Source organism: Kitasatospora sp. NPDC097691, assembly GCF_040302665.1.
Taxonomy (GTDB): Bacteria; Actinomycetota; Actinomycetes; order Streptomycetales; family Streptomycetaceae; genus Kitasatospora.
Genome location: NZ_JBEORY010000021.1, coordinates 56,827 through 112,101 on the forward strand (window position 1 = coordinate 56,827; position 55,275 = coordinate 112,101).

58 protein-coding genes (1 of these 58 only partly in view) are annotated in these 55,275 nt (G+C 72.4%); 27 read left to right on the top strand and 31 right to left on the bottom strand.

The genetic code is table 11. The features are described from left to right. Positions 1-30: 30 nt before the first annotated feature. The 3 genes from ABTY56_RS17300 to ABTY56_RS17310 are packed head-to-tail and all read right to left on the bottom strand — an operon-like array spanning position 31 to position 2,650. On the bottom strand, positions 31-807 hold the full coding sequence (locus tag ABTY56_RS17300; RefSeq protein WP_350629647.1) for a DUF4097 family beta strand repeat-containing protein: 777 nt from the start codon (positions 805-807) through the stop codon (positions 31-33). Then, positions 804-1,448, bottom strand: a complete 645-nt coding sequence (locus ABTY56_RS17305; RefSeq protein ID WP_350629648.1) for a response regulator — start codon at positions 1,446-1,448, stop codon at positions 804-806. Before ABTY56_RS17305 ends, ABTY56_RS17300 begins: the two co-directional genes overlap by 4 nt. After that, entirely contained in the window at positions 1,436-2,650 is a 1,215-nt protein-coding gene (locus ABTY56_RS17310) for a sensor histidine kinase (protein ID WP_350629649.1), read from the bottom strand. Before ABTY56_RS17310 ends, ABTY56_RS17305 begins: the two co-directional genes overlap by 13 nt. A 134-nt stretch (positions 2,651-2,784) precedes the next feature. Here ABTY56_RS17310 and ABTY56_RS17315 point away from each other — a divergent pair, with 134 nt between their 5' ends. Further along, positions 2,785-3,315, top strand: a complete 531-nt coding sequence (locus ABTY56_RS17315) for a hypothetical protein (protein WP_350629650.1) — start codon at positions 2,785-2,787, stop codon at positions 3,313-3,315. Beyond that, entirely contained in the window at positions 3,312-3,707 is a 396-nt protein-coding gene (locus ABTY56_RS17320; protein ID WP_350629651.1) for a hypothetical protein, read from the top strand. The genes ABTY56_RS17315 and ABTY56_RS17320 overlap by 4 nt, the downstream gene beginning before the upstream one ends. Before the next feature lie 60 nt (positions 3,708-3,767). Here ABTY56_RS17320 and ABTY56_RS17325 read toward each other — a convergent pair whose 3' ends face one another. Continuing rightward, positions 3,768-4,712 (bottom strand): helix-turn-helix transcriptional regulator, encoded by a 945-nt coding sequence (locus tag ABTY56_RS17325; RefSeq protein ID WP_350629652.1) that lies wholly within the window; start codon positions 4,710-4,712, stop codon positions 3,768-3,770. A 102-nt stretch (positions 4,713-4,814) separates the two neighbouring features. Here ABTY56_RS17325 and ABTY56_RS17330 point away from each other — a divergent pair, with 102 nt between their 5' ends. Continuing rightward, positions 4,815-6,293 (top strand): MFS transporter, encoded by a 1,479-nt coding sequence (locus ABTY56_RS17330; RefSeq protein WP_350629653.1) that lies wholly within the window; start codon positions 4,815-4,817, stop codon positions 6,291-6,293. Between the two features lie 346 nt (positions 6,294-6,639). On the opposite strand, the gene ABTY56_RS17335 is transcribed toward ABTY56_RS17330, so the two are convergent. Continuing rightward, the gene (locus ABTY56_RS17335; protein ID WP_350629654.1) at positions 6,640-7,236 is read right to left on the bottom strand and encodes an alpha/beta fold hydrolase; all 597 of its coding nucleotides are present in this window, start codon (positions 7,234-7,236) and stop codon (positions 6,640-6,642) included. A gap of 161 nt (positions 7,237-7,397) precedes the next feature. Here ABTY56_RS17335 and ABTY56_RS17340 point away from each other — a divergent pair, with 161 nt between their 5' ends. From ABTY56_RS17340 to ABTY56_RS17355, 3 genes are all read left to right on the top strand, one after another. Beyond that, the gene (locus ABTY56_RS17340) at positions 7,398-7,880 is read left to right on the top strand and encodes a MarR family winged helix-turn-helix transcriptional regulator (protein ID WP_350629655.1); all 483 of its coding nucleotides are present in this window, start codon (positions 7,398-7,400) and stop codon (positions 7,878-7,880) included. Next, the gene (locus ABTY56_RS17345; RefSeq protein ID WP_350629656.1) at positions 7,877-8,350 is read left to right on the top strand and encodes a winged helix DNA-binding protein; all 474 of its coding nucleotides are present in this window, start codon (positions 7,877-7,879) and stop codon (positions 8,348-8,350) included. The genes ABTY56_RS17340 and ABTY56_RS17345 overlap by 4 nt, the downstream gene beginning before the upstream one ends. A 269-nt stretch (positions 8,351-8,619) precedes the next feature. Next, positions 8,620-8,853, top strand: a complete 234-nt coding sequence (locus tag ABTY56_RS17355; protein ID WP_350629715.1) for a hypothetical protein — start codon at positions 8,620-8,622, stop codon at positions 8,851-8,853. Positions 8,854-8,892: 39 nt separating this feature from the next. Here ABTY56_RS17355 and ABTY56_RS17360 read toward each other — a convergent pair whose 3' ends face one another. Both ABTY56_RS17360 and ABTY56_RS17365 read right to left on the bottom strand, forming a co-directional pair. Then, positions 8,893-10,038 (bottom strand): serine hydrolase domain-containing protein, encoded by a 1,146-nt coding sequence (locus tag ABTY56_RS17360; RefSeq protein ID WP_350629657.1) that lies wholly within the window; start codon positions 10,036-10,038, stop codon positions 8,893-8,895. Between the two features lie 123 nt (positions 10,039-10,161). Beyond that, positions 10,162-10,608 (bottom strand): Lrp/AsnC family transcriptional regulator, encoded by a 447-nt coding sequence (locus tag ABTY56_RS17365; RefSeq protein ID WP_350629658.1) that lies wholly within the window; start codon positions 10,606-10,608, stop codon positions 10,162-10,164. Positions 10,609-10,701: 93 nt separating this feature from the next. Here ABTY56_RS17365 and ABTY56_RS17370 point away from each other — a divergent pair, with 93 nt between their 5' ends. Beyond that, on the top strand, positions 10,702-11,511 hold the full coding sequence (locus ABTY56_RS17370; RefSeq protein WP_350629659.1) for an LLM class flavin-dependent oxidoreductase: 810 nt from the start codon (positions 10,702-10,704) through the stop codon (positions 11,509-11,511). Further along, entirely contained in the window at positions 11,508-11,948 is a 441-nt protein-coding gene (locus ABTY56_RS17375) for a nucleoside deaminase (RefSeq protein WP_350629660.1), read from the top strand. The genes ABTY56_RS17370 and ABTY56_RS17375 overlap by 4 nt, the downstream gene beginning before the upstream one ends. Before the next feature lie 272 nt (positions 11,949-12,220). Here the strand turns inward: ABTY56_RS17375 and ABTY56_RS17380 are convergent, their stop codons facing one another. Beyond that, positions 12,221-12,871, bottom strand: coding sequence for a TetR/AcrR family transcriptional regulator (locus ABTY56_RS17380; RefSeq protein WP_350629661.1), 651 nt, complete (start codon positions 12,869-12,871; stop codon positions 12,221-12,223). Between the two features lie 75 nt (positions 12,872-12,946). Here ABTY56_RS17380 and ABTY56_RS17385 point away from each other — a divergent pair, with 75 nt between their 5' ends. The 5 genes from ABTY56_RS17385 to ABTY56_RS17405 all read left to right on the top strand — a co-directional run bounded on the left by ABTY56_RS17385 (position 12,947) and on the right by ABTY56_RS17405 (position 17,177). Continuing rightward, on the top strand, positions 12,947-13,525 hold the full coding sequence (locus ABTY56_RS17385; RefSeq protein WP_350629662.1) for an RBBP9/YdeN family alpha/beta hydrolase: 579 nt from the start codon (positions 12,947-12,949) through the stop codon (positions 13,523-13,525). Between the two features lie 95 nt (positions 13,526-13,620). After that, positions 13,621-14,121, top strand: coding sequence for a hypothetical protein (locus ABTY56_RS17390; RefSeq protein WP_350629663.1), 501 nt, complete (start codon positions 13,621-13,623; stop codon positions 14,119-14,121). 160 nt (positions 14,122-14,281) lie between these two features. Beyond that, the gene (ybiA, locus tag ABTY56_RS17395; RefSeq protein WP_502893141.1) at positions 14,282-14,860 is read left to right on the top strand and encodes a riboflavin biosynthesis intermediates N-glycosidase; all 579 of its coding nucleotides are present in this window, start codon (positions 14,282-14,284) and stop codon (positions 14,858-14,860) included. After that, positions 14,857-15,975, top strand: a complete 1,119-nt coding sequence (locus ABTY56_RS17400) for a hypothetical protein (RefSeq protein ID WP_350629664.1) — start codon at positions 14,857-14,859, stop codon at positions 15,973-15,975. Before ybiA ends, ABTY56_RS17400 begins: the two co-directional genes overlap by 4 nt. 68 nt (positions 15,976-16,043) lie before the next feature. Beyond that, complete coding sequence (locus ABTY56_RS17405; protein WP_350629665.1) at positions 16,044-17,177, top strand: hypothetical protein; 1,134 nt, start codon at positions 16,044-16,046, stop codon at positions 17,175-17,177. Positions 17,178-17,315: 138 nt separating this feature from the next. Here the strand turns inward: ABTY56_RS17405 and ABTY56_RS17410 are convergent, their stop codons facing one another. Then, entirely contained in the window at positions 17,316-18,698 is a 1,383-nt protein-coding gene (locus tag ABTY56_RS17410) for a glycine--tRNA ligase (RefSeq protein ID WP_350629666.1), read from the bottom strand. A gap of 191 nt (positions 18,699-18,889) precedes the next feature. On the opposite strand from ABTY56_RS17410, the gene ABTY56_RS17415 reads away from it, so the two are divergent. From ABTY56_RS17415 to ABTY56_RS17430, 4 genes are read left to right on the top strand one after another with little or no spacing between them, the layout of a single operon-like run. Then, complete coding sequence (locus tag ABTY56_RS17415) at positions 18,890-19,927, top strand: metal ABC transporter substrate-binding protein (RefSeq protein ID WP_350629667.1); 1,038 nt, start codon at positions 18,890-18,892, stop codon at positions 19,925-19,927. A gap of 14 nt (positions 19,928-19,941) precedes the next feature. Continuing rightward, positions 19,942-20,706: a metal ABC transporter ATP-binding protein gene (locus ABTY56_RS17420; RefSeq protein ID WP_350523919.1), complete on the top strand. Its 765-nt coding sequence runs from the start codon at positions 19,942-19,944 to the stop codon at positions 20,704-20,706. Beyond that, the gene (locus tag ABTY56_RS17425; RefSeq protein ID WP_350629668.1) at positions 20,703-21,635 is read left to right on the top strand and encodes a metal ABC transporter permease; all 933 of its coding nucleotides are present in this window, start codon (positions 20,703-20,705) and stop codon (positions 21,633-21,635) included. Before ABTY56_RS17420 ends, ABTY56_RS17425 begins: the two co-directional genes overlap by 4 nt. A gap of 35 nt (positions 21,636-21,670) precedes the next feature. Continuing rightward, positions 21,671-22,081, top strand: a complete 411-nt coding sequence (locus tag ABTY56_RS17430; protein WP_350629669.1) for a Fur family transcriptional regulator — start codon at positions 21,671-21,673, stop codon at positions 22,079-22,081. 154 nt (positions 22,082-22,235) lie between these two features. On the opposite strand, the gene ABTY56_RS17435 is transcribed toward ABTY56_RS17430, so the two are convergent. From ABTY56_RS17435 to leuA, 4 genes are all read right to left on the bottom strand, one after another. Beyond that, complete coding sequence (locus ABTY56_RS17435) at positions 22,236-23,069, bottom strand: isoprenyl transferase (protein WP_350629670.1); 834 nt, start codon at positions 23,067-23,069, stop codon at positions 22,236-22,238. Between the two features lie 4 nt (positions 23,070-23,073). Beyond that, positions 23,074-23,820 (bottom strand): DNA repair protein RecO, encoded by a 747-nt coding sequence (recO, locus tag ABTY56_RS17440; protein WP_350629671.1) that lies wholly within the window; start codon positions 23,818-23,820, stop codon positions 23,074-23,076. Positions 23,821-24,125: 305 nt separating this feature from the next. Beyond that, positions 24,126-24,791, bottom strand: coding sequence for a TerB family tellurite resistance protein (locus tag ABTY56_RS17445; protein ID WP_350629672.1), 666 nt, complete (start codon positions 24,789-24,791; stop codon positions 24,126-24,128). Positions 24,792-25,028: 237 nt separating this feature from the next. Beyond that, complete coding sequence (gene leuA / locus ABTY56_RS17450; protein ID WP_350629673.1) at positions 25,029-26,825, bottom strand: 2-isopropylmalate synthase; 1,797 nt, start codon at positions 26,823-26,825, stop codon at positions 25,029-25,031. Between the two features lie 333 nt (positions 26,826-27,158). Between leuA and ABTY56_RS17455 the strand changes: the two genes are divergently transcribed. Then, a complete protein-coding gene (locus ABTY56_RS17455) occupies positions 27,159-28,181 on the top strand; it encodes a M4 family metallopeptidase (protein WP_350629674.1) in 1,023 nt (340 codons plus the stop codon). A gap of 162 nt (positions 28,182-28,343) precedes the next feature. After that, a complete protein-coding gene (locus ABTY56_RS17460; RefSeq protein WP_189918000.1) occupies positions 28,344-28,610 on the top strand; it encodes a protealysin inhibitor emfourin in 267 nt (88 codons plus the stop codon). Between the two features lie 143 nt (positions 28,611-28,753). Here the strand turns inward: ABTY56_RS17460 and era are convergent, their stop codons facing one another. The 5 genes from era to ABTY56_RS17485 form a co-directional block, all read right to left on the bottom strand. After that, positions 28,754-29,683: a GTPase Era gene (gene era / locus ABTY56_RS17465; RefSeq protein WP_350523910.1), complete on the bottom strand. Its 930-nt coding sequence runs from the start codon at positions 29,681-29,683 to the stop codon at positions 28,754-28,756. A gap of 56 nt (positions 29,684-29,739) precedes the next feature. Then, positions 29,740-29,907, bottom strand: a complete 168-nt coding sequence (locus ABTY56_RS17470) for a hypothetical protein (protein WP_350629675.1) — start codon at positions 29,905-29,907, stop codon at positions 29,740-29,742. A gap of 129 nt (positions 29,908-30,036) precedes the next feature. Then, positions 30,037-30,390 carry a cytidine deaminase-like protein gene (locus ABTY56_RS17475; RefSeq protein WP_350629676.1) on the bottom strand — a complete coding sequence of 118 codons (354 nt, stop codon included), beginning with the start codon at positions 30,388-30,390 and terminating at the stop codon, positions 30,037-30,039. Between the two features lie 28 nt (positions 30,391-30,418). After that, complete coding sequence (locus ABTY56_RS17480) at positions 30,419-30,964, bottom strand: DUF4383 domain-containing protein (protein WP_350629677.1); 546 nt, start codon at positions 30,962-30,964, stop codon at positions 30,419-30,421. Positions 30,965-30,990: 26 nt separating this feature from the next. Beyond that, complete coding sequence (locus tag ABTY56_RS17485; protein WP_350629678.1) at positions 30,991-31,227, bottom strand: hypothetical protein; 237 nt, start codon at positions 31,225-31,227, stop codon at positions 30,991-30,993. Between the two features lie 180 nt (positions 31,228-31,407). Here ABTY56_RS17485 and ABTY56_RS17490 point away from each other — a divergent pair, with 180 nt between their 5' ends. The 3 genes from ABTY56_RS17490 to ABTY56_RS17500 all read left to right on the top strand — a co-directional run bounded on the left by ABTY56_RS17490 (position 31,408) and on the right by ABTY56_RS17500 (position 32,854). Continuing rightward, positions 31,408-32,031, top strand: a complete 624-nt coding sequence (locus ABTY56_RS17490) for a Crp/Fnr family transcriptional regulator (protein ID WP_350629679.1) — start codon at positions 31,408-31,410, stop codon at positions 32,029-32,031. Between the two features lie 39 nt (positions 32,032-32,070). Further along, complete coding sequence (locus tag ABTY56_RS17495) at positions 32,071-32,508, top strand: hypothetical protein (protein ID WP_350629680.1); 438 nt, start codon at positions 32,071-32,073, stop codon at positions 32,506-32,508. Positions 32,509-32,590: 82 nt separating this feature from the next. Beyond that, positions 32,591-32,854 carry a hypothetical protein gene (locus ABTY56_RS17500; RefSeq protein ID WP_350629681.1) on the top strand — a complete coding sequence of 88 codons (264 nt, stop codon included), beginning with the start codon at positions 32,591-32,593 and terminating at the stop codon, positions 32,852-32,854. 58 nt (positions 32,855-32,912) lie between these two features. On the opposite strand, the gene ABTY56_RS17505 is transcribed toward ABTY56_RS17500, so the two are convergent. The 10 genes from ABTY56_RS17505 to hrcA form a co-directional block, all read right to left on the bottom strand. Then, a complete protein-coding gene (locus tag ABTY56_RS17505) occupies positions 32,913-34,238 on the bottom strand; it encodes a hemolysin family protein (RefSeq protein WP_350629682.1) in 1,326 nt (441 codons plus the stop codon). Between the two features lie 19 nt (positions 34,239-34,257). Then, positions 34,258-34,752: an rRNA maturation RNase YbeY gene (gene ybeY / locus ABTY56_RS17510; protein ID WP_030061268.1), complete on the bottom strand. Its 495-nt coding sequence runs from the start codon at positions 34,750-34,752 to the stop codon at positions 34,258-34,260. 14 nt (positions 34,753-34,766) lie between these two features. Next, positions 34,767-35,807, bottom strand: coding sequence for a PhoH family protein (locus ABTY56_RS17515; RefSeq protein ID WP_350629712.1), 1,041 nt, complete (start codon positions 35,805-35,807; stop codon positions 34,767-34,769). Positions 35,808-36,067: 260 nt separating this feature from the next. After that, positions 36,068-36,991, bottom strand: coding sequence for a ribonuclease Z (locus tag ABTY56_RS17520; protein WP_350629683.1), 924 nt, complete (start codon positions 36,989-36,991; stop codon positions 36,068-36,070). Positions 36,992-36,997: 6 nt separating this feature from the next. Beyond that, entirely contained in the window at positions 36,998-37,351 is a 354-nt protein-coding gene (locus tag ABTY56_RS17525) for a histidine triad nucleotide-binding protein (RefSeq protein WP_350523903.1), read from the bottom strand. Positions 37,352-37,403: 52 nt separating this feature from the next. Continuing rightward, positions 37,404-38,156: an RDD family protein gene (locus ABTY56_RS17530; protein WP_350629684.1), complete on the bottom strand. Its 753-nt coding sequence runs from the start codon at positions 38,154-38,156 to the stop codon at positions 37,404-37,406. A 133-nt stretch (positions 38,157-38,289) separates the two neighbouring features. After that, on the bottom strand, positions 38,290-41,556 hold the full coding sequence (locus tag ABTY56_RS17535) for a S41 family peptidase (RefSeq protein ID WP_502893142.1): 3,267 nt from the start codon (positions 41,554-41,556) through the stop codon (positions 38,290-38,292). Positions 41,557-41,689: 133 nt separating this feature from the next. Continuing rightward, complete coding sequence (locus tag ABTY56_RS17540) at positions 41,690-42,439, bottom strand: 16S rRNA (uracil(1498)-N(3))-methyltransferase (RefSeq protein WP_350629685.1); 750 nt, start codon at positions 42,437-42,439, stop codon at positions 41,690-41,692. A gap of 78 nt (positions 42,440-42,517) precedes the next feature. Continuing rightward, the gene (gene dnaJ, locus ABTY56_RS17545; protein ID WP_350629686.1) at positions 42,518-43,657 is read right to left on the bottom strand and encodes a molecular chaperone DnaJ; all 1,140 of its coding nucleotides are present in this window, start codon (positions 43,655-43,657) and stop codon (positions 42,518-42,520) included. A 73-nt stretch (positions 43,658-43,730) separates the two neighbouring features. Continuing rightward, positions 43,731-44,765 (bottom strand): heat-inducible transcriptional repressor HrcA, encoded by a 1,035-nt coding sequence (gene hrcA, locus ABTY56_RS17550; protein ID WP_350629687.1) that lies wholly within the window; start codon positions 44,763-44,765, stop codon positions 43,731-43,733. Positions 44,766-45,067: 302 nt separating this feature from the next. Between hrcA and htpX the strand changes: the two genes are divergently transcribed. The 3 genes from htpX (at position 45,068) to ABTY56_RS17565 (ending at position 47,622) form a co-directional block, all read left to right on the top strand. After that, positions 45,068-45,988: a zinc metalloprotease HtpX gene (htpX, locus tag ABTY56_RS17555; RefSeq protein ID WP_350629688.1), complete on the top strand. Its 921-nt coding sequence runs from the start codon at positions 45,068-45,070 to the stop codon at positions 45,986-45,988. 35 nt (positions 45,989-46,023) lie between these two features. Beyond that, positions 46,024-46,614 (top strand): PspA-associated protein PspAB, encoded by a 591-nt coding sequence (gene pspAB / locus ABTY56_RS17560; protein ID WP_350629689.1) that lies wholly within the window; start codon positions 46,024-46,026, stop codon positions 46,612-46,614. A 174-nt stretch (positions 46,615-46,788) separates the two neighbouring features. Then, positions 46,789-47,622: a DUF3097 domain-containing protein gene (locus ABTY56_RS17565; protein WP_350629690.1), complete on the top strand. Its 834-nt coding sequence runs from the start codon at positions 46,789-46,791 to the stop codon at positions 47,620-47,622. Here ABTY56_RS17565 and ABTY56_RS17570 read toward each other — a convergent pair. The 3 genes from ABTY56_RS17570 to ABTY56_RS17580 form a co-directional block, all read right to left on the bottom strand. Continuing rightward, the gene (locus tag ABTY56_RS17570) at positions 47,613-48,170 is read right to left on the bottom strand and encodes a Uma2 family endonuclease (RefSeq protein WP_350629691.1); all 558 of its coding nucleotides are present in this window, start codon (positions 48,168-48,170) and stop codon (positions 47,613-47,615) included. The genes ABTY56_RS17565 and ABTY56_RS17570 overlap by 10 nt on opposite strands. A 40-nt stretch (positions 48,171-48,210) precedes the next feature. After that, positions 48,211-49,440, bottom strand: coding sequence for a radical SAM family heme chaperone HemW (gene hemW / locus ABTY56_RS17575; RefSeq protein ID WP_350629692.1), 1,230 nt, complete (start codon positions 49,438-49,440; stop codon positions 48,211-48,213). Between the two features lie 78 nt (positions 49,441-49,518). Beyond that, positions 49,519-51,441 carry an AMP-dependent synthetase/ligase gene (locus ABTY56_RS17580; RefSeq protein WP_350629693.1) on the bottom strand — a complete coding sequence of 641 codons (1,923 nt, stop codon included), beginning with the start codon at positions 51,439-51,441 and terminating at the stop codon, positions 49,519-49,521. A 358-nt stretch (positions 51,442-51,799) separates the two neighbouring features. On the opposite strand from ABTY56_RS17580, the gene ABTY56_RS17585 reads away from it, so the two are divergent. Together ABTY56_RS17585 and ABTY56_RS17590 are read left to right on the top strand one after the other, a co-directional pair. Further along, complete coding sequence (locus ABTY56_RS17585) at positions 51,800-53,533, top strand: ABC transporter ATP-binding protein (protein WP_350629694.1); 1,734 nt, start codon at positions 51,800-51,802, stop codon at positions 53,531-53,533. Between the two features lie 203 nt (positions 53,534-53,736). Beyond that, positions 53,737-55,275: the 5' portion of an ABC transporter ATP-binding protein gene (locus tag ABTY56_RS17590; protein WP_350629714.1), read on the top strand. 360 nt of this gene lie beyond the right edge of the window; only the first 1,539 of its 1,899 coding nucleotides appear in the window; its start codon is at positions 53,737-53,739; the stop codon falls past the right edge of the window.

The following is a 55,275-nucleotide window of genomic DNA, read 5'->3' on the forward strand; positions in this document are numbered from 1 at the left end:
CGCGGCGGCGGGCCCGACGCCGGGCCCGTACTACCCCGGGCCGATCGTGATCGACCCCGAGGTGGCCGACGCGTGGATGCGGTTCGGGCTGTCGGAATCCGCCAGCTGCGGGTCGATCCGGCCGTTGCCCGAGCCGACGTCGCTGGAGAAGGCGTAGCGGCTGTTCCTCGGCACGGTCATGGTGACCGAACCGGAGGTGACCTCGGTGTCCACCTGCTGCGGGGCCTTGGCGAAGCTCAGCTCCATCGAGCCCGAGGTGGTCCGCGCCGCCAACCGCCGCACGCTCAGCTTGGTGCCCTGGATCAGCCCCGAGGTCGCTTGCGCGGTCACGTCCCCCGAGGTGTCCACCAGCAGCAGCTCCCCCGAGGTGAGGCTCAGGTCCACGTTCCCGCTCAGGCCCTCGACCCGGATCGAGCCGGAACCCACCGAGCCCGAGACCTCGGTCGAGGCCGGCACGTCCACCTCGATCTCGGCGCCGCAGCCGAAGTCCGCGACCGGCAGGACCTGCCGACAGCGCACGCCGATGGTGAGGAGGTCGCCCTCGGGCACCGTCGACACCACCGGCTTGCGCACCATCCAGTCCAGCCGCTCGCGGACCACCACGTGGTCCTCCCGGCCGGCCCGCACCTTGACCGAGGCGTTGCCGGTCTCCAGCCGCAGCCGGTGGATCGGGCCGTCGTGCGTCCAGTTGGTGACCGTCTGCTGCTGCGCCACCACCGACCAGGTCTGCAGCCCGGCGCCGATCACGACCAGGACGGTCGCGAGCGTCCCGGTGACCCGCCAGGCCTTCGCCGCGCCCGCCGTCACCCGACCTCCAGGAATCGCAGCACCGCCATCACCCGGCGGTGGCTGTCGTCGGCCTGCGGCAGGTCGAGCTTGGTGAAGATCGAGTTGATGTGCTTGGCCACCGCGCTGTCGCTGACCACCAGCGAGCCGGCGATCGCGCCGTTGGAGCGGCCCTCCGCCATCAGGGCGAGCACGTCCCGCTCGCGCGGGGTCAGCTTCTCCAGCGGGTCCCGGTGGCGGCGCACCAGCAGCTGGGCGACCACCTCCGGGTCCAGCGCGGTGCCGCCCTCCGCGACCCGCTGCAGCGCGTCCACGAAGTCGTCCACGTTGGCCACCCGCTGCTTGAGCAGGTAGCCGACACCGCTGGTGTTGGTGGACAGCAGATCGGCGGCGTAGCGCTCCTCCACGTACTGGGAGAGCAGCAGGACGGCGGTCTCCGGCCACTGCCGGCGGATCACCATGGCGGCCTTCACGCCCTCGTCGGTGAAGCCCGGGGGCATCCGGACGTCGGCGACCACCACCTGCGGGTGGTGCTCCTCCACGGCGGCCAGCAGTTCGGTGGCGTCCCCGACGGCGGCCACCACCTCGAAGCCCACCGCCTCCAGGACCTTGACCAGGCCGACCCTCAGCAGGACCGAGTCCTCGGCGATCACAGCGCGCACGGCAACTCCACGGTGATGGTGGTGGGACCCCCGAGGGGGCTGAGAACGGACAGCGTGCCGTCGACCGAGGCGGCGCGCTTGCGCAGACCGGTGAGCCCGGTGCCGCGCGAGGCGTCCGCACCGCCCACGCCGTCGTCGCTGATGACCAGGCGCAGCCGACCCGCGGCCGTCCGCACCGAGAGATCGACCCGGCCGGCCCGGGCGTGCTTGGCCACGTTGGTCAGCGCCTCGGACACGGTGAAGTAGGCGACCGCCTCGACCGTCGGGGCGACCGGCTCGGACAGGTCGACGTCCAGGCGCACCGGCAGCGGGGCGCGCGCCGCGATGCCGGACAGCGCCGCATCCAGGCCGCGGTCCTCCAGGACCGCCGGGTGCAGGCCGCGGACCAGGTCGCGCAGCTCGTCGATGGCCGCCTGCGCCTCCTCGTGCGCGTCGACGATCACCTGCATGACCTCGGGCGGGACGTCCTTGAGGGTGCGCCGGGCCAGGCCCAGGTTCATCGCCAGGGAGGTGAGGCGCTGCTGGGCGCCGTCGTGCAGGTCCCGCTCGATCCGGCGGCGCTCGGCGTCCACCGCGTCGACCAGACCGGCCCGGCTCTCGGCGATCTCCTCGACCCGCCGCTCCAACGCCTCCGCCCGGTCCGGACCGAGCAGCCGCTGCGCCGCCCACACCTCCAGACGGGCGATCAGCGCCGCCGGCCGGTGCGCCACGAGCAGCAGCACCACCCCGAGCAGGGTGAGCCAGACGTCCAGGCCCGCCAGGTCGGAGCGCAGCCCGGTGCCGGGGGGCATCAGCCAGATCCAGCCGTACAGGGTGGCCAGCACCAGGGCGGCGCCCCAGGCGTACAGCACCACCAGCGCGCCCGCCGCCAGCAGCGGGCCGACCACCAGGTGGTGGAGGACCTGGCGCCAGGTCAGCCCCAGCAGCAGCATCCGGCGCCCGGAGAGCGGCCGCGGCCGCGGGATCTCCACCCCGTACAGCGTGCGCAGCCGGCCGCGCTGGAGGGCGGTCAGCGGGCGGGTGAGGACCAGGAGGACGGCGAGCAGCGGGAAGAGCAGCTTGGAATCGGTGACGGCCAGCCAGATCGGCAGGGCCTGCGGTATCCCGGCGGATATGAGGCGGGTGTCCCGCCAGACCTCGGGCGACCACGGTGCACGCCGGAGGCTCCTGACGAGCGCTCGGCGCAACGTGGTGGAGGACATGCCGAACAGCGTAGGGCCCGATGATCATCGGCCGCCATGAAGGGGGGTACCGGGCGGGGGTGTAGCTGGCTACACCCCCGATTCGGGGTGGAGCACCACCGACAGGAAGCGGCCCCGGCGGAACACTTGAGGACATGACGACGACCGCATCGCACTCCGCCACTCCGCCGCACGGGCGGCGCCTCCCCGGGCGCCACGGTGTTCCCGGGGGCGTGCTCCTCCCGGCGTCGGAGCCGGAGGGGACGCTGTCGGCAGGAGAGGGGCCCTGGTCGGTCCGCAGCACCGGCTCCGGCCGCGGCCGGGCCGCCCTGGAGCTCTACCAGCACGGCGAGTTGGCCGACGTCCTGGTCGCCGCCCGGCTCACCCCGCAGCTCCTGCGCGGGGCCCGGCGCAGCCCGTCCGGCGGGCGGGCCTGGCACGTGATCGCCTGGGGCCGGCTGGCGGCCGACGGCACCGCGCCCTCGGTGGTGTTCGCCGGGCGGCGGGCGTTCCGATCGGTGAGCTCCGCCGTCGCGGCCCAGGTGGCCACGGTCGCCGGGCGGTTCTGGCTCGCCTGGGCCGAGGGACCGTTCGACGCGGTGCTGGTCGAGCACCCGACCGGCGGGCCGGCCGAGCGGCTGCCGCTGGAGCGGATCCCGGCACGCCGGATCGGGGGTGCGGCATGAGCACCGCCGTCCTCTCCGGCCGGACCGCCTGCTCGCTCCCCGCCTTCGTCCTGCCCGAGCGCTTCGCCCGGGTGCCCGTCATGGCGGCGGTCGCACTGCTGCCCTGGCTGGCGATGCTCGCCGTCTGCCACGAGACCCCGTGGGTCGTGCTCGACCTGGTGGAGTTCTCCGCCCTCCTCTCGCTGGACGCGCTGCTGCGCCGGCGCCACCCCGCCGCGCTGTGGGCGGCCGCCGCGGTGGCCCTGCTGCTCACCGCGGACGCGCTGGCCGACATCGCCTGCGCCGGGCCGGGGCACGCGGTGCTCGCGGCGCTGGCCATGGCGGGCTGCATCGAGCTGCCGCTCGCGGTGGTGTGCCTGCTGCTCGGGCGGCAGGCGGCCGTCCGCGGCTGAGGCCCGGAGGACACGTGGCCGACCGCGACCGGAGCCCGGTGAGCCGGTGGCCGTCCGCGGTCAGAGCCCGGTGGGCAGTCGGTCCATCAGCGCGCGGGTCCCGTCGTCCAGCGGGGTGTAGGTGATCATCCGGCTGCCGTGCCCGGGGCCGAGCCAGAAGTTGGTGTACTCGCAGCTCAGCAGACCGACGCCGGGCACCTGGAAGCGCTTGATGCCGTTGCCCGGCCGCATCACGTCGTGCCGCTGCCAGAGCTCCGCGAAGTCCGGCGAGGCCCTGAGCACCCGCGCCACCAGCGCCTTCCACGCCGGCTCCGAGCTGTGGTCGGCCATCGCCGAACGGAAGCGGGCCACCATGCCGAGGCGTTCCGTGCGGTAGTCGATCAGCACGTCGCGGAACCGCGAGGGCGTGAACGCCATCCACAGCAGGTTCCGGTCCTCGGGCGGCAGGGCGGCCAGGTCGCCGACGATCCCGGTGTACTGCGCGTTGTACGCCAGCACGTCGTAACGGGAGTTGACCACCAGGGCCGGGTACGGCGCCATCTGCTCCAGCACCAGCCGCACGCTCGGGGTCACCGAGGGGCACTCCTTGACCGGCGCCGGGTCGTCCGCGCCGGCCAGGGTGAACAGGTGCGCGCGCTCGCTCGGGTCCAGCAGCAGCGCCCGGGCCACCGCGTCCAGCACCTGGGTGGACACCTGGATGTCCCGCCCCTGCTCCAGCCACGTGTACCAGGTCACCCCGACCGCGGCGAGCTGCGCGACCTCCTCGCGCCGCAGCCCCGGCGTGCGGCGGCGGCCGGTCATCGGCAGGCCCACCTGCTCGGGCGCGATCCGCTCGCGGCGGCTGCGCAGGAAGGCGGCCAGTTCGTGCCGGCGCGCGTCGCCGGGCGTGGCGGGAGCGGCGGGAGCGGCGGGCGTGCCGGGCCTGGCGGGAGCGGCGGGATCGACCGGGGTGGCGGGGGCTTTCGCGGCGGCCGGGGCTTGCGCGGCGCGGGTCATCAGGCTCATGCTCCCCAGCATGCGACAGTCGTCAGCCTGTTGCCAGGTACTTCTTATACCTGGATAACCACACTCTGGTACCAGGGTATCGACCGGCGGATCGTATGACCCGTGACCCAACAACTCGCCGTCGCCCCCGCCCCGCGCCGCACCGCCACCACCCCCGGCACCGCGGCCCCCGCCCCCGCCCCCGCCCCCGCCCCCGGCACTCCCACGCTCGGCACCGCCGGACTGGTCACCGTCCTGCTCGGGGCCTTCCTGCCGATGCTCGACTTCTTCATCGTCAACGTCGCCCTGCCCACCATCGACAAGGACCTGGCCGCCGGGCCCGCCGTCCTCGAACTGGTCGCCGCCGGCTACGGCATCGCCTTCGCCGTCCTGCTCGTCCTCGGCGGGCGACTCGGCGACATCTTCGGCCGCCGCCGGCTCTTCGTCGTCGGCGCCGCCGCCTTCGCCCTCACCTCACTGGCCTGCGGCCTCGCCCCCGACGCGTGGTCCCTGGTCGCCGCCCGGGCCGCCCAGGGCGCATCGGCCGCGCTGCTGATCCCGCAGGTGCTCGGCACCATCACCGCCGCCACCGACGGCGCCCGGCGCGGCCGCGCGCTCAGCGTGTACGGCGCGGTCGGCGGAATCTCGGTGGTCATCGGGCAGGTGCTCGGCGGAATGCTGGTCGCCGCCGACCTGTTCGGCACCGGCTGGCGCTCGGTGTTCCTGCTCAACGTGCCGTTCGCGCTGCTCGCGGTGGTGCTCGCGGTCCGCTACGTCCCGGAGAGCAGGGCCACCCGGGCCGCCCGGGTCGACGTGCCCGGCACCGTCCTGCTCACCGCCACCCTGCTCTCCCTGCTCGTCCCGCTGATGGAGGGCCGGGCCGCCGGCTGGCCGCTCTGGTCCTGGGTGCTGCTCGGGCTGTTCCCCGTCCTGGCCGTCGCCTTCGCCCTGGTCGAGCGCCGCGCCGAGCAGCGCGGCGACACCCCGCTGGTGCCGCCGACCCTGCTGCGCATCCCGGAGATGCGGCGCGGCCTCGGCATCGCGCTCCCCTACTTCGCGGGCTTCGGCGGCTTCATGTTCGTCATCGCGGTCGCCCTCCAGCAGGGGCTGAAGCTCGGCCCGGTCGCGGCCGGCTGGGCGCTCGTCCCGATGGCCGTCGGCTACTTCAGCGCCTCGCTCGCCGGCCCGCGCCTGATCGGCCGCTGGGGCAGCCGGGTGCTCAGCGCCGGCGCCGTCATCCAGGCCGCCGGCCTCGCCACCCTCGCCCTGACCGTCCTCGCCGACTGGGCGCACTTCTCCCCGCTGCGGATGGCCCCGGGCGTCGCCCTCGCGGGGATCGGTCAGGGCCTGATCGGCACCCCGCTGTTCCGGGTCGTCCTCGCCAAGGTGCCCGCCGCCCGGGCCGGCGTCGGCAGCGGCGCCCTCGCCACCGGCCAGCAGTCCAGCCTCGCCCTCGGCGTCGCCACCCTCGGCACCCTCTACCTGTCGCTCTCCCCCAGCCTCGGCATGGGCCGCGCGCTCGCCCTCTGCCTGGGCATCCAGCTCCTCGGCTCGTTCACCATCCTCTACCTGACCACCCGGCTCCCCCGTTCCATCGGCTGACCCGCGGGGCCTCCGGGCCCCCGGCGGCGGCGGACGGCCCCGCGATCGCACGTCGATCGCGGGGCCGTCGGCGTTCCGGCTCCGGCGGTCCGGCGCTCCGGCGCTCGTTCGCGTGAAATCGACGCACATTCCTCGTGATCGCCGCACGATCGGCTCTACCGTGAGTCGCATGACAGCCAGAGTCCCGATCCGGCAACTTCAGTAGCACGCCAGCGAGTTGATCGACCGCGTCGTGCCGGTGATCACCCCCGGCCTGCCCGTCGGCGAGTCCCGGTAGTCGGACTGTCGGGCCCCCTGGGGGCGTGCGGGCGCCCGGCAACACCCGGGCCCGGCCGGCGGATTCGGGCTACCTGCCGGTGTCCAGGGAAGCGACGAAGCGGTCCAGGCGGGCGGTCACCTGCCGCAGGACCTCTATCGAACCCAGGGCGTCGTCCGGCAGTTCGAGGCCGTGGCCTGCCCCGGGCACCTCCAGGACCTCGTGCCCGCTCGATTCGGCGATCCGGCGGTCCCACACCGGGTCGGCGCTGCCACCGACCAGGAGGGTCGGGGCCTCGGTGCGGCGCAGGGCTCGGACGACCGGCTCGGAGGTCAGGACCGGGGTCAGCCAGACGGCAGCGAGGCCGCGGTCGGCGGCGATACCGCCGGCGAAGGAGGCCAGGGACTTGCCGACGAGCAGGCGGCAGGCGCCGCCCTCGGCGTCGACGGCCCGGGTGACCTCCCGCTCGACCCAGGTGATCCGGTCCTCCGGCTCGAACGCACGGAATTCGTCGGGGACTTGCCACCACACCTCCTGGACCGTCCAGCCCTGCTGCTGGAGCACCGAACCGGCGAAGTGGAGCAACGGCCTGGCCGGCGTGTACCCGACGCCCGGGAGGACGAGGGCGACGCGGTCGGGGGCGCCGTCGAAACGGGTGGGCATGCTGAGCGGGGAGGGAGTCGGCATGGGCGAAGGCTACGTGCCGCGACGCCGTGACGTGCTGTCAATTCCGGTCGCCGCAAAGGCTGTCGATCGGGCTTCGGGCCGGGCTTCGGGCCGGGCGGGCAGGCTCCGTCGGATGGCGAAAACAGTAGCCATGGACATAGTAGCCATGTACTGTATCTGCCGTGAGTTCACCAACCGAGGGCGCGACCGCCGGTTTCCTGGTCTGGCGCCTGTCGACGAAGTGGCGGGTGGCCGTCGACCGGGCGGTCGCACCGCTGGGCCTGACCCACGCCCAGTACGCCGTGATGGCATCGCTGTACGGCATGGCGCGCTCCGGGCTGCGGCCCAGCCAGCGCCGACTCGCCGACCACACGGGGCTGGAGGCGCTGTACGTCTCCAAGCTCGCCCGCGCCCTGGAGGCCAACGGGCTCGTCGCCCGCACCCGGGACCCGGACGACCCGCGCGCCGTACAGCTGTCGCTCACCGAGCAGGGACGCGACGTCACCCGCCGCGCGATCACCGTGGTCCAGGGCCTCCTGGACCGGCTGCTGGAACCGCTCGGCGGCCAGGACAGCCCGCGCGCACGGCAGTTCACGAGCGAACTGGCCGCCCTGCTCGACGCACCTCTTGATCCGCCCACCGAGAACGACGAGGAGCAATCATGACCACCGCCGCCGAGCAAGCCACCGCCCCCACCGTCGTCAACGGCCGGGTCATAGCCCTGGCGCACCACGCCGCGCGCGCCCTCCTGGAGGGAGTGCTGGACCGGCACGGTGCCACCTTCCACCACAGCGTGACGCTCCGGGTGGTCGACGTCGCGGGCGGCTCCATCGCCCGGGACGAGCTGGTCCGCGACGTCATCGGCTCTCTGAAGGTCGAGGAGTCGGTCGTGCGCGGCGTGGTCGAGGAGCTGACGACGGCGCAACTGCTGGAGGCGGAGCAGACGGAGGTGTCCCGGCTCCGGCTCACCGACGCCGGCCGTGAGCTGTACGAGCGCACCACCGCCGAGACCGCCGAGATCACCACCCGCCTCTACGCCGACATCCCGGCCGGGGACCTCGCCGTCGCGGGCCGCGTGCTGGCCCTGGTCACGCAACGTGCGAACGCCGAACCGGCCGCGACCCGGGGCGTCTGAGCCTGGGAAACCACGGCCTCGGCCGCCCGTGCGGGCAGCCGGCCGGCCGCTGCCGCGGTCCGGGGCGGGCACACCACCCGCTCCGCCCCCAGGACGACGTGGTGGAACAGCCCTTGGCGTACGACGGTCCGGGTCGTCCCCGGACGGCAGGCGGGCCAGGAGGGCCGCGTGCGCCGTCCGGACGTCCGGACGACGGGCGTTCCGCTCAGTGATCCGATCGACGTTCCGAGACATGTTGGGATCCTTCGTATGCGGGGAAGGGTCGTCCCATGATCCTCGTTCTGGTGTTCCTGCTCGCGCTCGTCGCCGCCGTCGTCGGCATCACCCTGCACCTGGTGCTCCGGGAGCGGGCGCGACGGCTCCACTCGGACGACGCGGAGGGGATGCTGATCGAGCAGCAGCGGACCGTCCAGGCCGCGCGGATGCGGGCGACCTACACGAGCGCGTCCCTCCACCACGGCACCGGCCTGGTGACCGACGAGGTGTACCGGCACCACTCCTGAGGCGCAGCCGGGGCCACGCCAGGGGCCGGACCGACCGGCTCAGCGGCACAGGGCCGTGTCCACGACGCCCTCCAGCCGCCGGGTCACGTCGTAGTCGGCCGGAACGGTCGTCACCGCGATGTTGACGGCGCGGCCGTCCTCGGTGACGCCGCCCCGGGTCTCGTACCCGGGGATGTCACCGCCGTGCCCCCAGTAGACCCCGCCGCAGGACAGCGGTCGGCTGAAGATCCCCAGGCCGGAGCCCATGCCGGTGTCCCCGACCGGGACGGTGGTGCGCATCCGGGCGAGCTGGGCCGGCGGGAGGAGGTGTCCGGCGAGCAGCTCGGAGAAGAACCGGTTGAGGTCGGAGCCGGTGGAGATCATCTGCCCGGCCGCCCAGCCCGCCGAGGGGTCCAGTTCCGTGAAGTCCCGCAGCGGGCCGTCGGCGGTGTCCTTGCGGTAGCCCTCGGGGTGGGGCTCCCGGATCGTCCGGTCGCCTGCGGCGGGGAAGTAGGTGTGCCGCAGTCCGAGGGGACGGACGACGCGCCGGTCGATCTCCTCGGCGAGCGGCCGACCGGTGACCCGCTGGACGATCAGGCCGGCCAGCACGTAACCGGTACTGCTGTAGCCGAACTTCTCCCCGGGAGCGAACTGCGGCTTCTGCCGGAGGGCGAGGTCCAGGAGCTCGCGCGGCTCGAAGTACCGGTCCCGGAGGGAGGCTTCGTCGAGCAGCCCCTCATAGTCCGCCAACCCGCTGGTGTGCTGCAGGAGTTGGCTGACGGTGATGCGCCGCCCGTCGATGCCCTCGCCGCGGACCAGGCCGGGGAGGTAGGTGTCGACCGGGGCGTCCAGGTCGACCTTCCCCTCCCCCACCAGCTGCAGCACGACCACGGCGGTGAAGGTCTTGGTGTTGCTGCCGATCCGCACCTGCCCGTCGACCGGCACCCTCGCCCCGGTGGCCAGGTCCCCTACTCCGGCCGTGTAGTGGCGGATCCGGCCGTCCGGGTCCCGTACGGTCGCGAGTGCGGCGGGCACGCCGTCCGCGCGCACCAGCGCCTCCAGCCCCTGCCGGACGGCGTCCGGTCGGGAGGCGGAGGACGCGGTGGGCGGTGCGGCGGCCTGAGCGGCGGCGGGCGTCAGGACGCCGGTGCCGGCGACGACCGCGGCCGAGAGCGCGAGGGCCATGTGGCGGATCCGCTGACGCATGGGTCAACTCCTCTGGAAGCGTGGGGAGTAGGTCCTCCCTGGTCACGACCGCCAGTCTGGTCGCACGGCGCACGAACGACCTCCCCCGATCGAGGGAGCGCCGCCACCCGCGTGCAGAACCGGTCAGGGCCTGGCCGGCCCGCGCAGGGGCAGCGTCCGGCTGTAGACGACACTCGTGGTCGTACTGCCGAAACCGGCCAACTCGTCGACCAGGGTCTCCAGGTGCTCCATGGAGGTGGCCGCGACCTTCAGGGTGTAGCAGTCGTCGCCGGTGGTGCGCAGGCACTCCAGGATCTCGCGCCGCGCGGCGAGCAGGCGGCGCAGCGGCTCGTGCCGGTTGCCCGGGTACTTCAGCCGGACGACGGCGAGGACGGGGTAGCCGACCTTCGCCAGGTCCACCGTCGCGTGGTAGCCGGTGATGACGCCCAGCGACTCCAGGTTCCGGACGCGTTCGGTGGTGGCGGACGCGCTGAGGCTCACCCGCCGCCCCAGCTCGCTGAGGGAGACGCGGGCCTCGCCCTGCAGTTGCTCGATGATCGCCCAGTCGGTGTCGTCAAGATTCACGGCCATACGGCGAATCTACCGGGAGAACCACGGTGAACCGCCCCTCATGGCGGGAGGATCGGGTTCCGTCCGCCGTGATCACGGGGATAGCCTCGGCGCATGCAACTTGGCGTCAACGTACCGAACTTCGGCCCGGGGACCGATCCCGGCGTGCTGCGCGAATGGGCCCGCACCGTGGAGGCGCTCGGCTTCGACCTCCTCATGGTGTCGGACCACGTGGCGGTGACCCCGGACGTGGCCGAGCGGTACCCGGAGCCCTTCCACGAGCCGTTCACCACGCTGTCCTGGCTGGCCGGGATCACCACCGGCCTGCGGCTGGGCACGACCGTGCTCGTCCTGCCCTACCGCAACCCCCTGCTGGTGGCCCGGATGGCCGGCACCCTCGACCGGCTCAGCGGCGGCCGGTTCGTCCTCGGCGTGGGGGTCGGCTGGGCCCGCCAGGAGTTCGACGCGCTCGGCGTGCCGTTCGGCGCGCGTGGCCGGCTGACCGACGAGTACCTGGGCACACTGCGGGAGGCCTGGAAGGAGCAGGGCGGATCCGTACCGGTCTGGGTCGGCGGCCACAGCGAGGCGGCACTGCGCCGCGCGGCCCGGTTCGGCGACGCCTGGCACCCGCTGCGGCTGCCGCTCGCCCGGATGCGGTCGGTGCTGGCCGAGCACCCGATGCCCGGCTTTGCGCCCCGCATCGCCCTGCGGCTGACCGCCACCCCTGTCGACGACCCCGGGAGGCCGGCCGGCGTCGGCACCGTCGATCAAGTCCTCGACGACCTACGGCAGTTGCGCGACCTCGGCGCCGAGACCGTCGTCCTCGACCCGTATCACGGGGACCCCGAGGAGACCCGCCGCCCGCAGACGGCCTGGCGGGACCTCACCACCGTGACCACCCACTGGAAGGCGGCGACCGCATGATCACCGAAGCCGACGAGACCCTGCTGCGCCGCGCCGTCGCCATCGCCGCCCACGCCGTCACCCTGGGCGACGCCCCGTACGGCTCCCTGCTGGCCGGCCCGGACGGCGGGATCATCGCCGAGGCCCACAACACCGTGCGGCGCGACGACGACATCACCGCCCACCCGGAACTCAAGCTCGCCCGCTGGGCCGCCCGCGAACTCGACCCGGACACGGCCGCCCGCACCACGATGTACACCAGCTGCCAGCCGTGCGGGATGTGCCACGGCGGCATCGTCCGATCCGGCATCGGCCGGGTCGTCTACGCGCTGTCGACGGAGCAGCTCGTCGCCCTCAACCCGCCGTCGGGCGCCTGGCCGCAGGTGCCGCAGGACGGCCCGGCCCTGCACGAGGAGGCCCGGCTGCCGATCGAGACGTACTACCCGCCGAGCACCTGAGCCGATCGCATCACCTCGGACGGCTCGCTGGGCCCCGTACCGGCGACCGGCCTCCGGCACTCGGCGCCGACGGCGGCGGGGGCGGGGGCGGGGGCGGGGGCGGGGGCCACCACGATCGCTGCCGCGACTTCGCGCCGAGCAGCTGCTCCGGAACGGCGGAGGCTACGACCACTTCGCAACCCCGTCCGGCAACCGACGCCACCGCGCGAGAAGTCGACCGAGCCGACTTCTCGTGCGGCGTCGCCATTGTCGCGGCGCCCCGTCGAGACGCCCTACCGGGCCGATTGCGGACTCCCCTGCCGCGCGAGGCCGTTCAGCAGCTGCTCGACGTGAGCGGCGGCCAGGGCGGGTTCGAGGGGCTGGTGCTCGACCAGGAGGCGGTACCAGAAGAGTCCGAAGAAGTGGTCGGTGGCCGCCTCCAGGTCGGCACCGGCCGGGAGTTCGCCGCGCCGGACGCCACGGGCGAGCAGGGCGAGCACGACGGCGCGCCGGCTCTCCACCCACTCCCGGAACGGCCCGGCGAACGCTGGGTCGAGCTGGGCCTCCGCCATCAGGCCGCGCAGCGTGCGGATGCGGACGGGGTGCGCGGTGACGCCGTACAGGGCGGTGGCGAAGGCGGTCAGGTCGCCGGTGAGCGAGCCGGTGTCGGGTTCGGGCATCCGCTGTTCGACGGCGGTGCGGTAGGCGTCCATGACGAGGATCGCCTTCGACTTCCACCAGCGGTAGATGGTGCTCTTGGCGACGTCGGCGCGGGCGGCGATGCGCTCGATGGTGACGGCCTGGTAGCCGAGTTCCTCGACGAGCTCGATGGCGGCGGCCAGGACGGCGTCGTGGGCGTCCTGACTGCGGATCCGGCCGCCGGTGCGGCGGCCGACGGCTTCTCCGCCGGGGGTTTCTCGGCTGGGGGTTTCTCCGGAAGGCACCTCCTCACGCTAGCAGCGTGCTACCTTCTAATCGAAACGCGACGGATCGTTTGAATTCTGGGGAGTGGATCGATCATGAGCGAGATCGTGGTGGCACACGGCTACGGCGCGAGCGACGACAGCGCCTGGTTCCCGTACCTGACCGAACAGTTGACCAAGGAGGGCCACCGGGTCACCGTGCCCCGGCTGCCGGACACCGGGGCGCCGCGCCTGGAGCCGTGGCGCAAGGCCTACGGCGAGGCGGCACTCGCCGCCGGCCCGGCCGGGTCCACCGTCCTGGTCGGGCACAGCATCGGCGCCGTCAACGTCCTGCGCTTCCTGGAGCAGCACGACCCCGCGGACGGGGTGTTCGCGGGCGTCCTGCTGGTGTCGGCCTCCGCCCACGAGGTCGGGTACGAGGCACTCGCCTCGTTCTTCGCGGACGAGTTCGACTGGGCGCGCATCCGTCGCTCGGCCCGGCACTTCCGCGTCCTCCAGGCCATGGACGACCCGGTCAACCAGCCCGACCCGACCGAACACGTCCGCCTGTTCGTCGAGGGCCTCGGCGCCACCGCCGTCGTGACGCCCACCGGCGGTCACTTCGGCGCCACCCCGGACGACCACGTCGAGGTGCCGGAGGCCGTCCGGCTGGTCCTGGAACTTCTCGCCGCCTGATCACCAGGTGACCCCTCCGGCCGGAGGGGTCACGCCACAGCCGTCCCCCGAAGGACGGCCACCGGCTCGCCGCCCACGCCCGTCGCGGAGGTCGGTTGTGGTCCTCCCTCGCCGACAGCGTCTACGTCTCCTACTACAAGGACCTCGGCGGCATGAGCGGCGCCGCCCTCGCCGGCGACGCCGGCCTCACCGCCTACGCCCGCACCTGGCGCCACCGCTACGGCGGCCAGATCTTCCAGCAGTGGCCCGCCGCCCTCGACGGCCTGGACACCGTCCTCCCGCACCTCGCCGACTACACCCGCCATGCTGCGGGCCTCGCACCTGCACTGGCCGCCCTCCCCGGCGCCCGCGTCTACCCCGAGGTGCCGCCGACGCACGAGTTCCAACTCTGGCTCCCGCACCCGGCCAAGGCGTTGAACGCCGCCCACCTGGCCCTCGCCGAACAGGAGGGCACCTGGTTCATCTCCCACTGGGACGACGCCGCCCCCGGCCTCGCCATGGCCGAAGTCACCCTCGCCGGCCCCGCACAGGGCTGGACGGCCGACGAGGTCACCGAATTCGGGCTTCGCTTCTTGGAGTTGGCCGCCAAGGCCTGACCGAAGGAATCTCCGGAGGCACCCGGCCAGGGCAGCGCGGATCATCCCGGCAGCTTCGGGGATTCAAGTCGCCGAGCGACTGCTCCGCCTTGAGCTCGTCCAGGGTTGCGCCGCAACCAAACGGTTCGCCACCACGACCCCTTTGTGTCACTATGACGATATGAGCGAGATGCACGTGGGGAACCCCGCTGCCGTCCGCAGCCGTGAGGAGCTGACGGCGCTGATGGCCGACGGGGTGCACCCGAAGTGGGTGATGTTCTGGGGGCACACGGCGCGCCGGGGCGGCGGCACCCGGCAGGAGTGCCTGAGCCAGTGGTGGCCCGGCGAGTTCACCGTCGACGGGGTGACGTACGGCTCCGCCGAGCACTGGATGATGGCCGGCAAGGCCCGGATGTTCGGGGATGAGGCCATCGAGCGGCAGGTGCTGGCGGCCCGGACGCCGGCCGAGGCGAAGAAGCTGGGTCGGCTGGTCGAGGGCTTCGACGACAAGGCCTGGGCCGCCGGGCGGTTCGAGCTGGTCGTCGCGGGCAACGTGGCGAAGTTCGGGCAGGACGAGGCGCTGCGCGCCTACCTGCTGGGCACCGGCAGCCGGGTGCTGGTCGAGGCCAGCCCGGTGGACCGGATCTGGGGCATCGGGCTCGCGGCCGACGACATCCGGGCCCAGCAGCCCGCCGAGTGGCGCGGGCTGAACCTGCTGGGCTTCGCGCTGATGGAGGCGCGGGCGCGGCTGGCCGCATGAGCACGGTCGCCCCGCTGCTGGACGGGGCGGTGGTGGCTTCGGCCGCCGCCGCCCTGGTCGTGACGCCGAGGGTGCTGCGCGCCGGGGCGCGGCCCGGCCGCGGGCGCACGATCGGGCCGGAGGCGCCACTGGCGGCCGTCGTCGCGCTGATCCTCCTCAACCAGGTCCTGGTCGCCGTCTACGTGAACCGGGTGCACGGCGGGGACGCGTCCTTCATCGCCCGCTACCTGCCTCCGGGCTGGTTCGACGTCCCCCGTCTCGACGCCCTCGCCGCCCGCTTCCCCGCACCGGAGCTGCTGGCCCCGTCCGTCCTGCGGGTGCAGGCCTTCCTCGAACTGCCGCTCGTGCTCCTGGCGTTCGTGTCGGTCGTCCGGCGACTGGACGGCGCCCTGTACGTCCGGCTGGCCCGCTCGCCGCTGCTCCCGCTCGCCGCCGTCTCGTACACCGCGGCGTTCTGCGCCGTCGAGTGGGACCTGCGGAACCCGTACACCGTGGACGACCTCGTCCTGCGGGTGCTCTCGGCCGCCGTCACCCCGCCGCTGATCGTCTGGCTCGCCCGGCGCGAACCCGTCGCCGACGCGGCCGCCCCCGCCCGCGGCAACCCGTTCCTCTTCGCACTCGACCTGTGGGCGTACGGCCAGTTGATGCTGGTGCTGTACGACACGGCGCTGCTCTACAACCTCGCCCGGATCGGCGACCACCTCCTCCCCGCCGCAGCCGCCTCGGCGGTCCTCGTCGCCACCCGTCTCGCCCCGCGTTCCGTGGCCCCGCGGACCGGCCCGCACACCGAAGCCCTCACCGCGACCATCGGCCGGGCCCTCGCCCTCTTCCTCGTCCCGGCCCTGGCGATCCGCTACGCGGAGTCCTTCGGTACGCCCCGACTCGCCGCGCTCGCCGGCCTCCTGGTGATCGGGGCAGCCGCTCGACGCGACACCGCGCGCCTGCTGCTGCCCGCCGTCGCCGGCGCGGCGGCCGGCTACGTCGTCGCGGTCCTCGTCCCGGGTCCCTACTACGAGGCGACCCTCCTCCGGAGCGCGACCGGCGCACTTCTTGCCGCGACCGCCCTCTGCGCGCTCCTTGACACCACTCGGGCACGACTGGTCGTGCGCTCTTAACTCCCTAGCCACATACCGACGCCAGGATGTCCTGCAGTCAGGGTCTGGATGGACAGGTTGGGGCGATCATGCGCATGCGGCCGACGGCACAATCCGCAGGCCAGCAGCTGGAGGGCGAGCAACAGGCCGCCGAACTCCGCGCGGAGCTGGACGAGTTACTCCGCGCGAGCCGCTACGCGAGTCAGCGTGAGCGGCGGCTGAACGAGGCGATCCGGGCGACCCCGGGTCGCCAACGGCCGGAGGGCGAGCTGTTGCGGCAGCTCGCCCAGGCCCGCACCCTCCGCGAGGGACTGGGGGCCCGGTGCCGCCAACTCAGCGACCAGTTGGAGGCGTTGGAGATGCGCCTCAGACACGTACCGCAAGAACAGGGGCCGCAGGAACCAGGACAGCAGGAACCACCACAGCATCACCGGCGACCGGAGCCCGCACCCCCGCAGGCCCCACCGCCCCCCGCCCGTCCCGACATCGGCGCCCTCACCGAGCGGATCACCACCCTCCACCGGTCCGGCGCCCGCGACGAGGCCACGGAGCTGATCGACCAGGCAGCCGCCCGCCTCGCCCCCGCCGACACCGCACTGCTGGTCGGCATGCTCGCCCGGTACGGTCCGGCCGGCGCCTCCCTCCGACTCGCCCGCGGCACGGCGCGGTCCGCCCCCGAACACGCCGTCGCCGTCCTGGCCGAACTGCGCGAACTGGGCCTGGCCGAGGAGGCCGCCGAACTGTTCCACGCCTTCTGGTCCTACCCCGCCGCCTCCGTCCCCGGACTCCTCTCCGCACTGGAACGGGCCGGGCAGAACGCGGACGGCGCGACGCTCCTGTGGGAGTGGGGATCGGCACCGACCGCCGAGCTGACCTCCCTCGCCGCCTGCCTCCAGCAGCACGACCGCCCGGGCGACGTCCGGACCCTGCTGCGCCAGGCCGCCGGCCGCCCCACCGCGGACCTCGCCGCGCTCACCACCGAGCTGCCGCCCGCCCTCGCCACGGCCCTGCTGAACGAACTGGCGGCGCTCCGCCCGCCCGTCGAGATCGTCCGCCTGGCGGCCGCGTTGGACGGCGCCGGCAGCCGGGAGCTGTACGGGCAGCTGCTGGCCGCCCTGCTCGCCGACGAGGCCCGGCACCGCACCACCCTCGCCGCCCTCCGCGCGGCCGGCCTGCCGACCACACCGCCCGCGGCCCCCCGCTCCCGCTGGGGACGGCGGTAGCGCCCCGCCGGGACGGCGGTAACGCCCGGCCGCTCCGCCGGAACCGCCCGAACCGCCGACAACGCCCCCGCACACGGCAAGGAGCCCCCGTCCGCCCCGACAGGGCGGACGGGGGCTCCCCGCACGATGGGCCCGGCTCTAGCAGCCGATCAGGCGCGCACCGAGGTACGCCTTGACCTGGTCCAGCGAGACGCGCTCCTGCGACATGGTGTCGCGGTCGCGGACGGTCACCGCATTGTCCTCGAGGGTGTCGAAGTCGACCGTGACGCAGAACGGCGTGCCGATCTCGTCCTGGCGGCGGTAGCGCTTGCCGATCGCGCCGGCGTCGTCGAACTCGACGTTCCAGGCGGTGCGCAGGTCGGCGGCCAGGCCGCGGGCCTTCGGGGAGAGGTCGGCGTTGCGCGACAGCGGCAGGACGGCGACCTTGACCGGGGCCAGGCGCGGGTCGAGCCGCATGCCGACGCGCTTCTCCATGACGCCCTTGGCGTTCGGCGCCTCGTCCTCGAAGTAGGCGTCGATCAGGAAGGCCAGCATGGCGCGGTTGAGGCCGGCCGCCGGCTCGATGACGTACGGGAAGTAGCGCTCGCCGGACTCCTGGTCGAAGTACTTCAGGTCCTGGCCGGACGCCTCGCTGTGCACCCGCAGGTCGTAGTCGGTGCGGTTGGCGACGCCCTCGAGCTCGGAGAACTCGGAGCCGCCGAAGTTGAAGCGGTACTCGATGTCCACCGTGCGCTTGGCGTAGTGGGACAGCTTCTCCTTCGGGTGCTCGAAGAAGCGCATGTTCTCGGTGCGCAGGCCGAGGTCGACGTACCAGTCCCAGCGCTGCTGCAGCCAGTACTCGTGCCACTGCTCGTCCTCGCCCGGCTTGACGAAGAACTCCATCTCCATCTGCTCGAACTCGCGGGTCCGGAAGATGAAGTTGCCAGGGGTGATCTCGTTGCGGAAGCTCTTGCCGGTCTGGGCGATGCCGAACGGCGGCTTCTTGCGCGAAGTGGTCTGGACGGCCTTGAAGTTGGTGAAGATGCCCTGGGCGGTCTCGGGGCGCAGGAACGCCAGGCCGCTGGCCTCCTCGGTGACACCGAGGTGGGTCTTCAGCATGCCCGAGAAGTCCTTGGGCTCGGTGAACTGGCCCTTGGTGCCGCAGTCGGGGCAGTTGACGTCCTTGAGGCCGTTCGGCGGCGGGAAGCCGTGCTTGGCCTCGTACTTCTCCTCCAGGTGGTCGGCCCGGTGGCGCTTGTGGCAGGAGAGGCACTCGGTCAGCGGGTCGTTGAAGGTGGCGACGTGGCCGGAGGCCTCCCACACCTCGCGGGCGAGGATCACCGAGGAGTCGAGGCCGACGACGTCCTCGCGGGCCTGGACCATCGCGCGCCACCACTGGCGCTTGATGTTCTCCTTGAGCTCGACACCCAGCGGCCCGTAGTCCCAGGCGGCACGAGTGCCGCCGTAGATCTCGCTGCAGGGGTAGACGAAGCCACGGCGCTTGCTCAGGCTGACGATCGTGTCGATCTTGTCGGCGGCCACAGTGCTCTCTTCAGTACGTACGGCACGGTCAGGGCACGGCTGGTTGCGCGTACCCGAATACCTCAGGTTACCGGCCATATGGGTACGTGATTCAAATCGGTATCGTCCGGCCGCCCCCACTCTTCGTCACCTGCCGTTCACCCGTCCGAGTGAGTTGACAATCATTTCCATATGAGATGAGAATGATTGTCATGATGATCGGACTGCTTCGTCGACGGGCCCGCCGTTCCATAGCCATCGCCGCCACCGCACTCACCGCCTCCCTCGCCCTCACCGCCTGCGGAGGCAGCAGCAGCGCCGACAGCGGAAACGGCAAGCTGAAGGTCGTCGCCTCCTTCTACCCGATGGAGTTCCTCGCCCGGCAGATCGGCAAGGAGCACGTCGCGGTCACCGATCTCACCGCCGCCGGCGTCGAGCCGCACGACCTGGAACTCACCGCCAAGCAGGTCGGCACCGTCCAGAAGGCCGACGCGATCCTCTACCTCAAGGGCCTGCAGCCCACCGTCGACCAGGCCGTCGCGCAGTCGTCCAGCAAGCACAAGATCGACGCCACCGCCGCCAGCCCGCTGGTCGACCACCACCTCGACGAGGGCGCGGACGAGCCCGGCGGCGGCCACAAGCACGAGGGCCCGGCCGGCGACCCGCACATCTGGCTCGACCCGACCCGCTACGCGGCGATCGCCAGGAGCGTCGGCGACGAGTTCGCCAAGGTCGACCCGACCCACGCCGAGGACTACCGCAAGAACACCGACGAGCTGGTCACCGAGCTCACCGCGCTCGACCAGGAGTTCCGGGACGGGCTGAAGTCCACCGGGACCAGGACCTTCGTCACCAGCCACGCCGCCTTCGGCTACCTCGCCGACCACTACGGCCTCACCCAGGTCGCCATCAACGGCGTCGACCCGGAGTCCGAGCCCACACCGGCCCGCCTCGCCGCCGTGCAGAAGGCCGCCAAGGACAACGGCGTCACCACGATCTTCTTCGAGACCCTGGTCAGCCCCAAGCTCGCCGACACCGTCGCCAAGGACCTCGGCCTCAAGACCGCCGTCCTGGACCCGCTGGAAGGCGTCAAGGACCCCTCCAAGGACGACTACCTCACCGTCATGAAGCAGAACCTGGCCAACCTCCGGACCGCCCTCGGCACCCCGGCCGGCCAGACCGCCCCCACCGCGACGCCCACCCCCGACGCCGCCACCCCCGACGCCACCACCCCTGCCGCCACCAGCTGACGGGACGGAACACCATGACCCACCCGATACCCCAGGCCGTCCGCCTCCGTGACGCCGTCGCCTCGCGCGGCGGCCGGCCGGTGCTGCGCGGCGTCGACCTCACCGTCCGGCCCGGCGAGGTCGTCGCCCTGCTGGGCGCCAACGGCTCCGGCAAGTCGACCACCGTCAAGACCGTGATCGGCTCCGTCCCGCTGGAGCGCGGCACCCTGGAGCTGTTCGGCACCCCGCACGGCTCCTTCCGCGCCTGGCACCGCATCGGGTACGTCCCGCAGCGCACCACCGCCGCCTCCGGCGTCCCGGCCACCGTGCGCGAGGTGGTCTCCACCGGGCGGCTGCCGCAGCACCGCCTGCTGCCGTTCCGCCGCAAGGACCGCGAGGCGGTGGACCGCGCGCTGGCCGCCGTCGGCATGCTGGAGCGGGCCGGGGACGGCGTGGCCGACCTCTCCGGCGGCCAGCAGCAGCGGGTGCTGATCGCCCGCGCCCTGGTCGGCTCCCCCGACCTGCTGATCATGGACGAGCCGATGGCCGGGGTGGACGCCGCCAGCCAGCAGGTGCTCGCCGACACCCTGCGCGCCGAGGTCGGCCGCGGCGCCGCCGTCCTCCTCGTGCTGCACGAACTCGGGCCGCTGGAGCCGCTGATCGACCGCGCCGTCGTCCTGCGGGACGGCTGCGTCGCGCACGACGGCCCGCCCGTGCCCAACACCGGCCTGCACGCGCTGCCCGGCCACGACCACGTCCACCCGCACGCCGACCTGACCCCGCCGAGGCTGCTCGCATGACCGAGATGCTGTCCTACGACTTCATGCAGCGCGCCCTGCTCGCCGCCGTCCTGGTCGGGATCACCGCCCCCGCCGTCGGCATCTACCTGGTGCAGCGCCGCCAGGCCCTGATGGGCGACGGCATGGGCCACGTCGCGATGACCGGCGTCGGCCTCGGATTCATCTTCCAGACCAGCCCGGTCTGGATGGCCGTCCTGGTCTGCGTCCTCGGCGCCGTCACCATGGAACTCGTCCGCTCCCGCGGCAACCAGCGCGGCGACATCGCCCTCGCCATGCTCTTCTACGGCGGCATGGCCTGCGGCAAGCTGCTCGTCTCGCTCTCCGCCGAGGCCGGCGCCGGCTCACTGGAGAGCTACCTGTGGGGCTCGATCCTCACCGTCGCCCCCGCCGACCTGGCCGCCATCGCGGTGCTCGGCGCGGTGGTCATCGCGGTCACCGTCGGCCTGCGCCGCCAGCTGTTCGCGATCTGCCAGGACGAGGACTTCGCCCGGGTCACCGGCCTGCCCGTGCGCACCCTCAACCTGCTGCTGGCCGTGATGGCCGCGGTCACCGTCACCGTCGCCATGCGGGTGGTCGGACTGCTGCTGGTCAGCGCCCTGATGGTGGTCCCGGTGGTCGCCGCCCAGCAGCTCACCCGCTCCTTCGCCGCCACCCAGGCCGCCTCGATCGCGCTCGGCGTGGTGGTCTCGCTGGCCGGGGTCACCGGCTCCTACCACCTCGACGTGCCCTCCGGACCGGCCATCGTGCTGCTCGCCATCGCGGTCTTCGCGGTGTTCAGCGCGCTCGCCGCGCCGCTCGCCCGGCGCCGCCACCGCGGCGACACCGAGCACGGGCCGAAGGTCTGCGACGTCCGACTGCCCGCCCGGACACCGGAACGGACTTCCCCCGACACGACCACCCCGGAGGGGCGGGCGGGGCTGGCACAATGATGTGCGAGACGCCCACGACCCCAGGAGGACCCACGGTGACCACCGCAGGCCCGTCGCCGCGCGCCCGATCGACCCGGCAGCGTGCCGCCGTCTCGGCAGCCCTGGACGAGATCGCGGATTTCCGCAGCGCGCAGGAGCTCCACGACCTGCTCAAGCACCGCGGGGACTCCGTCGGTCTGACCACGGTCTACCGCACCCTGCAATCGCTCGCCGACGCCGGTGAGGTGGACGTGCTGCGCACCGCCGACGGCGAGGCCGTCTACCGCCGGTGCAGCAGCGGGCACCACCACCACCTGGTCTGCCGGCACTGCGGCGCCACCGTCGAGGTGGAGGGCCCCGCGGTGGAGCGCTGGGCCAACTCGGTCGCCGTCGAGCACGGCTTCAGCGACATCGCGCACACGCTGGAGATCTTCGGCACCTGCGCGGAGTGCGCCAAGAAGGCCTGAGCGAAGGCCCGGGCAGGTCGGCCTGCCGCGGACACGACGGAAAGGACCCACCGGGATCAGCCCGGTGGGTCCTTTCCGTCGTGCGCGAACCCCGCCACCGCGAACCCCGTCGCCCGCGAACGCCGTCGCCCGCGAGCCCCGCGGACGGCGGCCGTCAGCGCTGGGACGGCCGCGGCGCGGGCAGCTCGTTCGGGATCGCCCCGCCGAAGCGCCGGTCGCGCATCGCGTACTGCTCGCAGGCGCGCCACAGGTCACGGCGGTCGAAGTCCGGCCAGAGCACGTCCTGGAACACGAGCTCGGCGTAAGCCGACTGCCAGAGCAGGAAGTTGGAGGTGCGCTGCTCGCCGCTGGGACGCAGGAAGAGGTCCACGTCCGGCATGTCCGGGTGGTACATGTACTTGGAGAGGGTCTTCTCGTTGACCTTCTTCGGGTCCAGCTTGCCGGCCGCGACGTCACGCGCGATCGCCTGCGCCGCGTCCGCCAGTTCGGCCCGGCCGCCGTAGTTGACGCACATGTAGAGCGTCACGGCGTCGTTGCCCTTGGTCTGCTCCTCGGCGACCTGCAGTTCCTGGACGACGCTCTTCCACAGCTTGGGCATCCGGCCGGCCCAGCGGATCCGCACGCCCATCTTGTCCATCTCGTCGCGGCGGCGGGCGATGACGTCCCGGTTGAAGTTCATCAGGAACTTCACCTCGTCGGGCGAGCGCTTCCAGTTCTCGGTGGAGAAGGCGTACAGCGAGATGTTCTTGACCCCGAGCTCGATGGCGCCCGCGAGGACGTCCAGCACGACGGACTCGCCGACCTTGTGGCCCTCGGTGCGGGGCAGTCCGCGCTCCTTGGCCCAACGGCCGTTGCCGTCCATCACGATGGCGACGTGCTCGGGCACCAGCTCGCCGGGGATCTTCGGGGGCTGTGCACCGGTGGCGTGCGGGGTCGGGGGCTCGTACGCCCGCTGCTTGCCGCCGCCGAAGAGCCGTCGCGCTGCCATGTGCTCACTTCTCCACGTATCTCATCGAGCGGATGCCCCGCTCCAGGTGCCACTGCAGATAGGCCGCGACCAGGCCGCTGCCCTCCCGCCAGTACCGCGGCTCGCAGGCGTCGGCCGTCTGCCAGTCCCCTGACAGCAGCGCCCCGAGCAGTACCAGTGTCTCAGGGGAGGGTACGGCACATCCGGGCACTCGGCAGTCCGCGCAGAGCACCCCGCCCGCCGGGAGCGAGAAGAAACGGTTCGGCCCCTCCAGGCCGCACTTGGCGCAGTCCGTGAAGCTCGCGCCGTACCCGTTCACCGCGAGCGAGCGCAGCAGGAAGGCGTCCAGCACCAGGTGCGACTCGTGGAGCCCCGCCGCCAGCGTGCGCAGCCCGCCCACCAGCAGCAGGTACTGCTGGACGGCGGGCTCGCCCTCGTTCTCGGCGAAGCGCTCGGCCGTCTCCAGCATCGCGGTGCCGGCGGTGTAGCGGCCGTAGTCCGTGACGATCGAGCCGCCGTACGGCGCGATGGTCTCCACCTGGGTGCAGAGCGGCAACCCGCGGCCGACCAGCTCACTCCCCCGGCTGAAGAACTGCACGTCCACGTGCGAGAACGGCTCCAGACGGGCACCGAACTTGGACTTCGTCTTCCGCACCCCGCGCGCCACCGCCCGCACCTTGCCGTGCTGGCGGGTCAGCAGGGTGATGATCCGATCGGCCTCGCCGAGCTTCTGCGCCCGCAACACGACGCCGTCGTCCCGGAAAAGACTCATGCCGACCATTCTCCCCCAGCCGCGGACAACGCCGGACAGCCGTGTTGCCCGCACCGGGGCCGTGGGGGAGGACCACTTCGGTGCGGGTCACGGCGGGCCCGGAGGGGGTCGGGCCCGTTTGTGGGGGATTCCGGAGATGGTCAACGGGTGGTCTGCGGGCGGTTCACGGGATGACGACGGGGGGTGACGACGGGGGGTGACGACGGGACTCCGGCCGGGCTCGCGTCCGGGCCGATCACGGGTGGCCGCGTGCCGGACGTCGACTGCGGGTACGGGCGCCCGGGCCGGCCGCGCGCCCGGAGCGACTACTTGTACGGCGCCCGGGTCGCCGCCTCCAGCAGCGCCCCGACCCGCGCCTGCGCCAGGTCCAGGCAACGCCCGACCGCGGCCAGCGCCTCGCGCTCCTGCGGCAGGTAGCGCCCGTCGGCCAGGGCGATCGCCGCGCCCTGCAGCAGCAGCCGCTCGCGGCCCTGGTGGGCGAGGTGCGGGGTGAGCGGTTCGAGCACGGCGTGCAGTTCCACGGCCAGGCCGCCGGACATCCCGTGGGCGTCGTAGAGCTCGCCGCCGAGCCCCGAGAGCGCGGCGAGCGCGGCCAGCACCTGGGCCTCGCCGCAGTCCTCGAACCCGGCTTCGCGCACCGCCGTGCAGGCCGCCTCGCGGGCCGCCCGGTGGGCGGTGCCGCCGGCCGCGAGCAGGGCCAGCGCGACGGTGTACTGGGCGTCCCGCAGCATCGCGCCGAGGCGCACGCAGGTCGGCTGCTCCAGGCTCTCGACGCCGTACCGGCCGTGGCAGCTGGTGCACTGCACGCTGCCGATCACCGGTCCGAGCGGGAGCACCGGGGTGCCGAGCAACCGCAGCCACCGCCGGCCGTGCTGTCGGCGGTAGTTGCGGTCCCCGCCGCAGCCCGGGCAGAAGAAGTCACCGAGAACGTCAGTCCGCCACCGCGGGCGAACACCCCACAACCTTGTCACGGCGCCACTCCCCAGACATGGCAGGCGGCCTGCTCGACGATGGGCAGGTCACGCGACCGGACACCGAGCCGTCCCACCGACCCGGCTTTCCGGTGGATCGATGTTGCCATGGTTACCGGCACGTGTCAGTACCTCGAACGGCTTCCGATCCCAAAAAATGTGGCGCAGGCCACAACGGGCCGCGCACACGGCGAAGGGCCGCCCCGGGGACGGCCCTTCGCACACCACCCGTACGAATTACCCGCGCTGCGAGCGGTTGACGGCGCTGATCATGGCCTTCAGCGAGGCCAGCACCGTGTTGCCGTCGATGCCCACGCCCCACAGCACCTTGCCGTCCACCGCGCACTCGACGTACGCGGCGGCCTGCGCGTCGCCGCCCTCGCTCAGCGCGTGCTCGGCGTAGTCCAGGACGCGTACGTCGAAGCCGATCCGGGCCAGCGCGTCGGCGAAGGCCGACACCGGGCCGTTGCCGGTACCGCTCAGCGCCACCGGCGCGCCGTCCACCAGCGCCTCGGCGGTCAGCGCGTCCCGGCCGTCCTCGGTGGTCAGGGTACGCGAACCGCTCAGCGACAGCCGGCCCCACGGGTTGCCCGGGGTCGGCAGGTACTCGTCCTCGAAGACCCGCCAGATCTCCGCCGGGGTGACCTCGCCGCCCTCGGCGTCGGTCTTGGCCTGGATGATCCGGGAGAACTCGATCTGCATCCGGCGCGGCAGGTCCAGCTTGTGGTCGTTCTTCAGGACGTACGCCACACCGCCCTTGCCGGACTGGCTGTTGACCCGGATGACCGCCTCGTAGGTGCGGCCGACGTCCTTCGGGTCGATCGGCAGGTACGGCACGCCCCAGGTGTGCTCCTCCACCGGCACGCCCGCCGCCTTCGCGTCCGCCTCCAGGGCGTCGAAGCCCTTCTTGATGGCGTCCTGGTGCGAGCCCGAGAAGGAGGTGTACACCAGGTCGCCGGCGTACGGGTGGCGCGGGTGCACCTCCATCTGGTTGCAGTACTCGGCGGTGCGGCGCACCTCGTCGATGTCGGAGAAGTCGATCTGCGGGTCGATGCCCTGCGAGAACAGGTTCATCCCCAGCGTCACCAGGTCGACGTTGCCGGTCCGCTCGCCCTGCCCGAACAGGCAGCCCTCGATGCGGTCGGCACCCGCCATGTAGGCCAGCTCGGCGGAGGCGACGGCGGTGCCGCGGTCGTTGTGCGGGTGCACCGACAGGCAGACGAACTCCCGGCGTGACAGGTTGCGCGACATCCACTCGAACTGGTCGGCCTGGACGTTCGGGGTGGCCCGCTCGATGGTGGCCGGCAGGTTCAGGATGATCTCGCGGCCCTCGCCCGGCTGCCAGACGTCCATGACCGCCTCGCAGACCTCCAGCGCGAAGTCCAGCTCGGTGTCGACGAAGATCTCCGGCGAGTACTGGAAGCCGAAGACGGTGTCCTCGCCCAGCAGCTTCTCCGCGTACTCCATCACCAGCCGGGTGCCGTCGGTGGCGATCGCCTTGGTGGCCGCCTTGTCGTTGCGGAACACCACCCGGCGGAACAGCGGCGCGGTCGCGTTGTACAGGTGGACGGTCGCGCGCGGCGCACCGACCAGCGACTCGACGGTCTTCTCGATCAGCTCCTCGCGGGCCTGCGTCAGCACCGAGATGGTGACGTCCTCCGGGATCGCCCCCTCCTCGATCAGCGACCGTACGAAGGCGTGGTCGGTGGCACCGGAGGAGGGGAAGCCGACCTCGATCTCCTTGTAGCCCATCGCGACCAGCAGGTCGAACATCTTGCGCTTGCGGGCCGGGGACATCGGGTCGATCAGCGCCTGGTTGCCGTCCCGCAGGTCGGTCGAGAGCCAGCGCGGCGCCTTGGTGATCACGGCATCCGGCCAGGTGCGGTCCGGCAGGTCCACGGTGCCGAACGGCAGGTAGCGCCCGTACCGCATGCCGGACGGCTGCTGGCGCACCGAGGCGGCGGTGATCGGGGTGGGCCGGTCGACGAAGGCGCGAGCGGCAGGGATGGACGCGGCGGAGGTCTGCTCGGTCATGGAGGTGACTCTCGGCTTCCTGTGGATGCGTGGTGCGGGCGGGTCGGGAGGGATCAACACCGACTGGCCGGCCTCTGCTGCCGCTCGCGACCCACCGTCGGATCGCCGATTGCGCACAGCTCGTTCCCCGCGGCGAGGGAGCCGGCCCCAGTGGACTACAGGCCCTCGACGCGGCAGCTAAGAAGAAGCAGCCCGTTGCGCATGATGAGCCCCAGCGTAACCCAGCGCCGCGCGCCCCCGAAGTGATCCGGGCTTCCGTTCCACTCCTTGAGACGCCGACTGGTCATGTCAAGGGTGGTGACAACAGGTCATACAAGCCTCACCCTGGGCCACATGACTGCAGCAGTACCGATCTGCACGATCGTCCCGCCGTACGTCCTCGACCGCCTCGCCGAGGCCGGTCACGAAGCCGCCGTCCACTCCCTCGCGCTCGACGCCGCACACCGTGCGGCCCGGCTCTCCCCGCCCCGGCCCACCGCCGGCGCCCCCGGCCTCAACCGGGTGATCTCCGACGCCGCCCACGGCCAGCGGCTGCCCGGCCGCACCGCGCGCACCGAGGGCCAGGCGGCGGCCTCCGACGCCTCCGTCAACCACGCCTACGACGGCCTCGGCGCCACCTTCGCGCTCTACGCCGACGCCTTCGGCCGGCACTCCATCGACGACCACAACCTGCGGCTGGACGCCAGCGTCCACTACGCCCGCAACTACGACAACGCCTTCTGGAACGGCCACCAGATGGTCTTCGGCGACGGCGACGGCGAGATCTTCGGCGACTTCACCGCCTGCATCGACGTCATCGGCCACGAACTCACCCACGGCGTCACCCAGTTCACCGCCGGACTGGACTACCAGGACCAGCCCGGCGCGCTCAACGAGTCGGTCTCCGACGTCTTCGGCTCGCTGGTCAAGCAGTACGCGCTGCGCCAGAGCGCCGCCGACGCCGACTGGCTGATCGGCGCCGGGCTGCTGGCCCCCGGCGTCCAGGGCGTCGCGCTGCGCTCGATGAAGGCGCCCGGCACCGCCTACGACGACCCCAGGCTCGGCAAGGACCCGCAGCCCGCGCACATGCGGGACTACCTGGAGACCGCCGAGGACAACGGCGGCGTGCACATCAACTCCGGCATCCCCAACCACGCGTTCTACCTGCTGGCCACCGCCCTCGGCGGCTCGGCCTGGGAGCGCGCCGGGCGGATCTGGTACGACGCGCTGACCGGGCGCACGCTGCCCGCCGACGCCGACTTCACCGCCTTCGCCCGGGCCACCGTGGCCGCCGCCAAGGCCCGCTACCCCGACCAGTCCTCGATCGCGGACACCGTCACGGCCTCGTGGGCGCAGGTCGGGGTCAGCCCGGGGTGACCCGGGCGGGCGGGTTTCCGGGCCGGGCGGGCAGGTTCCGGGCGGGGCGGGCGGAGGTCGTCGGACGACACGAGAGTGGTTGAGACCGGGTTGAGGTGCGCTTAAGGTCACGGTCCGGGAAAAGCGCCGCAAAAGCCTTCCCTGCGTAGCACCATGGACACCATGCGTATCCAGGTGACCCGGACCGGCGGCTTCGCCGGAATCGTCCGCCACGCGGAGCTCGACACCGCCGAGCGCACGGACGCCCCGCACGTCCACGCCCTCGCCCGCGAGGCCGTCGCGGGCGGGCTGCGCGCCCCCTCGTACGGGGTGCCGGACGGTTTCCACTACGAGATCACCGTCGACGGCCGGACGGTGTACTGCGCCGACCCGAAGCTCACCGACTCCCAGCGGGAGCTGGTGTCGCTGGTGCTGCGCGAGGGCGCGTAGCACTTCCCCCCGGCTCCCGGGTGCGCAACTCCCCCGCGCCGCAGCCCCGCTGACGCCGCGCCCGGCCGGACACGACGAGGGCCCGCCCGGACGCCACGGCGTCCGGACGGGCCCCGGGTGTCCCCGCGGCTCGAACTCCCCGGTCAGAAGCCGAGCTTGCGCAGCTGCTTCGGGTCGCGCTGCCAGTCCTTGGCGACCTTGACGTGCAGGTCGAGGTAGACCGGCGTGCCGAGCAGCGCCTCGATGTGCTTGCGGGCGGTGGTGCCGACGTGCTTGAGCCGCGAGCCCTTGGCGCCGATCACGATCGCCTTCTGGCTCTGCCGCTCGATGTAGACGTTGGCGTGGATGTCCAGCAGCGGACGGTCCGCCGGGCGGCCCTCGCGCGGGAGCATCTCCTCGACCACGACGGCCAGCGAGTGCGGCAGCTCGTCCCGCACGCCTTCCAGCGCGGCCTCGCGGATCAGCTCGGCGACCATGATCTGCTCGGGCTCGTCGGTGAGGTCGCCGTCCGGGTAGAGCTGGTCGCCCTCCGGCAGCAGCTTGGTGAGCAGGTCGGCGACCAGCTCCACCTGCTTGTCGCCGACCGCGGAGACCGGGATGATCTCGGCCCACTCGAAGCCCAGCTCGATGCCGAGCTGGTGGATGGCGATCAGCTGCTCGGCCAGGCGCTTGGAGTCGACCAGGTCGGTCTTGGTGACGATGGCGACCTTCGGGGTCTTCTTGATCCCGGCGATCTCCTTGGCGATGAACTTGTCGCCGGGGCCGATCTTCTGGTCGGCGGGCAGGCAGAAGCCGATCACGTCGACCTCGGCCCAGGTGGTGCGGACCAGGTCGTTGAGGCGCTCGCCGAGCAGCGTGCGCGGCTTGTGCAGACCGGGGGTGTCGACCAGCACGAGCTGGGCGTCGGGGCGGTGCACGATCCCGCGCACGGTGTGCCGGGTGGTCTGCGGGCGGTCGGAGGTGATCGCGACCTTCGTCCCCACCAGGGCGTTGGTCAGGGTCGACTTGCCCGCGTTGGGCCGGCCGACGAAGCACGCGAACCCGGAGCGGTACGAGGAGGAAGGGGCATTCATGGGCTCCATTCTCCCTGATCACCGGAGCCCCGCCGTCCGGGGTCACCCCGAGGGGGTCAGCCCTTCTTCCCGCCCTTGCCGTTCGCGGGGATCAGCGAGACCACCACCAGCACCAACAGGAAGCCCAGCGAGCCGAACAGCCAGGCCGGCGAACCGCTCTCCTGCCACTTCCCCAGCCCCATCACGAACAGCAGCAGCCCGGCGAAGAACGCCACCGCCCCCATGCCCCAGCCCCCTCACCGAGTCCACTCCCCCGGTGAGATTATCTGCAGAAACCATGGGGGCAACCGCGCCGGGCCACCGAAACCGAGAACGGCCGACCGACCCGAAGCCTCCCGCGCCCCCGGCGCCCCTCAGCGCGCCTCGGCCGCCACCCGCAGCACGCCGTCCGGACCGGCCAGCAGCACCGGCGTCCCGGCCCCGCCCAGGTCCCGCACGGCCGCCAGATCGGACTCGGCCGGCTGCTCCGCCTCGCTCACCACGGCCGCCGCCTCCAGCGACCTGGCACCGCTGGCCACCGCCATCGCCACCGCCGTCTGCAGCGCGCTCAGCCGCAGCGACTCCAGGGCGACCGTCCCGGCCACGTAGGTGCGGCCGGTCTCGTCACGCACCGCGGCCCCCTCGGGGACGCCGTTGCGGGCGCGGGCCGAGCGGGCCAGGGTGATGATCTTCTTGTCTTCGGGATCGAGCTCGACGATGTCACTCATGCCGCCGAGCATAGGCACCTCTCCCGGATCAGTGGCCGACCGGGTGGGTGGGGCCCGGGTTCGGGTTCATGACCTTGACGAAGGTCTTCGGGCCGGACGGCATCGGCACCTCGCGCTCGGCGCGCTGACGCCAGTACGGGTTGTCGTGCGGCAGGTGGCTGCTCACCCGTCCGTACATCCCGAAGGTCGTCAGCACGACCCCGAAGACGAACGCGAACAGCACGTTCGACATCCGGAAGTTGAGGATGTTGGCGTCCGGGCGCCCCAGCACCGTCAGGCCGTAGAAGCCGGACAGCACGAACAGCACGCCCACCACCATGTTCAGGTTCGCGGCGAAGTTCCCGCCGATCACCGCCCCCACCACCAGGATCGCGCCCGCCACGATGGACAGGACGGCCAGCGCGCCGTTGGTCGACAGCCCCACGACCTGATCGCCCCGCGTGTCGAGGAACCCCGGGTGGTCGGCGACCCCCAGGGCCCCGAACACGATCAGGAAGACCCCCCCGAGCCCCGCCCCGATCCGCCAGACCGTGACGAGCTTGTGGTCGACGGGCAGTTCGTCTTGCAGCTTCATGGCGACCTCCAGAGCTCGGCCACGGCCTAGCTGTAGGGATGGCTCCCCTGCATGTGCGGCGTCTCGTGCATGTAGAGCGAGCCGCACTGCTGGCAGCAGCGCAACCCGGTGCCCCACTCCTGCTCGGGCCGCGTCTCTGCGTCGTCAGGCATGGTCCGGCCACAGAGCGCCGTCGACAGGTCCTCGTCCCGCACCACGTGCCAGGACTTGACTCCGCCGGCCGCCCCCTGCGGGCCGTACTCCGCGCGAAGTTTGTGCGTCATGCCCTCCATGGTCCAAGCCTGGTCGCGCCCCGGCAACCCCAGGGCGACCAGGCCGTCCCCACATCGCCCCATCTCCACCCGAGCGGATACTTGCACAGAGCAAAGTGGAGATCTACACTCAGCATTGTGGAGAACACCCCTTCCAGGAGTGGAAGACCACTCCTTACACAAGAAGAGCTCGTGGAGCTCGAAGAACTCGGCAAACCGATCTCGTATCCCACCGGGAGCGTCCTGTTCGGCGAGGGGGAGGAGACCGACTTCGCCCTGCTGATCCGCAAGGGCCTCGTCAGGATCCAGACGGGGACCCCTTCGCGCATCGTCGCGATTCGCGGCGAGAGCGAGATGGTCGGCGAGATGGCGGCCGCGAACAGAAAGCCCCGCTCGGCCAGCGTCTACGCCATGAACCCGGTCGAGGCCCTCTACATCTCGGCGGCCAACTGGCTGCGGTTCCTCTACGACCACCCCCGGGCCATGCACGCCCAGCTCGTCGCCGCCGAAGAACGGTTGAACGAGGCGACACGGAAGAGCGTCGAGTCCTTCCTCGGCGTCGAGCAGCGGCTGGCCAAGGTGCTGGTCGAGTTCGAGGGCAAAGGCGCCGGCGCTGTCCAGGACGGCCGGTTCGCGCTACAGCTCAGCCAACGCGAACTCGCCGACGTCGTGGGCGCTTCGCGGGAAACGGTCGTCCAGGTCGTTCGGGCGCTGAAGGCACGGGGGATCGTCACCACCGGCAGGCAGACAACGATCATCGAGAACCTGGAAGCGCTGCGCGGGATCGCGAGCGGTGATCAGACGGCCTCTCCCTGACGTTACGGGGTCGGCTCCGCATCCACGAAGGGACGGCCAGTGCGCGAGAAAGAACCTGCGGGCGTTCTCCGACACCCGCTGATCCGCGAACTGGTCGCCCTCGATCTCCCGGCCGATGACTACGTCATCTTCGGCAGCGGTCCACTGCTCGCGCACGGCATCCGCACCGAACTGGGAGATCTCGACCTGGTCGCCCGGGGATCGGCATGGCAACGGGCCGAACAGACCGGGACACCGTGCCGTGGCGCGGTCACCGGGGGTCTCGGCTACCAGTTCGACGGCGGCCGGATCACCGTCTTCCCCAACTGGATCTCACCGGACTGGGACACCGACGACTTGATCGATCACGCCGAGGTCGTCGACGGCCTCCGGTTCGCCCGGCTCAAGGACGTCCTGGCGTACAAGCAACAGCTTCGCCGCCCGAAGGACGTCGTCGACATCCGCACCATCATGCGATTCGTGACGGAACACCGCTGACCGCCGTCCCGCTCGCAGTCCGCCGCCGGATCACCGGCGGCATTCCGGCACCTTCCGACCCGGACCACGTGTGAGGGCCCTGATGTCCAGCTCCAGCATGGCACCCGATACACCCCACCAACCCTGCGTCAGGTGCGCCCGACGGGCGCACCGCCACAGCCGGGTCAAGCAGCGGCTGAGGGTCACCGCCCAGGCCGTGACCGGTGTGATCACCGCGGCGAACATCGGAGCGGCGGTGACGTTGCTCCTCCTCGGTCGACCGGACGAGGCGAGCGCCTGCGCCGCCGTCGCCAGCGCCGGCCTGACCACCGGCAAAGCCCTGACACGGGACAAGCACGAGGAGTGAGAACGCGAAGCCCCCTGCCCGGAGCCCATCAAGGCATCGGGCAAGGGGTCCCCCGCCGCTACTCGCCCGCCGCCGCCTCGGGTTCGTCGGTCGCGCGGACCGGGGAGGCGACCATCGAGCCGATCCGGTTGCGGCGCCCGGCCGAGGACTCGGCGGTCAGGAGGATGCCGGTCAGGTCGCCGTCGGCCGGCTCCGGCAGCGGGATCTCGCAGGCGGAGCCGGGGATCGGCACCCGGCCGAGGTGCTTGGCCAGCAGGCCGCCGACGGTCTCGACGTCCTCGTCCTCCAGCTCGATGCCGAACAGCTCGCCCAGGTCCTCCACCAGCAGGCGGGCGGTGATCCGGTACGAGCCGTCGCCGAGGTCCTCGACCGGCGCGATCTCCCGGTCGTACTCGTCGGTGATCTCGCCGACGATCTCCTCCAGGACGTCCTCGATCGTGACGAGGCCGGCCGTGCCGCCGTACTCGTCGATCACGATCGCCACGTGCGAGCGGCGCTGCTGCATCTCGCGCAGCAGGTCGCCGGCCGGCTTGGAGTCCGGGACGAAGACGGCCGGGCGCATCACCGCGCCGACCTCCTCGGCCTCGGCCTCCCGGTTGATGTGGGTGCGCCGCACCAGGTCCTTGAGGTAGACGATGCCGACCACGTCGTCCTCGTTGTCGCCGACCACCGGGATCCGTGAGAAGCCCGAGCGCAGCGCCAGGGTGAGCGCCTGCCGGACGGTCTTGTGCCGCTCGATCATCACCAGGTCGGTGCGCGGCACCATCACCTCGCGCACGATGGTGTCGCCCAGTTCGAAGACCGAGTGCACCATCCGGCGCTCCTCGTCCTCGATCAGGTCGTCCTTCTCGGCGAGGTCCACCAGGGCCCGCAGTTCCGCCTCGGAGGCGAACGGCCCCTCCCGGTAGCCCTTGCCCGGGGTCAGCGCGTTGCCGAGCAGGATCAGCAGCCGCGGGATCGGGCCGAGCACGGCGGCCAGCGGCAGCAGCACGAAGGAGGACGCGGTCGCCGTGGTGAGCGGGTGCTGGCGCCCGATCGTGCGCGGCGAGACGCCCATCGCGACGAAGGACACCAGCACCATCACGCCGAACGCCAGCAGCACGGCCTGCCAGGTCGGGCTGACGTTGCGCACGCACACCACGGTGACCAGGACGGCCGCCGCCATCTCGCTGGCGACCCGGATCAGGGTCGCCAGGTTGAGGTAGCGGATCGGGTCGGAGGCCAGGGTCAGCAGCCGTGCCGAGCCGCGTCGGCCGACCCGCACGGCCTCCTCCGCCCTGAACCGGGAGACCCGGGAGATGCCCGCCTCGGCGCACGCGGCCAGCCAGCCGAGCACGACGAGCAGCACGGCACCCAGGATGAAGCTCGTACTCTCACCACTCACAGGGGTTCGGGCTCCGCGCTCAGTGGGTGGTGGGGGCCGGGGAGATGCCGCCGAGGCCGCGGCCCGCCCGCCAGTCGTCCAGGATGCGCTTCTGGAGGGCGAACATCTCCTCCTCCTCCTCGGGCTCCTCGTGGTCGTAGCCGAGGACGTGCAGCACACCGTGCACGGTGAGCAGCTGCAGCTCCTCGTCCATCGAGTGCTTCGAGGGGGCGGCCTTGCCCTGCTGCTCGGCGACCTCGGGGCAGAGCACGATGTCGCCGAGCAGGCCCTGCGGGAGTTCCTCGCCCTCCTTGCCGGGACGCAGCTCGTCCATCGGGAAGGACATCACGTCGGTGGGTCCGGGGAGGTCCATCCACTGGATGTGCAGCTCCTCCATCGCCGCACCGTCCACCAGGATCACGGACAGTTCGGACTGCGGGTGGATCCGCATCTTGTCCAGTGCGAAGCGGGCGACGTCGAGGATGGCTTCCTCATCGGCGTCCCAACCGGACTCGTTGGCGATGTCGATCGACATGACGGGCTGTGTGCTCAGCTTTCGGTGCGATGGGACTGTCGGGGTGCTCGGGGTGCCCGGGGCGCCGTGGCCTTGCCCGGGCGCCGCTGGGCGGGCTTGCGGGGAGCGGTTCCGCTCTCCTCGGCCTCCTGGCGGGCGTCCCAGCGCTCGTAGGCGTCCACGATCCGGCCGACCAGCTTGTGGCGGACCACGTCCGTGCTGGTGAGGACGGAGAAGTGGATGTCGGGCACGTCGGCCAGGATCTCCTGGACGACCTTGAGGCCGCTCCTGGTGCCGCCCGGGAGGTCGATCTGGCTGGTGTCGCCGGTGACGACCACCCGGGAGTTGAACCCGAGGCGGGTGAGGAACATCTTCATCTGCTCGGGCGAGGTGTTCTGGGCCTCGTCGAGGATGATGAAGGCGTCGTTGAGGGTGCGGCCGCGCATGTACGCGAGCGGCGCGACCTCGATGGTGCCGGCCGCCATCAGGCGCGGGATGGAGTCCGGGTCCATCATGTCGTGCAGCGCGTCGTAGAGCGGGCGCAGGTACGGGTCGATCTTCTCGTAGAGGGTGCCGGGCAGGAAGCCCAGCCGCTCCCCCGCCTCGACCGCCGGGCGGGTCAGGATGATCCGGTTGACCTCCTTGGCCTGCAGGGCCTGCACGGCCTTGGCCATCGCCAGGTAGGTCTTGCCGGTGCCGGCCGGGCCGAGGCCGAAGACGATCGTGTGCTTGTCGATCGCCTCGACGTAGCGCTGCTGGTTGAGGGTCTTGGGGCGGATCGTGCGGCCGCGGTTGGACAGGATGTTCGCGGTGAACACCTGGGACGGCGCCGGGCTGTCCGGGTCCTGCTCCTGGCCGCGGAGCATGGCGATGGAGCGCTCCACGGAGTCCTCCGTCAGGGGCTGGCCGGTGCGCAGCACCAGCATCATCTCGTTGAAGAGCTTCTTGACGAGGGCGACCTCGGCACGCTCCCCGGTGGCGGTCACCTCGTTGCCGCGGACGTGGATGTCGGCGGCGGGGAAGCCCTGCTCGATCACGCGCAGCAGCGAGTCCGCCGTACCGAGCAGGGTGACCATCGGGTGCTTCTCGGGGATGACGATCCGGGCGCTGACGCGGCCGTCGTCGGCCGGTTCGGGGCGCGACTGTCCATTGGTACGGGTCTGCGATGTGTCACTCATAGGTCGGCGCTGGGGCCTGCCTCATCCCATCCGTGGTGTCGTGTGCCGCTCGGTGTCTCCGGGGCACCAGGGTACGCCGCGGGCGTGATCGCCGCGGCGGGCGGCGGGGCCGCACCCGTCGATGCTGCGGCAGTTCGCGGAACGGCGCGAGCCCTTTTTCACGGCTGGCGGCGGGCGGGGACGGGCACCCGGGCGAGGTCGGCGGCCAGCACCAGCTCCCCGTCGAAGTGCTTGCGGGCGTCGGCCAGGTGCTGGCCGAGGTCCGGGTAGCGCTGGGAGAAGTGGGTCAGCACCAGCGTGCGCGCGCCGGCCTCGGCGGCGACCTTGGCGGCCTGCCCGGCGGTGAGATGGCCGTGCTCCTCGGCGAGGCGGGCGTCGGCGTCGGTGAAGGTGGCCTCGACGACCAGCAGGTCGGTGCCCTCCGCGAGGGCGTGCACGCCCTCGCAGAGCCGGGTGTCCATCACGAAGGCGAACTTCTGGCCCGGGCGGGGCTCGCTGACCTCGTCCAGGGTCACCCGGCGGCCGTCCGCCTCGACCGCGCCCTCGTGCTGCAGCCGGCCCACCGCCGGGCCCCGGACGCCCAGGGCGGCGAGCCGTTCGGGCACCAGGCGGCGGCCGTCCGGCTCGGACAGCCGGTAGCCGAAGGACTCCACCGGGTGGTCCAGTCGTACCGCGTCCAGCGCGAAGCGGGCGCCGGGCGCGGGCAGCGGCCCCGGCTCGTCGATCGGCCGGGGCCGCAGCACGGCGGTCTCGTGGTACGCGGTGGCGTGCCGCAGCCGCTCGAAGTAGACCTCACCGGAGGCCGGGAAGTACACGTCCACCGGGTGCGGGACGCGGTCCAGGTTGATCCGCTGGATCACCCCCGCGAGGCCCAGGCAGTGGTCGCCGTGGAAGTGGGTGACGGCGATCCGGGTGATCTGGGTGGCCGTCACCCCGGCGTGCAGCATCTGGCGCTGGGTGCCCTCGCCGGGGTCGAACAGCAGCCCCTCGCCGTCCCAGCGCAGCAGGTAGCCGTTGTGGTTGCGGTGCCGGGTGGGCACCTGGCTGGCGGTGCCGAGGACGACGAGTTCGCGCTGGGACACCTGGGATCAGACCATGCTCTCGGTCATGCGGGTGCCGCCGAGCACGTGGACGTGGGCGTGGAAGACGGTCTGCCCGGCGCCCGCACCGGTGTTGAAGATCAGCCGGTAGTCCGTGATGCCCTCGTCCTCGGCCACCCGGCCCGCCTCGGCGAGCAGCTCGCCGGCGATCTCCGGCTCGGCGGCGGCCAGCGCGGCGGCGTTCGGGTAGTGGACGTGCGGGATGACCAGGACGTGCACGGGGGCCTTGGGGGCGATGTCGCGGAAGGCGAGGGTGCGCTCGGTCTTGCGCACCACGGTCGCCGGGATCTCGCCCGCCACGATCTTGCAGAACAGGCAGTCGGGCTGCGGCTCGCCAGCCATCGGCTACTCCTCGGGATCGGTACGTCGGGTGGTGGGGCCGTACGGGCGCAGCCTAGCCGAGCCCGGCCACGGCCTGCCGGTACTCCTGCAGGTGCTTCCAGCGCACCGCGCGCATGCCGACGATGTCGCCGTCGTCCAGGTCGAAGTCCTCGGAGATCAGCGCCACCGCGAGGAAGACGAAGCCGAGCAGCCAGCGCCTGGTGAGCCGCCACATGTTGGGCCGCATCACCCGCTTGGTGCGCACCACCCGCATCGCCAGGACCGCCTTGCCGACGCTGAAGCCGACGAGGCGGGCGAGCACCACCTGGTTGAGGAAGGACACGGCGAGACCGACGACGAGCAGCGCCACGAAGTACGGCACGGCCGGGCCGCCGCTCTGGACGGTGTGGCCGGCCACGTGACGGACCTTCGGGCGGCTCGCGGCGTTGGCGGCGACGAAGCCGAGACCGACCGCGAGGAAGAAGTCGAGCACGATCGCCAGGAAGCGCCGGCCGCCGCCCGCCTCCTTGGGGCACGGCGGCAGCGCCGCGGCCGGCTGCAGGTGCTGCGGCTGCTGCGGGTAGGGGTTGGGGTAGGGGTCAGGCTGACCGTACTGCGGCTGCGGCTGCCCGTACTGCTGGGGCTGCCCGTACTGCGGCTGCGGCTGCCCGTACTGCTGCTGCGGCGGCGGCTGCTGGTGGCCCTGCGGCGCGTACCCCTGCGGCGGGTACGGCTGCGGTTGCTGCTGGTAGGGCGGGTACGGCTGCGGTTGCGGCGGTCCGTAAGGGTTCTGGTCGTACTGCGGCGGCGGATAGCCCTGCGCCATGGTGATTCCCCCGAAAGCTGTGGATCAAGAAGCAGCCCCGCATCCTACCCACGCCCCGGAGCGGAAAGTCGGCCCTTGCGACTTCCCGCTCCGGGGCCCGCCGTCCCCGAACCGGCGGGCCGCGCCGGTGCCGCTACCGCCAGGGCAGCGGCGGCGCGGTGCGGGCCGGGGTCCCCGCGAGGGCGGCGAGGGCGATCCGCACGCCCTCGGCGAGCTGCGGGTCCTCGCCGGCCGCCCAGTGGTGCGGGGCGATCGGCACCTCGACGTCCGGGTCGACGCCGTGGTTCTCCACGCCCCAGCCGTAGTTCTCCAGCCAGAACGCGTACTTGGGCTGGGTGACCAGGGTGCCGTCGACCAGCCGGTAGCGGCTGTCGATGCCGATCACCCCGCCCCAGGTGCGGGTGCCGACCACCGGGCCGATCCCGAGTGCCTGGATGGCGGCGTTGACGATGTCGCCGTCCGAGCCGGAGTCCTGGTCGGCGAGCGCGACGACCGGCCCGCGCGGGGCGTCGCCGGGGTACGGCACCGGGCTGTCGGTGTCCCGGCTGACGTTCCAGCCGACGATCCGGCGGGCGAGCTTCTCGATCACCAGCTGCGAGGTGTGGCCGCCGCGGTTCTCCCGGATGTCGACGATCACGCCCTCCTTGGCCATCTCAGAGCGCAGGTCGCGGTGGATCTGGGCCCAGCCGGTGGTCTGCATGTCGGGGACGTGCAGGTAGCCGAGCCGGCCGTCGGACAGTTCGCGCACGGCGGCCCGCCGGCCGGCCACCCAGTCGTGGTAGCGCAGCGCCTCGTCGTCGGCGAGCGGGACGACCACCGGGTGGCGCCGGTCGGTGCCGTCCTTGCCGGCCACGGTGAGTTCCACCGGCTGCCCGGCGGTGCCGGCCAGCAGCGGGGCGGGGCCGGTGACCGGGTCCACCAGGCGGCCGTTGACCGCCAGGACGGCGTCGCCCGGGCGGATCGCGGCACCGGGCGCGGCCAGCGGCGAGCGGGCCCTCGGGTCGGAGGACTCGCCGGGCAGGATCCGGGCGATCCGCCACTGCTCGCCGTCCTTCACGAGGTCCGCGCCGAGCAGGCCCTGGCGCCGGGCGGGCTCGGCGTGTTGGCCGTAGGGGATCACGTAGGCGTGCGAGGTGCCGAGTTCGCCGTGCACCTCCCAGAGCAGGTCGACCAGGTCGTCGTGCGAGCCGACCCGCTCCACCAGCGGCCGGTAGCGCTCCAGGACGCCGGCCCAGTCCACGCCGGCGAGGTCGGGGCGCCAGAAGTTGTCCCGCATCAGCCGGCCGTTCTCGGCGAACATCTGCCGCCACTCGGCGGCCGGGTCGACGGTGACGCGCAGCCGGGCGAGGTCCACGGCGGTCTCGTCGTCCTCGCCGGCGGCCTTGTGGTCGGCCGGGACGATCCGCAGCTCGCCCTCGTCCAGCACGGCGACCCGGCCGCCGTCCCCGCTGACCGCGAAGCCGTCGACGTCGTGCACCAGCTGCTCGACCCGGCGCTTCTTCAGGTCGAAGCGCTCCAGCACCGGCCGGGGCCGTTCGTCCTCCAACGAGGCCGCCTCGTCGCCGAGTTCGCCGAGCAGCGGAACCCTGGTCCACAGCACGCCGTCCTTGGCGGCCCGCAGGGTGCCGAACAGGCCGCCCTCGACCGGGAACGGGACGATCCGGTCGGCGATGCCGTCCAGGTCCACCCTGGTCACCGGCGCCGAGTCGGTGCCGCCCTCCTCGCCGTCCGCCTTCTTGGCCCGGGGCTCGTCCTCCTCGCCGCCGAGCGGGCGCCCGGCCCGCTGCGGCCCGAACGGGGACGGCGTGTCGGCGGCCAGGGTGATCAGGTACGGGCGGCAGCCGTTGGGGAACGACAGGTCGAAGACGTGCGAGTCGTAGACCGGGTCGAAGTTGCGCACCGACAGGAACGCCAGGTAGCGGCCGTCCGCGGTGAAGGCCGGCGAGGTGTCGATGAAGCGCTGCTGGGTGGCCTCGCTGACGGTGCGGGTGGCCAGGTTGGCCAGCACGATCTGGCGCAGCGAGTACGGGCCCAGGCCCGGCACCGGCCGCGACCAGGCCAGCCAGGCCGAGTCCGGGCTGAAGACCAGCCCGCCGACCTCGCCGTCGGTGCTGCGGTCCAGCTCGTGCACGGTGCCGTCGGCGAGCGCCACCAGCAGCACCCGGCCGTCGTGCACGCCGAGCGCGGCGTGCTTGCCGTCCGGGGAGACGGCCAGCGAGTTGACCCGGCCGAGCTGTCCGGCGGCCAGCCGGCGGCGCTCGGCGCCGTGCACGGCGGGCGCGAACTCCAGGGCGTCCTCGCCCTCGGCGTCGGACACCCACAGCACGCCCTGGGAGCCGTCCTCGCCGGGCACCACCCGGACCAGGCGTCCGCGCACGCCCGGCGTCTCGTCCAGCACCCGGGCCGGGCCCTCGCGGTGGGTCAGCCAGTGCACGCTGCCGCGCACCACGACGGCGCTGGCCCGGCCGGTGCGGTCGGGGGCGACGGACTCCAGCCAGTGCGCGGCGGGCACCGGGCGGGGGCGGCGGCCGGTGCGCGGGCCGGCCAGCCGGACGTCCAGGCGGCGCGGCTCGGCCCCCTCCAGGTCGTCCAGCAGCCAGACGTCACCGGCCCGGTGGAACACCACCCGGGTGCCGTCGGTGGCGGCGTTGCGGGCGTAGAAGCCGTCCGGGTCGGTGGTGTGGCGGCGCAGGTCGGAGCCGTCCGGGAGGCTGGACCACAGCTCGCCGACGCCCTCGTGGTCGGACAGGAACGCGATCCTCCCTCCTTGCCCGCCATCGGGCAGGAGGGGCCCAGCGACCCACAGCGGCGAGGACAGCTGGCCGTCCACCTCCGCGTGGACGCGCACGAACTCGTCCCGGCCCAGCCACAGCTTGCCGGCCCGGCCGCCCCGGTAGCGCTTCCACCAGGCCGGTTCGCGGATCGCGGCGCTCGCCAGCAGCACCCGGTCGCCGCCCGGCTCGAAGGCGATCCCGCCGATCGGCCCGTACGGCAGCCGCACGGGCTCGCCGCCGTTCAGCGGCACGGCGTGCGCCCAGGTGCGGCGCAGGGTGGCCTGGCCGGCGGTGGTGGTGGCGATCGGGCGGCCGTCGGCCGTCCAGCCCTGCACCCGGGTCTGGCCGCTGCCCCAGTGCGTGAGCCGGCGGGACGGGCCGCCGTCCACCGGCACCACGTGCACCTCGGGCGCGCCGTCCCGCGCGGAGGTGAAGGCGATGTGCCGCCCGTCCGGGGAGAACCGGGGGTCGTGGACCGGCAGGTGGTCGGCCGTCAGCCGCCAGGCCCGGCCGCCCTCCAGCGGGGCGAGCCACAGGTCGTTCTCGGCGACGAAGGTGACCAGGTCGCCGTGCAGGTGGGGGTGGCGCAGGTAGGCGCCCGCGGGGGTGCTCAGGGAGTCCGTCACGCGGCCAGCGTAGGCACGTACGCGTACGAGCCGCCGGGCTTTTCGGCAGAGTCGGGCCGGTCGGGCGAGCCCGCTGGACGCTGCCGCGGGGTCGTAGTACGGGCCCCGGCCGGGTGCGGGGCCGGACCGGGCCTCAGGCCCAGCGGCCGGTGCGCCCGAGCAGCAGCGCGCCGGCGGCCACCCCGGCGGTGGAGGTGCGCAGCACCGAGGGCCCCAGCCGGTACGGCGCGGCGCCCGCCTCGGCGAACGCGGCCAGCTCCTCCGGGGAGACCCCGCCCTCCGGGCCGACCACCAGCACGACGTCGCCGCCCTCGGGCAGCGCGGCGTGCGCCAGCGGCGCGGCGCCCTCCTCGTGCAGCACCGCGGCGAACGCGGCCCGCGCCAGGACGGGCGCCAGCTGCTTGGTGGTCATCGGGTCGTGCACCTCGGGGAAGCGCAGCCGGCGGGACTGCTTGCCCGCCTCGCGGGCGGTGGCCCGCCACTTGGCGAGCGCCTTGGCTCCGCGCTCGCCCTTCCACTGGGTGATGCAGCGCGAGGCAGCCCACGGGATCACCGCGTCCACGCCGACCTCGGTCATGGTCTCGACGGCCAGCTCGCCGCGGTCGCCCTTGGGCAGCGCCTGGACGACGACGATCCGCGGCGCGGGCTCCGGCTCGCGGCGCACCGCGGCGACCGCCACGTCGATCGCGTCCTTGCCGAGCACCTCGGCGACCGTCCCGTCCACGCCGAGCCCCAGCCCGTCGGCGAGGGTCACCGCCTCGCCGGCCGTCAGCCGCTTCACGGCGGCCGCGTGCCGGCCCTCCGGGCCGTCCAGGCGCACCAGGGTGCCGGGCGCGGCGGCGGCGATCCGCTCGGTCTCGACGACGAAGACGGGCGCGGTCATGCGGGGAACCTCCGGGAGGGGGTGGAACGGGAACGCGAAAGGGGTGCCGGGCGAGCCCCGGCACCCCTTCGCGGACGGCTACCGGCCGTTGAAGGCGTCCTTCAGGCGGGAGAACAGGCCCTGCTGGCCCGGCGCGAACTGGCCGGACGGCCGCTCCTCGCCGCGCAGCACCGCGAGGCGGCGCAGCAGCTCCTCCTGCTCGGGGTCGAGCTTGGTGGGCGTCTTCACCTCGACATGCACTATCAGGTCGCCCCGGCCGCCCCCGCGCAGGTGGGTGATGCCCCGGCCGTGCAGCGGGATCGACTGGCCGGACTGGGTGCCGGGCCGGATGTCGACCTCCTCCAGGCCGTCCAGGGTCTGCAGCGGCACCTGGGTGCCGAGCGAGGCCGCCGTCATCGGGATGGTGACGGTGCAGTGCAGGTCGTCCCCGCGCCGCTGGAAGATGGCGTGGGTGGTCTCGGCGATCTCGACGTACAGGTCGCCGGCCGGGCCGCCGCCGGGGCCGACCTCGCCCTCGCCGGCCAGCTGGATCCGGGTGCCGTTGTCGACACCGGCCGGGATCTTGACGGTCAGGGTGCGACGGGCGCGGACCCGGCCGTCGCCGGCGCACTCCGGGCACGGGGTCGGCACGACGGTGCCGAAGCCCTGGCACTGCGGGCAGGGCCGGGAGGTCATGACCTGGCCCAGGAAGGACCGGGTGACCTGGGAGACCTCGCCCTTGCCGCGGCACATGTCACAGGTCTGCGCGGAGGTGCCGGGGGCTGCGCCCTCGCCGCTGCAGGTGGTGCAGGTGACGGCGGTGTCGACCTGGAGTTCCTTGGTGGTGCCGAAGGCGGCCTCCTCCAGGGTGATCTCCAGCCGGATCATGGCGTCCTGTCCGCGGCGGGTGCGCGAGCGCGGCCCGCGCTGGCCGGCCGCGGCGCCGAAGAAGGCGTCCATGATGTCGGAGAAGCCAAAGCCCGCCGCGCCCGCGCCGAAGCCGCCCGCGCCACCGCCGCCCGGGGACAGCGGGTCGCCGCCGAGGTCGTAGACCTGGCGCTTCTGCGGGTCGGAGAGCACCTCGTAGGCGGCGTTGATCTCCTTGAACCGCTCCTGCGTCTTCGGGTCCGGGTTGACGTCCGGGTGCAGTTCGCGTGCCAGGCGCCGGAACGCCTTCTTGATCTCGTCCTGCCCCGCATCCCGTCGGACGCCGAGTACCGCGTAGTAGTCCGTGGCCACCAAATGCTCCGCTTGTTCCGCCTGTAGTAGTGCTGAGACTGGACGCCATTGGTTGTCCAACGGCGACTGTTTGCTACGACTCGGCCAGGATCTGGCCCACGTACCGCGCCACCGCCCGCACCGCCCCCATTGTGCCCGGGTAGTCCATCCGGGTCGGACCGATCACACCCAGTTTGGCCACGCTCTCGTCGCCCGAACCGTAACCGACGGACACGACCGAGGTGGAATTCAGCCCTTCGTAGGCGTTCTCCCGCCCGATCCGGACCGTCATCGCGGCGTCGTTGGTCTCACCCAGGAGGCGGAGCAGGATGACCTGCTCCTCCAGGGCCTCCAGCACCGGCTGGATGGTGAGCGGGAAGTCGTGGCCGAAGCGGGTGAGGTTTGCCGTGCCGGCCAGCATGATCCGCTCCTCGTTCTGTTCCGCGAGCGTCTCGAACAGTGTCGCCAGGACCGTGCTGACGGTCGGCCGGTCGGCCTGCTCGAACATCGCCGGGAGCTCCTCCAGCACGCCCGGGACCTCGGGGAGGCGACGGCCGGCGGCTCTGGTGTTGAGCGCCGTCCGCAGCTCCGCCAGGACGGTCTCGCCGACCGTACCCGGGCAGTCGACCATCCGCTGCTCGACCCGGCCGGTGTTGGTGATCAGCACCAGCATCACCTTGGCCGGGGCCAGCGCCACCAGCTCGATGTGCCGGACGGTCGAGCGCGTCAGCGACGGGTACTGCACCACGGCGACCTGCCGGGTCAGCTGGGCGAGCAGCCGCACGGTGCGCGCGACCACGTCGTCCAGGTCGACCGCGCCGTCCAGGAAGTGCCGGATCGCCCGGCGCTCGGGGGCGCTCATCGGCTTGATCTCGGCGAGCTTGTCGACGAAGAGGCGGTAGCCCTTGTCGGTCGGGATGCGGCCGGCGCTGGTGTGCGGCTGGTGGATGTAGCCCTCCTCCTCCAGCGCCGCCATGTCGTTGCGGACGGTCGCCGGCGAGACCCCGAGGTTGTGCCGCTCCACCAGGGCCTTGGAGCCGACCGGCTCCTCGGTGCCCACGTAGTCCTGCACGATCGCGCGGAGCACGGCGAGCTTGCGGTCGTCCAGCTGGCGGACCTCACCGGCCATGGGGCACGCACCTCCGTCTTCGCACGTTGTCCGTCTGTGTCCCTGTGTGTCCCTGTGTGCTGCAGCGGGCCGCTCCGGGAGGCCCCGACCTTGGCACTCTGAACACCCGAGTGCCAAAACCGTACCTGCCAGTGTAAGGCCCGGGTCCTACGGCAGGAACGGCCCGACCGGCGTGATCCTGCCCGCAGTTCCGGGTACGGCCCGCGAGGCGGCCACCGTTCACCGGTTCCCGGCGCGCGAGTGGTGCTCCGGGGCCGTCCGGGTGGGAGCATCGGAAGCGACGGCGAATGGAGGAGCAAGCGATGTCGAGCTCGGGCCAGCACACCCGTTTCGCGCCCGACCGCGGCCTGACCGGCCGCATGGTCGTGACGATGTTCGTGATCGGGCTGCTGTACGTCGGTTTCACCGGCCTGCTGATCGCGCTGCTGCGCGGCGCCTGGCCGCTGATCGTCCTGATCTCCGGCGGGCTGTTCGTGGCCCAGTTCTGGTTCAGCGACAAGATCACCGAACGGGCCATGGGCGCCCACCAGGTGACCCCGGAGGAGTTCCCCCAGCTGCACGGCACGATCGACCGGCTCTGCGCCCTGGCCGACATGCCCAAACCGCGCGTGGCGGTCGCCGACAACGACATGCCCAACGCCTTCGCCACCGGCCGCAACCCGCAGAACGCGGTGGTCTGCGTGACCACCGGCCTGCTGCGCCGGCTGGAGCCGGAGGAGCTGGAGGGCGTCCTCGCGCACGAGCTGTCCCACGTCGCCCACCGGGACGTCGCGGTGATGACGATCGCCGGCTTCCTCGGCGTGCTCGCCGGCGCGATGACCCGGATCGCCGTGTACGGCGGGTTCATGGGCGGCGGGCGCAACAACAACGACCAGAACGCGGCCATCGTGGCCCTGATCATCCCGCTGGTCTCGATGGTCGTGTACGCGATCAGCTTCCTGCTCACCCGGCTGCTGTCCCGCTACCGCGAGCTGGCGGCCGACCGCGCCGCCGCCCAGCTCACCGGCCGGCCCAGCGCGCTCGCCTCGGCCCTGACCAAGGTGACGGGGCAGATCGCGGCCATCCCCAGCAAGGACCTGCGCCAGGCGCAGCCGTACAACGCCTTCTACTTCGCCCCCGCGCTGAGCGCGCGGGAGACCGCCACGCAGCTGTTCTCCACCCACCCGACGCTGGAGAAGCGACTGGCGCAGCTGGCGAAGATCACCGAGCAGCTGGGCCGCTGATCCCGCGCCCCGCCGTTCGACACGAAAGGACCGCCGTGGGAATCCTGGACGCCCTGTTCGGCCGCACCAAGCCCGTCAAGCCCGACCTCGACCAGCTGTTCGGCGTGCCGTCCGCCGCGCTGACCCTGGAGGCCGGCGCCGGGTTCACCCCCACCGGGCTCGGCTCGGTCTGCTTCGCGGCCGTCGAGGGCGCGGCCTTCGTCCAGGTCGAGCAGCAGGTGCGGGCGCTGCTGGACGCCGACACCGAGCGCGGCGGCGTGCCGGTGGAGGCCTCCAAGGACGACTACGGCTACTCCTGGCTGCTGGCCCGGCACTCCCCGCAGGAGCTGCCGGAGCTGGTCAACGACCTGCACGCGGTGAACAGCGAGCTGGAGGCGAACGGCTTTGGTCCGCAGCTGCTCTGCTCGCTGGTGGGCTTCAGCGACCCGCAGGGGCGGTCGCTGGCGCTGGTCTACCTCTACAAGCGCGGCACCTTCTACCCGTTCGCCCCGATGCCCGGCGGCGGGGAGAAGCGCAACAGCCCGCTGGAGCTGCAGGTCAACGCGATGCTGGGGAACGACCTGCGGCTGGAGAAGGACCTGAGCCGCTGGTTCCCGCTCTGGGGCGCGCCGGGCATGGAGGGGTGACCCCCCGGGCCGGCCGGCCCTCGGGCAGGTCGGAGCCCCAGCGGTCCGTGACCAGGGGCGTCACGGGCGCTCTGCGCCCCGTCGCGGCCGGCTCGGCACCGATGCGCCGCCCGGTCCCGGACCGGGGCGCGCCGGGCCCCTGACGGCCCGCCCGGCCTCCCTATGATCACCCGTATGCGCAGCCGCCAGTACGGACCCGACCTGACCCCGCCGTGGAAGAACCAGGCCCCGGCCCCGGAGGTGCCCGCCGAGCGGGACCTGGTGGTCGAGGAGGTGGCGACCGGCTTCTGCGGGGCGGTGGTGCGCTGCGAGAAGACCGCCGAGGGGTTCACCGTCACCCTGGAGGACCGTTTCGGCAAGCACCGGGTGTTCCCGCTGGTGCCGCGCGGCTTCCTGCTGGAGGGCAGGGTCGTCACCCTGGTCCGCCCCGCCGCCCCCGCGGCCCCCCGCACGCCGGGCCGCACCGCCTCCGGCTCCGTCGCCGTCCCCGGGGCCCGCGCCCGGGTCGCCCGCGAGTCGCGGATCTACGTCGAGGGCCGGCACGACGCCGAGCTGGTCGAGCGGGTCTGGGGCGACGACCTGCGGATCGAGGGCGTCGTGGTGGAGTACCTGCGCGGCATCGACGACCTGCCGGCGATCGTCGCCGACTTCGCCCCCGGCCCCGGCCGCCGCCTCGGCGTCCTGGTCGACCACCTGCTCCCGGGGACGAAGGAGCACCGCATCGCCACCCGGGTCACCGGCGAGTCCGTCCTGGTCGTCGGCCACCCCTACATCGACGTCTGGCAGGCCGTGAAGCCCGCCTCCGTGGGCATCCCCGCCTGGCCCGCCGTGCCGCGCGGGGAGGACTGGAAGGAGGGCACCTGCCGCCGCCTGGGCTGGCCGGTGGACACCCCCGCCGCGTGGAAGCACATCCTGTCGAGGGTGGACAGCTACAAGGACCTGGAGCCCGAACTGCTGGGCCGGGTGGAGGAGTTGATCGACTTCGTAACCGCACCCGGTCAGGAGTAGGTCTGGAACTCCGAGGTGTCCAGAACGATGCCGAGCAGGTCGACCTCGATCGGATCGCCGAATTTGCTGGTCCGCTCGGCCCAGTACACAGGGGTACCGGAAGCCGTGTCGGTGGTCAGATCCGTGAGGAGCACGCACACGCCCTTGAGCGGGTCGACGATGAGGTACGCCGGAATCCCGCCCTGGGCGTACATCTCGCGCTTGGTGCGGTAGTCCCGGTGCACGCTGGTCTTGGACACCACCTCGACCACCACGGTCACCGCAGCGGCGGACAGCAGCCGGCCGGCCTCCGGGACGACGCCCCGCTCGAACACGACCAGATCCGGCTGGGGTTCGCTGGCCTCGCCGGAGATGATCAGATCCTGGGTCTGCAGCGCCCGCCACCGAGCGTAGGGGGTCTGGTGCTGAATGGCGGAGACGATGAGGTTGTGGACCATGTCCGACCCGGCCATCATCACGATTTCCCCCCTGATGAGTTCGGCCTTGACGCCTTCCGGAACCTCCAGGTTCTCGAAGATCCCCATCATCCGGTCATCGATGGCGGTCACTGCGCGCTCCCTCCGACGGCTGACACCACGTTAACGAACGTCAGTCCACCAGGTCACGCACGAGCGCGTCCGCGAGCAGCCTCCCCCGGAGGGTGAGGGCGGCGCGGCCCCGCTGGTAGGGCTCCGCGGCGAGGAGGCCGTCCGCGAGGGCCCGGTCGGCGGCCTTGCGGCCGGTGTCGGTGAGCAGGTCCAGGGCGACGCCCTCGACCAGGCGCAGCTCCAGCAGGATGCGCTCGACGCGCCGGTCCTCGTCCGCCAGGACCTCGCGGCCCAGCGCCGGGGTGCGGCCCTCGGCGAGGGCCTGCGCGTAGGCGGCGGGGTGCTTGGCGTTCCACCACCGGACGCCGCCGACGTGGCTGTGGGCGCCGGGGCCGGCGCCCCACCAGTCGGCGCCCGTCCAGTAGAGCTCGTTGTGGCGGCAGCGGCCCTCGGGGGTGGTGGCCCAGTTGGAGACCTCGTACCAGTGGTACCCGGCGGCGGCGAGCGCCTCCTCGGCGATCAGGTAGCGGTCGGCGTGCACGTCGTCGTCGATCATCGGCAGTTCGCCGCGCTTGACCCGGGCGGCGAGCCGGGTGCCCTCCTCGACGATCAGGGAGTACGCCGAGACGTGGTCGGGCCCGGCGCCGATGGCGGCGTCCAGGGAGGCCCGCCAGTCGTCGTCGGACTCGCCCGGGGTGCCGTAGATCAGGTCGAGGTTGACGTGCTCGAACCCGGCGGCGCGCGCCTCGGCCACGCAGGCCTCCGGGCGGCCCGGGGTGTGGTGGCGGTCGAGCAGCTGCAGCACGTGCGGGCGGGCGCTCTGCATGCCGAAGGAGATCCGGTTGTAGCCGCCCTCGCGCAGCTCCGCCAGGTACGCCGGGCCGACGGACTCCGGGTTGGCCTCGGTGGTCACCTCGGCGTCGTCGGCGAGCCCGAACTCCTCGCGGACCGCGGCGAGCATCTTCACCAGGTCGCGGGCGGGCAGCAGGGTGGGGGTGCCGCCGCCGAGGAAGACGGTGCGCACCGGCAGCTGCACGTCCCCCAGCACCCGCCGGGCCAGCCGGATCTCGGCGACCACGTTGTCCGCGTACGTCTCCTGCGAGGCGACCGCCCCGGAGGAGCGCAGCTCGGTGGCGGTGTAGGTGTTGAAGTCGCAGTAGCCGCAGCGGCTGGCGCAGTACGGCACGTGCAGGTAGAAGCCGAACGGCCGGCTGCCGAGCCCGTCCAGGGCGTGCGCGGGCAGGGAACCGTCGGACGGCACGGGTTCGCCGTCGGGGAGTGCGGAGGGCATGCCCCCATTGTCCCGTACGGCCGGCGAAGCTCCCGTACGGCCCGCGACGACGGCGCGGACCGTACGGGACGGGCCGGGTCAGGCCTCGTTGGCGCCCGCGTACATCGCGGTGACCGCGTCCGCGTAGGTCCGCTCCACCACCGGGCGCTTGATCTTCAGGCTCGGGGTGAGCTCGCCGTGCTCCACGTCGAGGTCGCGCGGCAGCAGGTGGAACTTCTTGATCGTCTGCCAGCGCTGCAGCCCCGCGTTGAGCCGCTTCACGAAGCCCTCGATCAGCTCGTGCACGGCCGGCTCGACGGCCAGCTCGGCGTACGACTTGCCGGCCAGGCCGTGCTCGGCCGCCCACGGCATGAGGACCGCCTCGTCCAGGCCGATCAGCGCGGTGCAGAAGTTGCGGCCGTTGCCGATCACCAGGATGTTGCTGACGAACGGGCAGACCGCCTTGAACTTGCCCTCGACCTCGCTGGGCGCCACGTACTTGCCGCCGGACGTCTTGAACAGGTCCTTCTTGCGGTCGGTGATCCGCAGGAAGCCGTCCGGGCTGAGCTCGCCGATGTCCTCGGTGTGGAACCAGCCGTCCGCCTCCAGCACCTCGGCGGTCTTCTCCGGCAGGTTGTGGTAGCCGCGCATGACGCCCGGACCGCGCAGCAGGATCTCGCCGTCCTCGGCGATCCGCACCTCTGTGCCGGGCAGCGGGCGGCCCACCGTGCCGATCCGCACGTCCTCCTCGCGGTTGACGCAGGAACCGGCGCTGGTCTCGCTCAGGCCGTAGCCCTCCAGGATCGGCACCCCGGCGCCCAGGAAGAAGTAGCCGATCTCCGGGGCCAGCGCCGCACTGCCGGAGACCGCGCCGCGCAGCCGCCCGCCGAATGCCGCCCGGATCTTCGCGTACACCAGCTTGTCGGCCAGCGCGTGCTGCACCCGCAGGCCCAGCGGGGCCGTGCCGGCACCGGTGGCGATCCGGCTCTCCTGGACGGCCCGGGCGTGCTCGCGGGCGACCTTGGCCGCCCACAGGAAGATCTTGTACTTGGCGCCGCCCTCGGCCCGGGCCTTGCCCGCGATGCCGTTGTAGACCTTCTCGAAGATCCGCGGCGCCGACGCCATGACGGTCGGCCGGATCACCGGCAGATTGTGGATGATCCGGTCCACCCGGCCGTCCACCGCCATCACGTGGCCGGTGGCGATCTGCCCGGAGATCAGCGTCTTGCCGAACACGTGCGACAGCGGCAGCCACATGAACTGGACGTCGTCGGCCCGCAGCAGCCCGCTGGCCTCCTGCGCCCGGCCCTCGTACGCCCAGCAGTCGTGCACCAGCCGCACGCCCTTGGGACGGCCCGTGGTGCCCGAGGTGTAGATCAGGGTCGCCAGCTGCTCCTTGTCGAGCCCGGCCACGGCCTTCTCCACCGCGTCCGGCTGCCGCTCCAGGTACTCGGCGCCGCGCTGCTCCAGCTCCGCCAGGGTGAGCACGTCGAGGCCGGCCGCCTCCGGGGCATCCTCCGGGGCGTCGAACAGGATGACGGTGCGCAGCTCGGGCAGCCGGTCGATCTGTGCGACGGCCTTCGCCAGCTGGGCGGCGTTCTCCGCGAACAGCGCCCGGGAGCCCGAGTCGGATAGGATGAACGCCGTCTCGTCCGCGTTGGTGCTCGGATAGACGGTCGTGATCGCGGCGCCCGCGCACATGGCGCCGAGGTCCGCGATGATCCACTCGATCCGGGTGGACGACGCCAGGGCGACCCGGTCCTCCGGCTGGATGCCGAGCGCCATCAGACCGGCCGCCACCGCCTTCACCCGGGTCGCGGTCTGCGCCCAGGTCAGCGAACGCCACTGCTCCGCGCCGGGCGCGCCGTCGGCGGCGTGCTCGTCGACCGGGGCCGGGTGGCGGTAGGCCTCGCCGTTCGGGGTCGCGGCGACCCGCTCCAGGAACAGGTGGGCGACGGAGGCGGGACGCCCGGCGACGAGGTCGGGCCTGCCGGAGTCGATCAGGGACTGCGCGGAACTCAACGAGGACCTCCGGGGGCGGGTGGCCGTCTGAGGGATTGTCGCGGCGGCCGTGGGGGCGGTCGCCGGGCCCCGGGTTTACCTGAGCGGTACCGGTCAGTAACAAGGGGGCAACCAGCAGCCTAGGGGGAAACCGGTCATTCCGTAAGAGGGTGGATCCAGCTGGCACGCCCCCGCGACACCGGTGACCGCACCGCGCCGCGCCGACGCACCCCACGAAGTGACCAACGAGCGAACCTGCCGGACCGTTCGGCAAAAGCCCGGCAAACCCCCGGTTCCCGCACGCCGAATGGCCTGTACGACGCTACAGAACAACGAGAATTGGGGTGCGAACCCGACCGGCGACGACAAGAGTGTGCAAGTGCTGATCAGACTACTGCGGGCGTACCTGCGCCCCTACTCCCGACCGATCACCCTCCTGGTGGTCCTCCAGCTGGTGTCCACCCTCGCGGCGCTCTACCTGCCGACCCTCAACGCCGACATCATCGACGACGGCGTGATCAAGGGCGACACCGGCTACATCCTGCGCGTCGGCGGGGTGATGATCGGCGTGACCCTCGTCCAGGCGGCCTGCTCGATCGGCGCCGTCCTCATCGGCGCCCGCGTCGCCATGGCCTTCGGCCGGGACGTCCGCGCCGCCGTCTTCGACCGCGTACAGAGCTTCTCCGCCCGCGAGATCAGCCAGTTCGGCGCCCCCTCCCTGATCACCCGCACCACCAACGACGTCCAGCAGATCCAGATGCTCGCCCTGATGAGCTTCACGCTCATGGTCGCCGCACCGATCATGTGCGTCGGCGGCATCATCATGGCCCTCAACCAGGACGTCCCGCTGTCCGGCCTGCTGCTCGCCGTCATCCCCGCCCTCGCCGTCGTCGTCATCCTGCTCGTCCGCGCGCTGCGCCCCCAGTTCCGCAGCATGCAGCAGAAGATCGACACCGTGAACCGGATCCTGCGCGAACAGATCACCGGCATCCGGGTCATCCGCGCCTTCGTCAAGGACGACCAGGAACAGGCCCGCTTCGGCGCCGCCAACGAGGACCTCACCGACGTCGCCCGCCACGTCGGCCGACTGATGTCCGTCATGTTCCCGGCCGTCATGCTCGTCGTGAACGTCTCCAGCGTCGCCGTGCTCTGGTTCGGCGCCCACCGCATCGACAGCGGCGACATGCAGATCGGCGCCCTCACCGCCTTCCTCTCCTACCTGCTGCAGATCCTGATGAGCGTCATGATGGCCACCTTCATGTTCATGATGGTGCCCCGCGCCGAGGTCTGCGCCGAACGCGTCCAGGAAGTCCTCGGCACCGACTCCAGCGTCACCCCGCCCGCCACGCCCGTCACCGACACCCCCCGCCTCGGCAACCTCGAACTGCGCGACGTCGACTTCCGCTACCCCGGCGCCGAAGCCTCCGTCCTGCGCGGCATCGACCTCACCGCCCGCCCCGGCGAGACCACCGCCATCATCGGCTCCACCGGCAGCGGCAAGTCCACCCTGCTCGGCCTCGTCCCCCGCCTCTTCGACGTCACCTCCGGCCAGGTCCTGCTCGACGGCATCGACGTCCGCGACCTCGCCGCCGACGCGATCGCCGAAAACGTCGGCATCGTCCCCCAGAAGCCCTACCTCTTCACCGGCACCGTCGCCAGCAACCTCCGCTACGGCCGACCCGACGCCACCGACGAGGAACTCTGGCACGCCCTGGAGATCGCCCAGGCCAAGGACTTCGTCGAGAAACTCCCCGAAGGCCTCGACGCCCCCATCGCCCAAGGCGGCAGCAACGTCTCCGGCGGCCAGCGCCAACGCCTCGCCATCGCCCGCGCCCTGGTCCGCAAACCCTCCGTCTACCTCTTCGACGACTCCTTCTCCGCCCTCGACTACGCCACCGACGCCAAACTGCGCAAGGCCCTCACCCGCGAGACCTCCGACGCCACCGTCCTGATCGTCGCCCAGCGCGTGTCCACCATCCGCGACGCCGACCGGATCATCGTCCTCGACGAAGGCGCCGTCGTCGGCACCGGCACCCACCACGAACTGATGGCCGACAACCCGACGTACCGGGAGATCGTGCTCTCCCAGCTCACCGAGCAGGAGGCGGCGTGACCAGCCCCGGAAAGCCCACGACGACGCAGGACACCGCGACGCAGGACACCGGCACCGGCACCGGGACCGGGACCGGGACCGGGACCGGGACCGGGACCGGGACCGGGACCGGGAAAGCCGACCTGAAGAAGGCCGACACCCGGCTCCCCAGCGACTCCCAGGCCGCCGCCGCCCGCCGCGGACCCGCCGGACCCGGCCGCTTCATGGGCGGCCAGGGCGCCGAGAAGTCCATGGACTTCAAGGGCTCCGGCAAACGCGTCCTCGGCCTGCTGCGCCCCGAACGCAACCTCCTCGTCGGCGTCCTCCTCCTCGGCGTCCTCGGCGTCGGCTGCGCCGTCATCGGCCCCAAGATCCTCGGCACCGCCACCGACCTGATCTTCGCCGGCGTCGTCGGCGCCCGCTTCGCACCCGGCACCTCCAAGGCCCAGGTCATCGACGGCCTGCGCGCCCACGGCGAAGGCGGCGTCGCCGACCTGCTCTCCACCGTCGACTTCACCCCCGGCCAGGGCATGGACTTCGGCGCCATCGGCACCGTCCTGCTCTGGGTGCTCGGCATCTACATCGCCTCCGCCGTCTTCGGCATCTTCCAGGGCCGACTCGCCACCAAGGCGATCCAGCTCGCCAGCTACCGGCTGCGCCAGGACGTCGAAGCCAAACTGGCCCGACTGCCGCTCAGCTACTTCGACAAGCAGCCGCGCGGCGAGGTGCTCAGCCGCGTCACCAACGACATCGACAACATCGGCCAGTCCATGCAGCAGACCATGGGACAGGTCGTCAACTCGCTGCTCACCGTGGTCGGCGTGCTGGCCATGATGTTCTGGATCTCCCCGCTGCTCGCCCTGATCGCCCTGATCTCCGTACCGGTCTCGGTCGTCGTCGCCACCAAGGTCGGCAAGCGGGCACAGCCGCAGTTCGTCCAGCAGTGGAAGTCCACCGGCCAACTCAACGCCCACATCGAGGAGATGTACACCGGCCACACCCTGGTCACGGTGTTCGGCCGCCGGCGCGAGGCCGCCGAGACCTTCCGCGAGCACAACGAGGCGCTCTACGAGGCCAGCTACAAGGCCCAGTTCATCTCCGGGATCATCCAGCCCGCCATGATGCTGATCGGCAACCTGCAGTACGTCCTGGTCGCCGTCGTCGGCGGCCTGCGGGTGGCGAGCGGCGCACTGTCCATCGGCGACGTGCAGGCCTTCATCCAGTACTCCCGGCAGTTCAGCCAGCCGCTCACCCAGGTCGCCAGCATGGCCAACCTGGTGCAGTCCGGCGTCGCCTCCGCCGAGCGCGTCTTCGAACTGCTCGACGCCACCGAGCAGAGCCCCGAACCCGCCATGCCCGAGAAGCCGGACGCCGTACGCGGCCGGGTCTCCTTCCAGGACGTCTCCTTCCGCTACGACCCCGACAAGCCCCTCATCGAGGACCTCTCGCTCAAGGTCGAACCCGGCCACACCGTCGCCATCGTCGGCCCCACCGGCGCCGGGAAGACCACCCTCGTCAACCTGCTGATGCGGTTCTACGAGGTCAGCTCCGGACGGATCACCCTCGACGGGGTCGACATCTCCGCGATGTCCCGCGAGGACCTGCGCTCCGGCATCGGCATGGTCCTCCAGGACACCTGGCTGTTCGGCGGCACCATCGCCGACAACATCGCCTACGGCGCCCAGGGCGCCACCCGCGAACAGGTCGTCGAAGCCGCCAAGGCCGCCCACGTCGACCGCTTCGTGCGCACCCTGCCGGACGGC

Bases quoted from the DNA above. Each gene is read 5' to 3' on its own strand.
- ABTY56_RS17310 (WP_350629649.1), bottom strand. From the start codon at position 2,650: ATGTCCTCCACCACGTTGCGCCGAGCGCTCGTCAGGAGCCTCCGGCGT.
- ABTY56_RS17315 (WP_350629650.1), top strand. From the start codon at position 2,785: ATGACGACGACCGCATCGCACTCCGCCACTCCGCCGCACGGGCGGCGC.
- ABTY56_RS17320 (WP_350629651.1), top strand. From the start codon at position 3,312: ATGAGCACCGCCGTCCTCTCCGGCCGGACCGCCTGCTCGCTCCCCGCC.
- ABTY56_RS17325 (WP_350629652.1), bottom strand. From the start codon at position 4,712: ATGAGCCTGATGACCCGCGCCGCGCAAGCCCCGGCCGCCGCGAAAGCC.
- ABTY56_RS17335 (WP_350629654.1), bottom strand. From the start codon at position 7,236: ATGCCGACTCCCTCCCCGCTCAGCATGCCCACCCGTTTCGACGGCGCC.
- ABTY56_RS17345 (WP_350629656.1), top strand. From the start codon at position 7,877: ATGACCACCGCCGCCGAGCAAGCCACCGCCCCCACCGTCGTCAACGGC.
- ABTY56_RS17355 (WP_350629715.1), top strand. From the start codon at position 8,620: ATGATCCTCGTTCTGGTGTTCCTGCTCGCGCTCGTCGCCGCCGTCGTC.
- ABTY56_RS17360 (WP_350629657.1), bottom strand. From the start codon at position 10,038: ATGCGTCAGCGGATCCGCCACATGGCCCTCGCGCTCTCGGCCGCGGTC.
- ABTY56_RS17365 (WP_350629658.1), bottom strand. From the start codon at position 10,608: ATGGCCGTGAATCTTGACGACACCGACTGGGCGATCATCGAGCAACTG.
- ABTY56_RS17370 (WP_350629659.1), top strand. From the start codon at position 10,702: ATGCAACTTGGCGTCAACGTACCGAACTTCGGCCCGGGGACCGATCCC.
- ABTY56_RS17375 (WP_350629660.1), top strand. From the start codon at position 11,508: ATGATCACCGAAGCCGACGAGACCCTGCTGCGCCGCGCCGTCGCCATC.
- ABTY56_RS17385 (WP_350629662.1), top strand. From the start codon at position 12,947: ATGAGCGAGATCGTGGTGGCACACGGCTACGGCGCGAGCGACGACAGC.
- ybiA (WP_502893141.1), top strand. From the start codon at position 14,282: ATGAGCGAGATGCACGTGGGGAACCCCGCTGCCGTCCGCAGCCGTGAG.
- ABTY56_RS17400 (WP_350629664.1), top strand. From the start codon at position 14,857: ATGAGCACGGTCGCCCCGCTGCTGGACGGGGCGGTGGTGGCTTCGGCC.
- ABTY56_RS17405 (WP_350629665.1), top strand. From the start codon at position 16,044: ATGCGCATGCGGCCGACGGCACAATCCGCAGGCCAGCAGCTGGAGGGC.
- ABTY56_RS17415 (WP_350629667.1), top strand. From the start codon at position 18,890: ATGATGATCGGACTGCTTCGTCGACGGGCCCGCCGTTCCATAGCCATC.
- ABTY56_RS17420 (WP_350523919.1), top strand. From the start codon at position 19,942: ATGACCCACCCGATACCCCAGGCCGTCCGCCTCCGTGACGCCGTCGCC.
- ABTY56_RS17425 (WP_350629668.1), top strand. From the start codon at position 20,703: ATGACCGAGATGCTGTCCTACGACTTCATGCAGCGCGCCCTGCTCGCC.
- ABTY56_RS17435 (WP_350629670.1), bottom strand. From the start codon at position 23,069: ATGGCAGCGCGACGGCTCTTCGGCGGCGGCAAGCAGCGGGCGTACGAG.
- recO (WP_350629671.1), bottom strand. From the start codon at position 23,820: ATGAGTCTTTTCCGGGACGACGGCGTCGTGTTGCGGGCGCAGAAGCTC.
- leuA (WP_350629673.1), bottom strand. From the start codon at position 26,825: ATGACCGAGCAGACCTCCGCCGCGTCCATCCCTGCCGCTCGCGCCTTC.
- ABTY56_RS17455 (WP_350629674.1), top strand. From the start codon at position 27,159: ATGACTGCAGCAGTACCGATCTGCACGATCGTCCCGCCGTACGTCCTC.
- ABTY56_RS17460 (WP_189918000.1), top strand. From the start codon at position 28,344: ATGCGTATCCAGGTGACCCGGACCGGCGGCTTCGCCGGAATCGTCCGC.
- era (WP_350523910.1), bottom strand. From the start codon at position 29,683: ATGAATGCCCCTTCCTCCTCGTACCGCTCCGGGTTCGCGTGCTTCGTC.
- ABTY56_RS17470 (WP_350629675.1), bottom strand. From the start codon at position 29,907: ATGGGGGCGGTGGCGTTCTTCGCCGGGCTGCTGCTGTTCGTGATGGGG.
- ABTY56_RS17475 (WP_350629676.1), bottom strand. From the start codon at position 30,390: ATGAGTGACATCGTCGAGCTCGATCCCGAAGACAAGAAGATCATCACC.
- ABTY56_RS17480 (WP_350629677.1), bottom strand. From the start codon at position 30,964: ATGAAGCTGCAAGACGAACTGCCCGTCGACCACAAGCTCGTCACGGTC.
- ABTY56_RS17485 (WP_350629678.1), bottom strand. From the start codon at position 31,227: ATGACGCACAAACTTCGCGCGGAGTACGGCCCGCAGGGGGCGGCCGGC.
- ABTY56_RS17500 (WP_350629681.1), top strand. From the start codon at position 32,591: ATGTCCAGCTCCAGCATGGCACCCGATACACCCCACCAACCCTGCGTC.
- ybeY (WP_030061268.1), bottom strand. From the start codon at position 34,752: ATGTCGATCGACATCGCCAACGAGTCCGGTTGGGACGCCGATGAGGAA.
- ABTY56_RS17515 (WP_350629712.1), bottom strand. From the start codon at position 35,807: ATGGTCACCCTGCTCGGTACGGCGGACTCGCTGCTGCGCGTGATCGAG.
- ABTY56_RS17525 (WP_350523903.1), bottom strand. From the start codon at position 37,351: ATGGCTGGCGAGCCGCAGCCCGACTGCCTGTTCTGCAAGATCGTGGCG.
- ABTY56_RS17530 (WP_350629684.1), bottom strand. From the start codon at position 38,156: ATGGCGCAGGGCTATCCGCCGCCGCAGTACGACCAGAACCCTTACGGA.
- ABTY56_RS17540 (WP_350629685.1), bottom strand. From the start codon at position 42,439: ATGACCGCGCCCGTCTTCGTCGTCGAGACCGAGCGGATCGCCGCCGCC.
- hrcA (WP_350629687.1), bottom strand. From the start codon at position 44,765: ATGGCCGGTGAGGTCCGCCAGCTGGACGACCGCAAGCTCGCCGTGCTC.
- htpX (WP_350629688.1), top strand. From the start codon at position 45,068: ATGTCGAGCTCGGGCCAGCACACCCGTTTCGCGCCCGACCGCGGCCTG.
- ABTY56_RS17565 (WP_350629690.1), top strand. From the start codon at position 46,789: ATGCGCAGCCGCCAGTACGGACCCGACCTGACCCCGCCGTGGAAGAAC.
- hemW (WP_350629692.1), bottom strand. From the start codon at position 49,440: ATGCCCTCCGCACTCCCCGACGGCGAACCCGTGCCGTCCGACGGTTCC.